Raw genomic sequence first — 54773 nt, 5'->3', positions numbered from 1 at the left:
CGCCGGCGGCGGCCTTCCCGGCACCGGCGCGGCCCCCGGCACGGGCACGGGCCTGCACACCGGTCCGGGCATGGCCACGGCCGCCGGCGGCCCGGTGCCGAGGATGCTGCCGCCCCGCGTCTCCTGCTTCACCGGCCAGACCGGGGTGCTGGACGCGCTGCGCCGGCGGCTCACCGCCGGCCAGGGGCTCCCGGGCACTCCGCCGGTGGCGGTGCTGACCGGCCGCAGCGGGGTCGGCAAGTCCGCCGTGGCCGTGGAGGCCGCCCACGATCTCGCCCCGGAGTTCCCCGACGGGCAGCTCTACGCGCGTATGACCGGCCCGGACGGGCGTCCCGCGGACACCGCCGAGGTGCTGGAGCGGTTCCTGCGGGCGCTCGGGGTGCCCGCCGCCGAGATTCCCGGAGACCCGGACGGGCGGGCCGCCTGCTACCGCAGCGCCACCGCCGGCCGCCGGCTGCTGATCGTGCTGGACGACGCCGCCGACGAGACACAGGTCCGGCCGCTGCTGCCCAGCACCCCGGCCGGCCGGCTGCTGATGACCGCCAGGGCCCGGAGTGCCGCGCCCACCGGCGCCGCGGTCCTCGAACTGGACGTGCTGCCCACCCGGGAGGCGCTCGCCCTGCTCGCCGCCGTGGCCGGGCCCGACCGGGTGGCGGCCGAGGAGCGCGAGGCCCGTGAACTGGTCGGGCTGTGCGGCGGCCTGCAGATCGCGCTGCGCGGCGCGGCGGCCCGGCTGGCCGCACGCCCGCACTGGACCTTCGCCCATCTGGTGGCCCGGGCCCGCAGCGAGCACCACCGCCTGGACGAGCTCGGCGGCCAGGGCATCGACGTCCGGGCCGCGCTGCACCGCGGCTATCGCGCGCTGCCGCCCGCCGCCCGGCTGCTGCACGCCCGGCTCGCGCTGCTCGAACCCCCGGGCCCGCCGGGACCGCCGGGACCTCCCGGTTTCCCGGAGGCCCCGGGGGCCGCGCCGGAGCCGGACCCCGCCGCACCCGCCGCCTGGACGTGGGGCGCCTGGCTGGCCGCCCCGCTGCTGGACCTGGACGCCGACCGGGCCGCCGACGCCCTGGAGGCGCTGGTGGACGCCCGCCTGGTGGACGTGGCCCACGGCACCGGCGCCGCCGCCCGCTGCCGGATGCACGAACTCTCCCGGGTCTTCGCCCGCGAACTGCTGCTCGCCGACTCCACCCGGCAGGAGCGGACCGCGGCCCTGCGGCGGGTCTTCGGCGCCTGGCTGTTCCTGGCCGACGAGGCGCGCGCACGGCTCGGCACCGGCCCCGCGGACGGCCCGCGCGGGGCGGCCGGCCGCTGGCCGCTGGCGCGCCCGGTGACCGACGCGGTGCTGGCCGCGCCGGCCTCCTGGTACGAGCGGGAACGCCCCGCGCTGCTGGCCGCGGTACGGCAGGCGGCCGGCAGCAACGCCTTCCGGCAGTGCTGGAACCTGGTCGTCGCCGTCGCGGACCTGTCCGCCCGTCAGCGCCCCGGCGACTGGCGGGAGTGCGCCGAGCAGGCCCTGCACGCCGCCCGCCGGGCCGGGGACCGGATCGGCGAGGCCGTGATCCGGGATCTGCTGGACGGCGGCCCGGCCCGCTCCGCTCCCGCCCCGGACCCCGCCCCCCGCGAGAAGGACGTCACCCGATGACCAACGGCAGCACCACGGACCCCACCACCACGGACCCCACCACCACGGACCCCACCACCACGGACCCCACCACGGACCGCACCACCACGGGCCGCAGCACCGGCACCGCAGGCGACCGCACGGCCGGGCCCGGGCCCGCCGGACCGCGCGTCGGGGCCATCCTCCCGGCGGGCGACGTCGGCACGCACGCCGGGCAGGTGAAGAACACCGTCGAGGAGCTCATCGCCCAGACCCGCCGGGCGGCCGGCGCCGGACTGTCCTCGGTCTGGTTCACCCAGCTGTTCGACCACGACGCGATCACCCTGGCCGCACTGGCCGGCCGGGAGGCCCCGGGCATCGAGGTGGGCACCTCGGTGGTACCCCTCCACCCCCGCCATCCGCTGCTGCTCGCCGCCCAGGCACAGACCGCCCAGGCCGCCACCGGGGGCCGGTTCACCCTGGGTGTCGGCCTCGGCGTGCGGGAACTCCTCGAACCCGCCTACGGCATTCCCTTCCCGCCGCCCATCCGGCATCTGCGCGAGGCGCTGACCGTGCTGCGCCAGGCCCTGGCCGGGGAACGCCCCCGCCTGGCCGGCCGGACCCTCACCGCCCTCCCGCCGCTGCCCACCGACGTACCCGGCGGCAGCGGGGTGCCCGTGCTGGTGGCCGCCATGGGCCCGCAGGCGGTGCGGGCGGCGGGCGCACTCGCCGATGGCATCCTGCCGTTCCTGGCGGGGCCGCGGACCCTGTCCGGGCGCATCGTGCCCGCGGTGCTGCGGGCCGCCCGGGAGGCCGGCCGGCCCGCCCCGAGGATCGCGGTCGCCGTGCCCGCCGTGGTGACCGACGAACCGGAGATCGTGCGGGACCTGGCCGCGGCCCATCTGGCCCCGTACGCCGCCATCCCCTCCTACCGCCGCGTGCTGGACGACGAAGGCGTCGCCCATCCCGCCGAACTCGCCCTGATCGGTGACGAGACCACCGTCGCGGCCGGGCTGCGCCGCTACTTCGACGCCGGGGCCACCGACGTGCTGCTGCTGCAGAGCGGCATCCGCTCCGCCCAGGACCGGCTGCGCACCTGGCACCTGGCGGGCGCCCACACCTGACCACGGCCCGCCGGGGAACCGGTCCGCCCCGGCCCGTCCGGGGCGGACCGGCAGAAAGCTTTCCGGAAATCTTCCGCTCTCCGACCGGGAAGTGACCGAAATTTTCTATTGTCATGTACCGATACAACTCCTACGCTGGGAGCGCTCCCAACAAGCCTGGTTCCGGCGCCTCCGCGACCCGCGCCCCACCTTCACCGGGAAGCCGGTACGCCTCCCGGCAGTGACGCGCTCGCGGCGGCACCTCCGCCCGGCCGGACCGGCGCATATCCGACCAACTGGCGTGCACCGGCAGGGAGCGGTCCCGGCCGGCGGCGCGCCTCCCCTTGGAGGACCTCAATGCGCTTCCCCCGATATCGGCCCTGGGCGTGGGCGGCCGCGGCCTGTGCCGCCGTGGCGAGCCTGGCCACCACAAGTCTCATCCCGCAGGCGGGTGCCGCCGACGGCGTCAGTGCCGCCACCCTGGCCTCGGCCGTCGAGGACGAGGGTGCGGATTGTCCGGTGCCCGGTACCGGCTCGGCGTCCAGTTCCCTGCTTCCCGATCCGTTCACGAAGCTGGACGGGACCCGTGTCACCACCAAGGGTGAGTGGCGGTGCCGTCGGGCGGAGATCAGGGAGCTGGCCGAGCGGACCGTCTACGGCCAGAAGCCGGCCCCGCCTTCGGCTGTGAGCGGCACCGTCACCAGCAGCCGGATCACGGTGAACGTCTCCGATCAGGGGCGCAGTGCGAGTTTCTCCGCGGGGGTGGATCTGCCCAGCGGTTCGGGGCCCTTCCCGGCGGTGATCGTGCTGGGCGGGTTCGGGGCGGACACCGCCGCGATCAAGGCCGCGGGGGCGGCGGTGATCAGTTACGACCCGCTGGCGGTGGGTCAGGAGGGCACCTCGCGGTCCAGCAAGCAGGGCGCCTTCTACAGCATCTACGGCTCCTCCTCCAGCACCGGGCTGCTGATGGCCTGGTCCTGGGGGGTGAGCCGGATCATCGACGTGATCGAGCAGTCCGGCGGCAGCATCCTGCGTGCGGACGCCACGGGTGTGACCGGCTGCTCGCGCTACGGCAAGGGTGCCTTCGTCGCCGGTGCCTTCGATCAGCGTATCGGGCTGACGATGCCGGTCGAGTCCGGTACCGCGGGGGCGCCCATCCTGCGCGGGGTGGCGCAGGAGAGCGGGGCGCAGCCGTTGTCCAGCGCCTACGGTGAGCAGCCGTGGCTGGGCGATGCCTTCGGCTCCTACACCTCCAACCCCGGCGGTCTGCCGGTGGACACCCACCAGATCGTGGGGATGATCGCCCCGCGCGGGCTGTTCATCATGGAGAACCCGCACGTGGACTGGCTCGGCGCCCGTTCCGGGAGCGTGGCCGCCCTGGCCGGCGCGGAGGTCTACAAGGCCCTGGGCGCACAGGCGAACATCTCCTACTGGTCCGATGTCCAGGACGGCACGCACTGCGCCTCGCGTTCGGAGTGGCGTACCCCGCTGCAGCAGTCCATCCAGAAGTTCCTGCGCGATTCCGGCAGCGCACCGGCGGTCTTCCGTATCGCGCCCAGCAAGTCCGGCAGCCTCTCCCAGTGGCGCAACTGGACCACTCCCACCCTCGCCGACACCGGAGGCACCACCACCGGCACCAACGCCGGCACCACCACCGGGACGAACGGAGGCACCGACGCCGGGACGACCGAGGGCACCAGTGCCGGGACCAACGCCGGGACGAACGCCGGGACGAACGCGGGCACGAACGCCGGGACCAACGCCGGGACGACCGAAGGAACCACCGGCGGCAACAACGGTGCCTGCACCGCCAGCCACCGCACGGTCAACAGCTGGCCCGGTGGCTTCCAGGGCGAGGTGACCGTCAGCAACAACGGCACCAGCTCGCTCAGCGGCTGGACCGTCGGCATGACCCTGGCCTCCGGGCAGACCATCAGCAACCTCTGGAACGGCCAGAACACCGGGACCAGCGGCTCCATCACGGTGCGCAACACCGCCTGGAACGGCAGTATCGCGCCCGGCGGCAGCGTCACCTTCGGCTATGTCGCCACGGGCAGTTCCTCGGCACCCGGCAACCTCACCTGCACAAGTCCCTGACCCCCTCCCCCTCCGCCGCACAGAGCGGAGCCGCCCCGGCCGGGTGTACATCCCGGCCGGGGCGGGTCCCGTGCTCAGCCGCGCCGGGGGAGCCGCCGGCCGGCCATCCGCCAGATGCGGTATTCGCGGACCATGCCCGGGATCTCCTTCACCACCAGCCCGAGCACCATGACGGTGAACAGCACGAGCTCGGCGATGAGTACACGTTTGGCCATGACCTCTCCTGCTGTCGTCGCTTCCTGTCCTGCCTGTCCTGCCTGTCCCGCCTGTCCTGCCTGTCCTGCCTGTCCTGTCCGTCCTGCGGGGTGTGCTCCGCCTCGCTCAGCCCGGCGGAAGACTGGGCATGATCTTCGAGGTCGCGTTGAGCCGCTTCGGGTTCACTCCGGTGGAACGGCGCGCGTCCGCGGTGCCGCCCCTGTGGTGTCCCACCTGCTTCTCGTAGGGGCCCTCGTTCCCCTGGTGAATGCCGGGAACATGGGTCGGGGTGTCCGGCCTGGCATCGGGTTTTCCGGTGCGGATGCTGCCCATGGGTCTTCCTCCCTCGGATGCGGGGATCAGCTGCGGGGGGTCAGTTCTGTGAAGAAGCGCTCCACGGCGGGCCAGATCCGGGTACCTCCGGAAAGCCCCCGCCATTCCCGCCGCACCACGGCCACCAGCCGGAAACAGTCGTCGACCGGGACGATCCAGTGGTGGGAGGCGCCCCGCGCCGTGTTGACCAGCAGCGCCTCCACCTCGGGCTCAAGAGTGCCGAGCGCCGGGTGGCGGCCGGCGGTGTCCCGCCACCTGCCGGGCTCCACCTCCCACCGGGTGGCCCCGGCCGGGCTGGGGTAGTGGGCGAGCACCGTGCCGTCCGCGCGGGGCACGAAGAACGCCATGCCGACCGGCACCCCCAGCAGGTCCGTGGCCACCGGGCCCAGCCGCACCCGGCGCTCCGGCACCAGCCTGAGGTTCCCGCGGCCGGCCGCGTCCGGGACGAACAGCAGCGCGCACGCCCGGCAGGCGCAGAGCAGCTCCGCGCCGCCGGTGTCGAGCAGATGCCGGTGCTCCTCCCCGGCCGGTGCGGCGCACAGATCGCACCGCTGCGCCGGTTCCGCGCCCGTGGCCTGCCCGGCCTGCCCGGCCTGCCCGGACTGCCCGGACTGCCCGGACTGGCGGATCAGCCGGGCCAGCGCCCCGGTGGTCACACCGGCTCCTCGGCCGGCCCGGCGGGCACCGCCCGGCGGGCCAGTGCGGCGACCGGGACGAAGGCCGCCGGAGAACCGCCCGCCGCCGGTTCCCGCTCCACCCCGGACAGCTCCGGGGCCATGGCCAGCACCGCTTCCCGGACCGCCGCTTCCAGCGCGCCAGAGGAGCCGCCGCAGCCCCGGGCGGTCAGCCGTACCCGGGCCACTCCGTCCTCGACACCCGTCAGCTCCACCTCCCCGCCGTGCTCCCGCACCGCCCCGCGGACCCGGTCGACACCACGGGCGGCCCGGCGCTCCACCGGCTCCGGGTGGAGCCCGTGCAGCACCAGCAGATGGCCGAGCAGTTCGTCGTCGAGCAGCCGGCCGGTGAGTCCGCGGCCGGCCGCCACGTCCAGCACCCGGGCGAGGGCCTCGCCGTAGACCGCGGTGAGCGCCCGCACCGCCTCCACCGCCGCCTCGGCGGTCGGGCCCGGCACATCCTGGACGCGCTCCAGCAGCTCGTCGAGGCGGGAGAGCTGCCGCCCGAGCGCCGGGCCGTCGAGCCGCCCGTCCCCTTCCCGCTCCCGCTCCACGTCCCGCCCCGGGTCCCGTCCCGGGTCCTGTTCCCGTTCCAGGTCCCGTCCGCCGTCCGGGGCCAGGTCAGCCATGGGTCTCTCCGTACACCGGGGAGTGGCGGGTCTGGAGCACCTTGCCGTTGCCCAGGTACATGTGCACCCCGCACGGCAGGCACGGGTCGAAGCTGCGCACGGTGCGCATGATGTCCACGCCCTTGAAGTTCTCCGGGTCGTTCTCCTCGAAGACGGGCTGGCCCTGGACGGCGTCCTCGTAGGGGCCGGGCGTGCCGTAGCTGTCCCGGGGGCTGGCGTTCCACGGCGTCGGCGGGTACGGGTGGTAGTTGGCGATCTTCTTGTCCTTGATGACCAGGTGGTGCGAGAGCAACCCGCGCACCGCCTCGTGGAAGCCGCAGCCGATGGCCTCCTCGGGCACCTCGAAGTCGCTGAACACCCGGGTGTCCCCGGCCCGGACCCGGCCCAGCGCCCGGTCGATGAAGTCGAAGGCCATGGCCGCCGCGTAGGCGACGAAGTAGGGGCGGGCCCGGTCCCGCTCCAGGGTGTTGCTCCAGCGCGGGATGTTCCACTCCAGGGTCATCTCCGGAAGCTGCTCGCTCTTCGGCAGCGAGATCCGCACGCTGTGCCCGGTGGCCTTCACGTAGGGGGTGTCCACCAGGCCGTTCAGGGCGGTGGACCACAGCCGCGCCAGCGGGCCGCCGCCGGTGTCCAGCGCCAGGTGCTGCCCGGTGTTCCGGTCGTACCAGCGCGGGCTCATCACCCAGCTGTAGTTGCCGTCGAAGTCCCGCTTCTGCGGCTCCGGCAGTGTGGTCTGGTTCCACGGGTGGCGCATGTCGACCGGGTTGCCCAGCGGGTCCTGGCGGACGAAGGGCTCCTCGTTGACCCAGTCCTCGTAGAAGGAGCTGCCGAGCAGGATGCGCATGCCCAGGTTGATGTCGACCAGGTTGTTGGTGACCAGTTCGCCGTCCACGACGATGCCGGGGGTGACGTACATCGCCCGGCCCCACTCGTTCATCGTCTCGTACCGGTAGTCGCAGACGTCCGGGTTCTGCCAGGCTCCCCAGCAGCCGAGCATGATGCGGCGGCGGCCGACCTCCTCGTAGCCGGGCAGCGCCTCGTAGAAGAAGTCGAAGACGTCGTCGTTCATGGCCACCGCCTTCTTGACGAAGTCGGTGATCCGCAGCAGCCGGGTCAGGTAGTCGGTGAAGGTGGTGGGCGAGGGCATGGTGCCCACCCCGCCCGGATACAGCGTGGAGGGGTGCACATGCCTGCCCTCCATCAGGCAGAACATCTCCCGGGTGACCCGGCTGACCTGGAGCGCCTGCTTGTACACCTCCCCCTCGAAGGGGTTGAAGGCCCGCATGATGTCGGCGACCGTGCGGTAGCCGTGGACGTGCCCGCGGGGCGCCGCGGTCCGCTCGGCCCTGGCCAGCACGCCCGGGTTGGTCTCCCGGACCATGGCCTCGCAGAAGTCCACGAACACCATGTTGTCCTGGAAGATGGTGTGGTCGAACATGTACTCGGCCGCTTCGCCGAGGTTGACGATGTGCTCGGCCAGCGGCGGCGGCTTGACGCCGTAGGCCATCTGCTGCGCGTAGTCGGAGCAGGTGGTGTGGTTGTCGCCGCAGATGCCGCAGATCCGGCTGGTGATGAAACCGGCGTCCCGCGGGTCCTTGCCCTTCATGAACACCGAGTAGCCCCGGAACAGCGAGGACGTGCTATGGCACTCCGTCACCTCCCGGTTGGCGAAGTCGATCTTGGTGTAGATGCCCAGGTTTCCGATGATCCGGGTGATCGGGTCCCACGACATCTCCACGACCTGCGGGGGCTTGCGCTGCCCCGCCTCGGGGCGTGCCTCGGTGGCCGTCATATCGGTTGCTCGTCTCGCTCTCGTCGTGCGGGCGGGGTGTTGCTCCGCGGGGTTGGGTTCCGGCCTGGTCAGGGACGCCAGCGCGGGTCGTAGCCGCTGGTCAGCTCCGGCCCGTTGTGGTGCCACTTGGGCTCGCGGTTGACGGCGTAGTTGGTGATCCCCCGCAGCCGGCGCATGACGGCTCCGTAGGGCCTGATCAGGGTCGACGACAGGCTGCCGCCGGAGGGCTCGTCCATGAACGGCATGAAGGCGTCGGGGAAGCCCGGCATGGTGCAGCCGATGCAGACACCGCCCACGTTCGGGCAGCCGCCGACCGAGGACATCCAGCCGCGCTTGGGCACGTTGCAGTTGATCACCGGGCCCCAGCAGCCCACCTTCACCTGGCACTTGGGGGAGTTGTAGTCCTTGGCGAAGTCCCCCTGCTCGTAGTAGGCGGCGCGGTCGCAGCCCTCGTGCACGGTCTTGCCGAACAGCCACTGCGGGCGCAGGTTCCGGTCCAGCGGCGGCGGGGGCGCCGACCCCGCGGCGTGGTAGAGCAGCCAGGTCAGGGTCTCCATGAAGTTCTCCGGCTGGATCGGGCAGCCCGGCACGTTGACGATCGGCAGCGCGCTCTGTGCGCGGAAATCCCAGCCCAGGTAGTCGGCCAGGCCCATGCAGCCGGTCGGGTTGCCCGCCATGGCGTGGATGCCGCCGAAGGTGGCGCAGGTGCCGGCCGCCACCACCGCCCACGCCCGGGGTGCCAGGCGGTCGATCCACCAGTTCAGGGTGAGCGGCTCGCCGGTCTCCGGGTCGTTGCCGAAGGAGGTCCAGTAGCCGTCGCCCTCGATGATGTTCTGATTGGGGATCGACCCCTCGATGACCAGGATGAACGGGCTCAGGTCGCCGCGTGCCGCGGCCCGGAACGGCGCCAGGAACGCTTCGCCGCCCACGGTGGGGGAGAGCACCTTGTTGTGCAGGTTCACCTTCGGCAGGCCGGGGATCAGCCCCTGCACGAGGTCCTCGATGGCCGGCTGGCCGGAGGCGGTCATCGAGACCGTGTCGCCGTCGCAGCTCATGCCCTCGGAGATCCACAGAATGTCGATCTCCTCGAAGCCGCGGCGCTTCCCGGCCGCGGCGGGCCGCTCGCCGGCGATCGCGGCACCGCTGCCCGGGCCGGCGGTCATGCGGTCGGTCGTACCTGCGTTCCTGCCGGTGCTCATGTCAGCGGCCTCCCCTGGAGCCGGTCGCGCACCCGGTCGTAGAGCGCGGCCACCGGGCCGGCCAGCGCCAGCGCCGGCGGCTGGTCCGGTGCGTGCGGGTGCGGCCGGGTCGGTGCGGTGCGCTTGGCCTCCTTCAGCGTCCGGCCGAGTTCGTCGAGGGCCTGCTGTCCGACCGCGTCGCGCAGCCTGGGCATGAACTCGTCCTCCTCCTCCCGTACGTGTTCCTCGGTCTCCCGTTCGAGCTGGGCCATCAGGGCGTCGGTGCGCTCGTCGCCGGAGGAGAGCCGGTCCAGGGCGAGCAGGGTCTTCTTCACGTCCATGTGCTCGGCCAGATGGCCGTCCACCAGCCGGTCGCCGTCCGGGATGCTCTCCCTGGCCAGCGGGTAGACCAGCAGTTCCTCCAGCGCCGCGTGCTTGGAGAGTTCGCGGACGAGGATCTCCACCACGCCCCGGCGCTGGGTGTCGGAGGCAGCCGCGTGGTAGTCGCGGAACAACTGCTCCACCATCCGGTGGTCATGCTTCAACAGCTCGATGGCGTCCATCGGCGCTCTCCTCATCGGTTGTGCCGCAGGCGGCCAGCGGTTCGATCTCGTCGGGACGGAAGTAGTAGAACCGGCCGTACCAGGTGTGCAGCTCGGCGGCCGGGTCGTCGTCGAGGGTGACGGCCAGATGGGTGCCGCCGTCCACATCGCGGAAGACCGCCGCCACCCGGGCGGTGCGGCCGGCCAGGAACATGTCGTGGGCGTCGGCGCCCCGGCCGCTCGGGCACAGCCGCACCCTGCTGCCCCTGGCCACAGCGGTTCCGCCGACCGGCACCCGGTCGGCGGCCGGGCCGCCGCCCTGCCCGTCGCCGTCCTGCCACCAGGGCTGCCGCGCCCGGCGCGGCGTCCCGGCGGCGGGCCCGGCGGGTTCAGCGGGTGGCGCGGGGAGCGGGCGGCGGGAGCGGATGGTGCCGTGCAGCCGGGCGAAGGCCTCCGGGGGCATGCCCTCGACCCGGTCCAGAATCCGTGCCGCGCGCGGGTCGGTGGCCCGGGCCTCCCGCTTCTCCTCGTCGGTCAGCAGCATGGTGCGCAGCGAGAGGATCTCGTCGATCTCCGACGCGTCGTAGAGGTCGCCCGGGCTCTCCGGTGCGATCCGCGGGTGGTCCGGCAGCAGGATCGGCGAGGACAGCATCAGGCCGCTGCCGTCCGCCCCGCCGGCGAGCACCGGGAAGGTGTGCAGGTTGCGGCACTCCCGGGCGGGGCCCGCCGCCCAGGGCGGGGGATCGGTCAGGGAGCAGAAGGACAGCCCCTCCCCGCCCAGGAAGGTGTGGCAGGCGATCAGCGCGTGGCGCAGCGCCCGCTCCCGGGGGGCGCCGGCCCCGGCGTCCGGGCGGTCCGCGGTGTTCTCGGTGCGCACCCGCAGCCGGTAGCGGCCGTGGCCGGCGTCGAGCACCTCGGCGGTGAGGGTGGTGGCCGCCTCGACGGGGCCGCGCCGCCGCACCAGCCGGCCTGCCCCGCCGGGCAGCGGCTCGGTCTCCTCGCCGCCCGGTGCGCCGACCGGGACGGTGCGGCCGGTCCCGTCGCACAGCGCGGCCAGCGGGATCGCGGCCTCGGTCTCCCGCTCCACCGCCTCGTCGAACGCCAGGTGGACGGTGCCGCCGGCCTCCAGGGAGGCGACGGGTTCGTACCGGCCGTCGTCCGTCCGGCGTTCCACGCTCTTGTGCTGGAGCTGCAGGTAGCGCACCCGGACCCGGACCACGGGGTCGTCGCCGCCGGCCTGCAGCAGGCACTCGGTCTGCTGGAACCACGACTCGGCGGAGCCGGCCACGCTCGGGGCGACCGGTCCGCCGCGCTCCGCCCAGGCGCGCGGCGCCAGGACGCCGAACTGCCAGCGCATCCGGTTCTTCGGCGAGGAACGCCGGTAGGGGTAGAGCAGATAGCCCTCGTAGAGCACGGCGTCGGCGAGGGGACGCAGCCCCTCGAAACCGGCTGCCTCCGGCCGTACGCCCGCGCCGGGGGCGCGGTCCGCCGGGTCGTCCGTCATCGCGTCTCCGCCTTCCGTCGCCGCTGCCCGGTACGGCCCGGCCCTCGTCTCTACTGTTCTCCGCGCTCCTTAACGTTTGCCCTATTTATCCGTTTGCGCGCGTTGTGTCGGTGCAGCCGGGTGACGGCCGGTGTCCGCCTCGTCGCCCAGGCGCACCTCGGTCAGTTCCAGTTCGCGCCCGCTCAGCACGTCCGCCGCGCCCCGCCCGCAGTGCGGGCACGCCAGGCGGGGCGGGCAGCCCACGGCGAACCGTTCGCCGCAGCCGCCGCACCGGGCGAGTGCCGGGACCTCCTCGACGATCAGCTCCGCCCCGGCCGCCGCGGTGTCCTCCGTGACCAGGCCGAAGGAGAAACGCAGGGCGTCGGGGACCACGCCGGACAGTTCGCCCACGCGCAGCCGGACCGCCTCGACGCGGGCCGCCCCGTGCGCGCGGGCCACCTCCCCGGCCCGCTCGGCCACGGCGGCGGCGATCGACAGCTCGTGCATGGGCGGCCACGTTAGGCAGGGGCGGCTGCGGCCGGGTGCCGCGGCGGGGTGCGGCGGCCGGGCCGGGGGCCGATTTCACCCCTCCGGCACAACGGCCGGTGCGCCCGGCGGCGGGAGACCGCGCCGCGGGGCGGGCGCCCGCCTTCCGTTGCCCGTTGCCTTCATGTGTCGCGGGTGTTGACTTCCGGCCACAGGTGGCACCATCCTCGTCGTCACGAAATCCCGTACCCCGTTCGCCATGTCGAACAGCCCGCCATTCGAACCGGTTCGACCCGCCTGTGGCAGAGGCGGTGTCGAACCGATTCGACCGCGGGGAGACCAGCTAGGGAGCAGCAAAGATGGTGCTATCTCGGATAAGACGGGCGGGCCCCGGCCTGCGGAACGGGGCCGTGGCCGCACTCGGCGCCGGCCTGCTGGCCGCGGGACTGCCCGTGACGGCGGCGGCCGCGGAACTGCCCGACCCGGTGCTGCACTACACCTTCGACACCGACGACCTCGGCTCCGGAACCATCACCGACAGCTCCGGCAACGGCCTCGACGGCACCCTGGTGGGCGGCTCCACCGCCGCCCTGGTCGAGGGCGCCGGCGAAGGCTCCGCCCTGGACCTGCCCGGCGGCGGCCCCGACTCGGGCGGCGCGCATGTCCGGCTGCCCCGTCAGGCCCTGGCCGGCGCCACCGACCTGACCGTCTCGGCGCGGGTGAAGTGGGACGGCACCACCGCACCCTGGCAGTGGATCTACGCCCTGGGCAAGGACACCAGCCGCTACCTCTTCACCACCCCCTACAACGGGGACGGCCGGCTCCGCACCGCCGTCACCTCCTCCTTCGCCGGCGGCGAGGCCCAGGTCACCGGGTATGCCGCGCTGCCCGCCGGCCAGTGGCGGACCCTCACCGTCACGCTCGACACCGGCGCCGGCCGGGTGACGACCTATCTGGACGGCGTCGCGGTCTCCTCCGCCGCCACCTCGGTGAGCGCCGCCGCCCTGCTGGACGACGCCACCTCCTTCGCCGGCTATCTCGGCAAGTCGTTCTACCCCGACCCGCTGTTCGACGGGGCCGTGGACGACTTCGCCGTCTACCACACCGCCCTGACCGCCGAACAGGTCGCGCAGACCGTGGGGGAGACCCCCGAGATGACCGAACTGTCCCGGACCGCCTTCGAGGTCCGCACCACCACCGGAACCGCCCCCGCGCTGCCCGGCGCCGTCCGCGCCGCCTTCTCCGACGGCTACGACCGGGACGTTCCCGTCACCTGGGACGCGGCCGATCCCGCCGACTACGCCGAGCCCGGCACCTTCACCGTCTCCGGCACCGCCGCCGGGCGGCAGGTCACCGCCGAGGTCACCGTGGTCCGCGAGGGCGAGCTCACCATCGACCTGGCCACCGCCACCGGCGATTTCCACGGCGGCGCCGCCGGCACCCTCTACGGCCTGTACGGGCAGGACGTGCCCACCAACAACCTCATCGAGGGCATGAACCTGCGCACCGTCTCCACCAAGGCGCAGGACGGGCCGCAGCACCCCGGCGCCGACGCCCTCGAAGTGGTGAAGCCGCTGGCCGACTCCACCGACGGCGACGTCTACATCTACATGACCGACATCCACCGGGGCTTCCCCTACCAGTGGGAGGGCGACACCCCGCAGGAGAAGGTCGCCACGTACCGGGAGAAGGTCGCCAAGCAGGTCGACCAGGTGCTCCAGCTTCCCGAGGAATACCAGGACAACATCGTCTTCGTGCCCTTCAACGAGCCCGAGGGCAACATGTTCGGCACCGGCGAATGGAGCTACAACCGCGTCAGCTGGCTGTCGGACCCCACCGACTACTTCGCCACCTGGGACGACTTCTACCGGCTGATCAAGGGGAAGATGCCGGACGCGCGGATCGCCGGCCCCAACACCAGCGTGCTGTACGCCCAGGTCAAGGGCTTCCTGGAGCACACCGTGCAGGCCGGCACCGTCCCGGACGTGATGACCTGGCACGAACTCAGCCACCCCGAGCAGGTGCGCACCAGCGTCGCCCGCTACCGCGTCTGGGAGCAGGAGGTGTTCGCCGGCACCGAGCACGAGGGCAGGCAGCTGCCCGTCAACATCAACGAGTACGCCTTCAACTACCACACCTCGGTGCCCGGCCAGATGATCCAGTGGATCTCCGCCATCGAGGAGTCCAAGGTCGACGCCGACATCGCCTACTGGAACATCGACGGCAACCTCTCCGACTCGGCCGTCCAGTCCAACCGGGGCAACGGCCAGTGGTGGCTGTACAACGCCTACGGCTCCATGACCGGCCACACCGTCGAGGTCACCCCGCCGTTCCCCGGGCAGAACTACACCCTGCAGGGCGTGGCCACCCTCGACGAGGACAAGGCCCAGGCCCGCGCGCTGTTCGGCGGCACCTCCGGCAAGGGCCACATCCGGTTCGCCAACGTGCCGCGGGAGCTGTTCGGCTCCGCCGTGCACGCCTGGGTGCGGGAGATCCCCTGGACCGGGCAGATCGGCGACTCGCCCGGCCCCCGGCTGATCACCGAGACCGACCTCCCGGTGAGCGAGGACGCCACCGTGGCCTTCGACTTCGGCGGCGAGGACGGCGCCCTGCCCGCACTGGAGGAGTCCTCCGCCTACGAGATCGTGCTCACCCCGGCCGGCTCCGGCACCGAGACCTCCGCCGCCCCCGCCCTGTGGCAGGGCAGCTACGAGGCCGAGGACGCCGAGTACACCGGCGGCGGCTACAGCCGCAACGGCCCCGAGGGCTCCCCGTCCGACGTGTCCAAGTTCTACACCTCCGGCGGATACAACGTCGGCGGCCTGCGCACCGGCTCCGACGGGCGGCTGTCCTTCACCGTCGACGTGCCCCGGGACGGCACCTACGACCTGAGCGTCTTCGCCAACTCCCTCAACACCTACGGCCTGATCGAGGAGCAGGGACCGACCAACGTCTTCCTCACCGTGGACGGCGGCGCCGAACAGGAACTGTTCCTGCCGCTGGGCTACAAGTGGGTGGTCTGGGACCACACCGACACCACCGTGGAGCTGACCGCCGGCGAGCACACCCTCACCCTCGCCGCGCAGAGCCTGGACGGCACCGGCGCCACCCGGGGCGACGCCATCGTGGACCGGATCACGCTGACGCTGCCCGCGCCCGGCGCGGACACCGCCGTCCACGACGCCGAACTGGCCGCCATGACCGGCGGCGCCCGCCCGGTCTACGACCTGCCCGGCAACCGCCCGGCCTCCGGCTCCGGCGCCGCGCGCCTCGGCAGGGGCGACGGCGTCACCTTCTGGGTGTACTCCGCCGCCGACGCCGAATCCACCCTCGACGTCCGCCTCCTCGGCGGCGGCAAGGCCCGCCTCGCCGTCAACGGCCACGACGTGCTGGACGCGCAGGGCGGCAGCTCGCGGGCGGCGGTCTCGCTCTCCGGCGGCATCAACAAGGTCACCCTGACCGGGCTGACCGGAAAGACCCTGGTCGACCGGATCACCGTCCGGCCCACCAGCGGCGCACTCGACCCGCGGACCTACCAGGCCGAGGACGCGGAACTCGCCGGCACCGCCGCCCCCGCCGCGCTCTCCCTCGCCGACGGCGGCACCGCGGTCACCGGCGTGGGCGGCGACCCCGGCAACGGCAACACCCTCACCTTCCGGGTCACCGCCGAGCAGGCCGGCCTGCACGCCCTGCGCATCCGCTACGCCAACCCCGAGCAGTCCGAGGCCACCCACTACAACCCCGACCCGCTGGTGCGCCACGCCGACCTCTCGGTCAACGGCGCCGAGCCCAGCCGGGTCACCTTCCCGCACTCGTTCCACGAGAACAACTTCTGGGAGCTCACCGTCCCCGTGACGCTGGAGCAGGGGGAGAACACCCTCACCTTCCGCTCCGAGGAACTGCCCAACTTCGACGGCACCAGCTACGCCTCGGACACCTTCCCCGGAGTGCTGCTGCGCTCGTCTTCCGCGCCCCTGATCGACAGGATCACCCTCGCCCGGTTCTCGGCCGCCCGGCCGTGACCCGGCGATCGGGGAGCAGAGGAGAGAAAGGGAGTTCGATGGTCACGATCGGCGACATCGCGCGCGCCGCCGGGGTTTCCCGCAGCACCGCGTCCTACGCCCTGTCCGGCAAGCGGTCCATCTCGGCCGAGGTCCGGCAGCGCGTGGAGCGGGCGGTGCGGGAGCTGGGCTACACCCCCAACGCCGGCGCCCGCGCGCTGGCCACCTCGGAGACCATGGTGATCGGGCTGCTCGCCCAGTTCCTGGAGGACGAGTTCGCCCCCGCCATGCTGCAGTACATGCTGGGCGTCTCCGACACCGCCCGCGCGCTGGGATACGACACCCTGCTGGTCACCGAGGCGGACGGGGCGCGTGCCCTGCGCCGGATCACCGACTCCCGCATGGTGGACGGCGTCGTCCTGCTGAACGTCGCGCAGGACGACGCCCGCCTGCCCGTCCTGCGATCGGCCGGCCGGCCCGGCGCCCTGGTCGGCATGCCCGGCGACTGCACCGGGGTGGACGTCTTCGACCTCGACTTCGAGGCGGCCGGCCGGCTGATGGTGGACCACATGCACGCCCTGCGCCACCGGGAACTCATCCTGATGTCGCAGCCCGAGCACGTGGTGCAGCGCGGCGGCGCCTACGTCTGGCGGCTCCAGGACGCCGTGGTGCAGCAGGCCGAGGCCCGCGGCATCCGGCTGCACGCCGTCTACGGCGAGTCGCGGCAGCCCGCCGCCGGACGCTGTCTGCACGCCGTGCTGGACGCCCACCCGGCCGCCACCGGCCTGCTGCTCAACAACGAGGCAGCGGCGGCAGCCCTGCCCTCCGTGCTGCACGCGCGCGGACTGTCGGCGCCCCGGGACCTGTCGGTCATCGGCCGCTACTCCGACGAGTTCGCCCGCACCTTCTCCCTGCCGTTCTCCTCCATCGAGAGCGCGCCCGACCGCCTCGGCGAGATGGCCGTCCGGCAGCTGGTGCGCCGGATCACCGAGCCGGAGGCCCGCCGGGAGCCGCATGTGGTGCGGCTCCTGGCACCCGAACTCGTCGACCGGGGCAGCAGCGGTCCGCCGCCGTCCCCGGCACCCACCCGTCACCACAAGGAGCACACCCCATGACCCGTACCACCGGACGTCCCGCCAGACCCGCCCGCACCACCCTGGCGCTCGGCGCCGCCCTGCTCACCCTGGCCGGCGCCGCCGCCTGCTCCTCCGGCTCCGGCGGCTCCTCCGGCGGCAGCGGCGGCAGCGGTGACGGCGCCCAGGGCGGGGGCACCTACACCTGGTGGGACCCCTACCCGCAGCACGACGACTCCTCCGACTGGGCGGGGCGCGTGGACAAGTGCGGCACCGAGGCGGGCGTCACCATCGACCGCACCGCCTACGACACCACCGCGCTGACCAACCAGGCGCTGCTGGCGGCCCAGGAGGGCACCTCCCCCGACATCATCCTGCTGGACAACCCGGCCGTCTCCACGCTGGCCGAGACCGGCATGCTGACCACCATGGAGGAGTTCGGCCTGGACACCTCCGGCATCGACGAGAACCTGCTGGCGGCCGGCGTGCTGGACGGCCAGGCGTACGGCATACCCATCGGCGCCAACACCCTCGCCCTCTACTACAACCAGGACGTGCTGGACGCGGCCGGGGTGGACCCCGCCGCGGTCACCGACTGGGAGTCGCTCACCGCGGCCCTGGAGCAGGTCACCGGCGCCGGGCACAAGGGCATCACCTTCGCCGCCATCGGCACCGAGGAGGGCTCCTTCCAGTTCCTGCCCTGGTTCTGGGGCGCCGGGGCCGACCTGCGGGACCTCTCCTCCCCGGACGCCGCCGAGGCCCTGGAGCTGTGGACCGGCTGGCTGGAGAACGGCCACGCCCCCAACTCGGTGATCAACAACTCCCAGAACACCACCTGGGAGGAGTTCCTCACCGGCGACTTCGGCTTCGCGGTCAACGGCACCTGGCAGGTCAACAGTGCCGCCGGGGCGGACTTCGCCACCGGCGTGCTGCCCATCCCGGCGCAGGAGGGCGGCGCCGCCCCCGCGCCCACCGGCGGCGAGTTCATCACCGCCCCGGTGCAGAGCGACACCGGCCGCTACGAGGTCACCAAGCAGATCGTGGAGTGCATGACCACCCCCGAGGGCATGGTCGAGACCGCCACCGCCTTCGCGTACTACATCCCGCCGACCGCCCAGGGCCAGCAGCAGCTCCTGGCGGACAACCCGGACCTGCAGCCGTGGGTGGACGCGGTGCGCGTGGCCCGCGGCCGCACCAGCGACAACCTGGGCACCGACTACCCCGTCATCTCCGAGGCGCTGTGGACCGCCGTGCAGAAGGCCCTCAGCGGCGCGGCCGGACCGGCCGACGCCCTCGCCGAGGCGCAGGCCACGGCCGAGGACGAGCTCGGCTGAGGCCGGCCGAGGAGCGACTCCCCATGCCTGTGTCCACCAAGCTCTCCCCGGGGCCCGCGCCGGGGACCCGGCGGACGCGCGGGGCGGGGGCCGGCACGCCGGCCCCCGCCCCCCGCCGCCGCCCCCGGGCCCGCGTCCGGGTGCGTTCCACCCAGTGGGCGGCGCTCGGCTTCCTCGCCCCGCTCATCGTCTACCTGCTGGTCTGCTACGCCTATCCGCTGTACCGGAACATCGACCTCAGCGTGCACGACTACACCGTGCGCTCCTTCGTGCAGGGCGGGGCCGAGTTCACCGGGCTGGAGAACTACCGGGACGTCCTCACGGACCGCGGCTTCGGTGCGGCGCTGCGCAACACCTTCCTGTTCACCTTCGTCTCGATCGCCGCGCAGTACGCCATCGGCCTGGCCCTGGCCGTCTTCTTCCGCAACAACTTCCGGCTCTCCGGGCTGCTGCGGGCGATGTTCCTGGTGCCGTGGCTGCTGCCGCTGATCGTCTCCGGCTCCGTCTGGGCCTGGATGCTGAACAGCGACAACGGCATCGTCAACGCGGCGCTGCAGGCGTTCGGCATCGGGCAGGTCAACTGGCTGACCGACCCGGACTGGGCGCTGGTCTCGGTCATCACCGCCAACATCTGGCTGGGCATCCCGTTCAACCTGGTGATCCTCTACTCCGGGCTGCAGAACATCCCGGAGGACCTGTACGAGGCCGCGGCCCTGGACGGGGCGAACGCCTGGCAGCAGTTCTGGCGGATCACCTTCCCGCTGCTGCGGCCGGTGTCCGGCATCACCCTGCTGCTCGGGCTGGTCTACACGCTCAAGGTCGTGGACGTCATCTGGATCATGACCACCGGCGGGCCCGGCGGGGCCTCCACCACCCTGGCCGTGTGGTCCTACCGGGAGGCGTTCGGCACCGGGCTGCCCGACTTCTCGCCCGCCGCGGCCATCGGCAATCTGCTGCTGCTCATCGCCCTGGCCTTCGGCTTCCTCTACCTCCACCTCCAGCGTCGACAGGAGCGGACGACATGACCACCGCCGGCCGAAGCGCCACGATCCGGACGGCGGCCCGGCCCCGGCGCCGCCGGACCAGGTGGCAGACCGCGCTCGGCGTGCTGCTCACCGCCCTGATGCTGTTCCCGGTCTACTGGATGGTCAACGTCTCGCTGACCAGGACCGAGGACATGCGGGCCGACCCGCCGCAGTGGTTCCCGTGGGACCCCACCCTGGAGGGCTACGGCAATGTGCTGCGGGACCAGCTCCCCGCCATGACGACCAGCCTGGGGATCGGCCTGGGGTGCGTGGCGCTGACCCTGGCGGTCTCCGCGCCGGCCGCCTTCGCCCTGGCCAAGCTCCGGCCCTGGGGCGCCGGACCGCTGAGCTTCCTGCTGCTGGTGGTGCAGATGATCCCCAGCGTGGTGATGGCCATCGGCTTCTACGCCGTCTACGTGCGGCTGGGCTGGCTCAACACCGTGTGGGGCCTGATCCTGGCCGACTCCACCATCGCCGTGCCGTTCGGCGTGCTGGTGCTGACCTCCTTCATGGCCGGGGTGCCCGGGGAACTCCTCCAGGCGGCCCGGATCGACGGCGCGGGCCGCTGGCGCACCTTCGTCTCGGTGATCCTGCCGCTCAGCCGCAACGCGCTGCTCACCGTGTCGCTGTTCGCCTTCCTGTGGGCGTGGTCGGACTTCATCTTCGCCTCCACGCTCAGCCGCAACGCGGACGCCGTCCCGGTCACCCTCGGCATCTACGCCTACATCGGCAACAACACCACCCAGTGGAACTCGATCATGGCGACCGCGGTGGTGGCCTCCGTGCCCGCCGCCGTGCTGCTGGTGGTCGCCCAGCGGTTCGTGGCCGGCGGCGTGGTCGCCGGAGCCGTCAAGGACTGACCGGCCGCCGGAGAACCCGGACAGGCCGCCGACCTCCTCTCAAGGGAAGCGTTTTCATGGTGTACTTCCGCACGTCCCCCACCTGCCTGGAGGTCCGGCACCGGCACGAGGTGCTGACCGTCCGGGCGTGGGGAGCCGACAGCGTCCGGGTGCGGGCCTCCCGCTTCCGGATACCCGCCGTGAGCCACGGCGCCCTGGACGAACCCCCGCCCTGCGCCCCGCCGCGGATCACCACCGGCACGGACCGCGCCGAGCTGGTCCACGGCGAGCTCACCGTCGAGGTCCGCTTCGACCGCACCGCGGCCTACCCCGAACCGCTGCTCACCTTCCGGCGCACCTCCACGGGGGAGGAGCTGCTGGCCGAGAGCCGCGAGCACTTCTGGATGCCCGGCGCCCGCGTCCTCACCGGCAACCGCTCCGGCGGCTACGAGGTCCACCAGCAGTTCGCCGCCTACGACGGGGAGCGGCTGTACGGCATGGGCCAGCGCACCCACGGCCGGCTCGACCTCAAGGGCCTGGCCCTGGACCTGGTGCAGCGCAACGGCGAGGTGAACATCCCGTTCGTGCTCTCCAGCCGCGGCTACGGGATGCTGTGGAACCTGCCCGCGCTCGGCCGGGTGGAGTTCGCCGCCAACGCCACCCGCTGGCAGGCCGGGCAGGCCCGGGAGATCGACTACTGGTTCACCGCCGCCCCCACCCCGGCCGCCGTCCTCGCCCGGTACGCCGACGCCACCGGGCACGCCCCCGAACTCCCCTCCTGGGCAAGCGGTTTCTGGCAGTCCAAGCTCCGCTACCGCGACCAGGAGGAGCTGCTTGCGGTGGCCCGCGAGCACCGCCGCCGCGGCCTGCCGCTGTCCGTCGTCGTCGCCGACTACTTCCACTGGTCCGCCATGGGCGACTACCGCTTCGACACGGCCGAATGGCCCGACCCCAAGGCCATGACCGAGGAACTGGCCGCCATGGGCGTGGAGCTGATGGTGTCCGTCTGGCCCACCGTCTCCCCGCTCTCCGAGCACTGGGAGACCTACCGCGACCGCGGCCTGCTGGCCGGCACCGACCAGGGCGTGGAGTTCCACCAGACCATCCGCGACAAGGGCATGGCCGCGCCCATGCCGGTCGCCTTCTACGACCCCAGCAACCCGGAGACCCGCGCGTTCGTCTGGGATCTCGTCCGGCGCAACTACCGCTCGCTGGGCATCCGGGTCTTCTGGCTGGACGCCTGCGAGCCCGAACTGAACCCCGCCCACCCGGCCCACCTGGCCCTGTACGCCGGGCCCGGCGCCGAGACCGCCTGCGCCTACCCCCGGGACAACGCCCGGCTGTTCGCCGAGGGCATGGCCGCGGACGGCGAGCCGCCGACCGTGCTGCTGTGCCGCTCCGCCTGGGCCGGGGCACAGAAGTACGGGGCGGCCGTCTGGTCCGGCGACATCCCCGCCACCTGGGAGTCGCTGCGGCAGCAGATCCGGGCCGGCCTGAGCATCGCGCTCTCCGGCATCCCCTGGTGGACCAGCGACATCGGCGGCTTCCACGGCGGCGACGCCCGCGACCCGGCCTACCGGGAACTGATGATCCGCTGGTTCCAGTTCGGCGTGTTCTGCCCCCTGTTCCGGCTGCACGGCGACCGCGAGCCGCGCATCCCCACCGGCCACGACCAGAGCGGCGGCCCCAACGAGGTGTGGTCCTTCGGCGAGGAGGCGTACCGCATCCTCTCCGGTCTGCTGCACCTGCGCGAGCGGCTGCGCCCCTACCTGCACCGGCAGATGGCCGAGGCCGCCCGCAGCGGTCTGCCGCCGATGCGCCCGCTGTTCGTGGACCACCCCGGTGATCCGCACGCCTGGACGGTCGAGGACCAGTTCCTCCTCGGCCCGGACCTGCTGGTCGCCCCGGTCGCCGAGCCCGGCGCCCGCTCCCGGGAGGTCTACCTCCCGGCCGGCACCCGCTGGCACGACCCGGCCACCGGAGCGACCCACGACGGCGGGCGCACCGTGACCGCCGACGCGCCGCTGGACCGCATCCCCGTCCTCACCCGTGAGGGTGCCGACGTCCCGTTGACCGCATGAGGGAGAACACCGACATGACCGCGGCGGACCACGCCCCCCACCCCACCGCCGCCGGCGTCCGGGCCCCCGGGCACGGCGGCAGAGCGGGCAGCCCCGGCCGCCCGGGCGGTCCCGGCGGCCCCGTGGCACCGTCCCGGGGCCCGCTGCGCCCGCTGGGCCTCACCGAGGTGACGCTCACCGGCGGTCTGTGGGCGGATCTCCAGCACACCAACGCCACCGCCACCCTCGACCACTGCGAGCGGTGGATGGAACGGGTCGGCTGGCTGGCCAACTTCGACCGGGTGGCCGAGGGCACCACCGGCCCGGAGCGGCCCGGCTGGTCCTTCTCCGACTCCGAGGTCTACAAGCTGCTGGAGGCCCTGTCCTGGGAGCACGGCCGCACCGGCGACCCCCGCCACGAGGCCGCGATCCGCCGCCTGACCGCCCGCATCGCCCGCGCCCAGGACCCGGACGGCTACCTCAACACCTGCTTCGGCCACCCCGGCCGGCCGCCCCGCTACAGCGACCTGGAATTCGGCCACGAGCTGTACTGCACCGGGCATCTGCTCCAGGCCGCCGTGGCCCGGGTCCGCACCGCCGGCGAGGGCGCCGCCGGCGAGGACGAGCTGGTGACCGTGGCCCGCCGCGCGGCCGACCACGTCTGCGCCGTCTTCGGCCCGGACGGGCCGCTGCCCGGCATCTGCGGCCACCCCGGCATCGAGGCCGGCCTGGCCGAACTGGGCCGGGCCCTGGACGAGCCCCGCTACCTGGCCCAGGCGCGGCTGTTCCTGGACCGCCGCGGCCACCGCACCCTGAAGGACATCCCGCTGGGCCGCGCCTACTTCCAGGACGACATCCCCGTCCGGCACGCCGAGGTGTGGCGCGGCCACGCGGTGCGCGCCCTGTACCTGTCCGCCGCGGCCGTGGACGTGGCCGTCGAGCACGAGGACAAGGAACTGCTGACGGCGATCGAGCGGCAGTGGAGCCGCACCGTGGCCCGGCGCACCCATCTGACCGGCGGCATGGGCTCGCGCCACCAGGACGAGGGCTTCGGCGAGGACTGGGAGCTGCCCGCGGACCGCGCCTACTGCGAGACCTGCGCCGGGGTCGCCTCGGTGATGGTCTCCTGGCGGCTGTTCCTGGCCACCGGCCAGGTGCGGTACGCCGATCTCATCGAGCGGACCTGCTACAACGTCATCGCCGCCTCGCCGCGCTCCGACGGCCGGGCCTTCTTCTACGCCAACCCGCTCCAGCAGCGGGCACCCGGCGAACCGACCGACGACGGCGCGGTCAGCCCGCGGGCGGAGGGCGGCACCCGCGCCGCCTGGTTCGACGTGTCCTGCTGCCCGACCAATGTGGCCCGCACCCTGGCCGCCTGGCACACCCACCTGGCCGCGGCCGGGGAGCGGGAGCTGACCCTGCTGCAGTACGCGCCCGCCCGGATCACCACCGAGCTGGGCGACGGCCGTCCGCTCGCCCTGTCCGTGGAGACCGGCTACCCGCACCGCGGGCTGGTCACCGTGCGGGTGGAGCAGGCCCCGCCGGGCCCGGTGGCGCTGCGGCTGCGGGTGCCGTCCTGGGCCCGCGGCGCCGAACTGGAGGAGGGCGGCCGGCGGCGCCCTGCCGCCCCCGGCTGGGCGGTGCTGGACCGGGAGCTCGCCGCGGGCGAGGAGATCCGGCTGCGGCTGCCGGTGACGCCCCGCTTCACCTGGCCCGACGCGCGGATCGACGCGCTGCGCGGCTGCGTGGCGGTGGAACGCGGCCCGCTGGTCTACTGCGCCGAATCCGCCGCCCTGCCCGGCGGTGCCGTGCTGGAGGACCTGGCGGTGGACCCCGGCACCGCCCCGGTGGACGGCGACGGCGGCACGGTGGGCGTGCGCGCGCTGCTCACCGCCCGCACCGGCCCGGAGGCGGAATGGCCGTACCGCACCGGGCCCGGCGGCGGTGACGGCGGTGACGGCGGGCGCACGGCGTCCGCCGAGGTCGCCCTCACCCCCTACTACCGGTGGGCCGAGAACGGCCCCACCGCCATGCGGGTCTGGCTCCCCGTCGCCCCTCCCCGCTGACCGTCCGCGGCGGGAAGCGGCACGGCGGAGTACGGACCCGAGGGGGATGCGGTGCCTGCGCACCGCATCCCCCTCCCCGCGGCGGCGTTCTGGTGATCGGTCCCATTGACAAGAGCACAACACCCGTAGATAGATTCGTGGTTGCCACATCAGTTCCATGCTTTGGGGGGAGATGTGAACATGGCTGCCGCGCGGCGGTGGCGTCACGGGGCGGGTGCGGTGGCCGCGCTGTGCGCGCTGGTGCTCACCGCCACACCGGACGCCCGGGCGAACCCGGACGATGACGGAGGCGTCACCGGAACGGCGCAGGAGGGGCCCGCCACCGAGGCGGCGCGGGCGTCGGCGGAGGCCGGGCGCACCGGCGAACAGGTCGAGGTCGTCGGCGAACGCAGCGAGTACACCACGGTGTTCGCCAACCCGGAGGACGGCACCTTCACGCTGGAGATGTCGGCGGTGCCGGTCCGGGTGCGGGATGCGGACGGCGGCTGGACCGAGCCGGACGCCACCTTGGAGGTGCGCGAGGACGGCACGGTCGGCCCCCGGGCGGCGGCGGCGCGGATGAGCTTCTCCGGCGGCGGCGACCGGGCCATGGCCTCCCTCACCCGGGACGGGCAGACCCTGACCGTCCAGTGGCCGCATCCGCTCCCGGAGCCGGAGCTGGACGGGCCGAGTGCGCTGTACCGGGAGGTCCTGCCCGGTGTGGACCTGCAGGTCACCGCCGAGGCGGAGGGCTTCTCCCACGTCCTGGTGGTGAAGACGCCCCAGGCGGCGGCCCAGCCGGCGCTGCGCCGCCTGGAGTACCCGCTGACGGCCGAGGGGCTGACCCTGCGCGAGGGCGCCGGCGGCACCTTCCGCGCCGACGACGCCAACGGCAACGCCGTGTTCCAGGCCGCCCCGGCCCTGATGTGGGACTCCGCAGGGAAGGCCGCGGCGGCCGGGGGAGCCCCGGAAGAGCCGTCCGCCGCCGGAGCCGGGCGTTCCCCGGCCGCCCGGGACGCGGCCGGTGAGGGCGCGGTGGCACGCGAGCGCGAGCCCGGGCACGCCGACACCGTGGCCGAGCCGGAGACCGAGCTGTCGCAGGATGCGCTGACCCTGGTGCCGGACCAGAAGATGCTGACCGGCACCCCGGCCGAGGCGTTCCCGCTGTACATCGACCCTCCGGTGGGGCTGTCCATGTCGCGGCGCACGCTGCTGCGCTCCGACGGGTACGTCAACTACAACTGGGGCAACGGCGCGGAGAACACCGGCAAGGGCACCGGCCGGTGCGGCACCTGGAACGGCTATGTGTGCAGCACGGCGAACTACACCCAGCGGCTGTACTTCCAGTTCACCCCGGACGCGCTGGCCGGCAAGAACGTGCTGCAGGCCACCTTCCGGGCCACCCAGGCGTGGTCCTTCGTGTGTGATCCGCGCACCGTGGACCTGGTGCGCACCAACGGTTTCTCCTCGTCCACCAAGTGGCCAGGCCCCTCGCACCTGGGCACCATGGGCAGCCGCAATGTGAACCACGGGCGCGGCACCGCGTGCAGCCCCTCGCAGCCCCCGGCTCCGGTGGAGTTCAGCACCAGCACCCTGACCTCCACGGTGAAGAAGTTCGCCAAGGGGGAGTTCTCCCGGCTGAACCTGATGCTCAAGGCGCGCAGCGAGTCCGACACCAGCTACTGGAAGCGGTTCCGCAACGACGCGGTGCTGTCGGTGGTCTACAGCTCGCTGCCGGACAAGCCGACCAACGTGGGCGTGGTGACCGGCAGCGGCACGGTGTGCGAGAGGAGTTCCTCCTCCCCGCAGATCGTGGCCAGCCCCAACCCGACGCTCAAGGCCACGGTGCGGGCCGCCCCCGGCGGCGACAGCATGACCGGCCGGGCGGTGTTCGACGTGGACAAGCGGAACGCGGACGGCACCTGGTCCAACACCCGCACCCCGACCGAGCGTCCCTCCACCGGCTATGTGGGCCACGGCACCACCATGACCATCAACTGGCCCACCACCCTGGCGGAGGACACCCTCTACCGCTACCGGGCCTGGAACCGGGCGTACTACCTGTGGAACGACGAGATCAAGTTCATCTCCAGCGACTCCACCCAGTCCTCCCCGGGCTGGTGCTACTTCAAGGTCGACCCCACCGCACCGAAGGCACCGCAGATCAGCATCGGCGCGCCCTACGCGGAGTGCCTGCCCAACGACTGCCCCGCCGCCGGCGGCCCCGGCGAGCAGGCCACCCTCACCTTCCGCGCCGCATCCGGTGACGACCCCGTCACCGCCATCCAGTACCGGCTGTCCACCGAGACCACCTGGCGCAGCGCCACCGCCTCCGGCTCCGCCTGGACGGCCTCCTTCGACCCGGAGGAGTCCGGCACCGTCCAGGTCACCGCGCGGGCCAAGGACACCGTCGGACGCTGGGGCGAGCAGGCGGTCTTCGACTTCCTGGTCGCCATGGGCGACGGCCCGGTGGCGCGCTGGCACTTCGGCGAGACCACCGGCCCCGCCGTGGACTCCGCCACCGCCGACGGCGCCCCGCAGCACGACGCCACCCTCTACGGCGGCGCGGCCCGCGACGACCGGGGACGGCGCGGCCTGCTCACCCGGGACTCCTCGGGGGAACTGCTGCCCGAGCCCGTGACCGACCGCGGCATGCTCCTGGACGGCACCGACGACCACGCCCGGACGGCCGGGCCGGTGCTGGAGACCCGCTCCCCCTACACCGTCGCCGCCTGGGTGCGCCTGGACCACAAGGACAACGACCAGATCATCCTGTCCCAGGACGGGCAGCAGTACAGCCCCTTCATCCTCGCCTACCTCGCGGATCGCGACATCTGGTTCTTCGGGGTGAAGGAGTCGGACGAAGCCACCGGCCGGGCGTACTTCGGCAGGTTCTCGGTGCTGGAACCGCAGCTCGGCGTGTGGACCCATGTGGCGGGCACCTACGACCCGCGGACCGGCGCACTCACCCTGTACGTGAACGGCCGCCAGCAGTACAGCACGGCCTACCACGAGGGCTCCTGGGCGGCACCCGGCCCCCTGCAGATCGGGCGCTACCAGTGGGCCGGGGTCCGCCATTTCCACTTCGCCGGCAGCATCGACGAGGTCGCCGTCTGGCAGCGCGCGCTGACCAGGGAGGAAGTGAAGAGGGAAGCCCGGGTGCTGACCACCGAGGGGTACGCCGACACCGAACTGGTCGCGGCCTGGGACCCGCAGGGCGCCGAGGGCGGCGGCCCGCTGCCCGACGCGGGCGCCGGCTACGGCCGGGATCTGGCCCTGGAGGGCGGCGCCGTCCTGGACGGCGAGGCACTCGCGCTGAACGGCACCGACGCGGCGGGCACCACCCCCGGCCCGGTGGTGGACGACCGCGGCTCCTTCACGGTCACCGCCTCGGTCGAGGCGGACGGAGCCGCGCTGGCCGCGAAACCCGTGGGCTACGCCGCACAGGTCGTCGGCCAGCGCACCGCCGACGGCTCGGCCTGGGGGCTGTGGTTCGAACTGACCGGCAAGGACCTGGTCATCGACGACCTGGGAGAGGAACGGGAACTGCCGGTCGGTATCTGGCACTTCGGCCGCCGGCTGAGCGACGGCACCTTCTCCTCCGTCAGCTCCGACGAACCGGCCGTGCTGGACGGCGAGGTACGCCTCACCGGCACCTACGAGGCCCCGTTCGGGAAGATCAGCCTCTACGTCGGGGGAGAGCGCAATGGCGAACCCGGGGCGTTCGCCACCCTCAGCGGAGCCGGCGAACTGGCGGTCGGCAAGGGCATGAGCGACCAGACCTGGGGGCACCACCTGCCCGGCCGGATCACCGATGTGCGTGTCTGGTCCGGTGCCCTGGCCAGTGAGCAGCAGGTCGCCGAGGTGACCGGCCTGTGACGGCGGGCGGGGACGCGGTCACCGGGCCGCCGCGTCCCCGCCCCTGCAGCGCGCCCGGGCCCGGCGGCCCGGACCGGCGGCCCGCCCCCTCCCTCTCCTCCTCCACCGTCTCGACCCTCTCCACCGTCTTCTCCGGCTTCTCCTCTGCGCTCTCCCCTTTCCACCGACCTCTCCTCCGACCGACACCACGGCATGGGCGGGATCTCTTGATGCGGACAGGTACAGGCACCTCCACACGGCGCGGGCACCGGGCAGGGCGGCGCGCCCGCCGGACACTGATCACGGCGGCGCTTCTCGCCCTGCTGATGCCCCTGGGATTCGCGCCCATGGCCGGGGCCGCCACGGACGGCCCGGGCGGCCTGGGCCGCCCGGAACTGCCCGAGCCCCGGGCGAGCGAGGTGAGCGAGGTGACCGGGCTCGGCGCCGAGGAGGCCCGGGAACTGGTCGCCGCTTCGCGCGCCGAGAACGAGGCCCAGGCGGAGGAGGCGCGCCGCTCCGGCGACGCGGCCGGCTGGCCGGAGCCGGGCGAGGACACCGCGGCACCGTCCGGTGACGGCTCGGCCGCGCTGCGGCCCGGCGGGCTGCCGGTGGAGCTGCGGGTGCCCCGCTCCGCGAAGGCGGCGGAGCGGCCGGCCGGGGCCGGCCGGGCCGGTAGCCGGCCGGAGGTCGAGGTGCTGGACCAGGAGGCGGCCCGTGCCGCCGGGGTGACCGGTGTGCTGCTCACCGCCGATCTGCCCGCGCCGGACGGCACCGAGGTGAGCGTGGACTACAGCGGGTTCGCCGGGGCGATCGGCGGTGACTGGGCGGGCCGGCTGCGGCTGGTGGAACTGCCCGGCTGCGCCCTGACCACTCCGCAGAAGCCGGAGTGCCGGGAGCAGACCCCGCTGGACTCGGTCAACGACCGGGCGGGGCAGACCGTCACCGCCCGGATCGGCGGATCGCCGTCCGGCGCAGACGGCGCCGCCCGCACCGCGGCGGCCTCCGGGCCGGCCGTGCTGGCCGTGACCGCGGCCTCCGCCGGGTCGGGCGGCACCGGAAGCGGCGACTACTCCGCCACCCCGCTGTCGGAGTCCGCGACCTGGGAGGCGGGAGGCAGCTCCGGCTCCTTCACCTGGTCCTACGCCCTGGATCTGCCGCCGGTGGCCGCCGGGCCGTCTCCGGGCCTGTCCCTGTCCTACGACTCCGGCTCGGTCGACGGCCGTACCGCCACCACCAACAACCAGGGCAGCCAGGTCGGCGAGGGCTTCTCCCTGACCGAGTCCTACATCGAGCGCTCCTACACCAGCTGCGACAAGGACGGTCACGACGACGTCCACGACCGGTGCTGGAAGTTCGACAACGCCACGCTGGTCCTGAACGGCCTTGCCAACCAGCTCGTCAAGGACGACGCCACCGGCCGCTGGCGGCTGGAGAACGACGATGCCTCGACGGTGACCCGCTCCACGGGCGCGGCCAACGGGGACGACAACGGCGAGCACTGGACCGTCGTCACCGGGGACGGCACCAGGTACGTCTTCGGCCTGCACAAGCTGCCCGGCGCGGGCACCGAGCGCACCCACTCGGTGTGGACCGTGCCGGTCTTCGGCGACGACTCAGGGGAGCCCGGCTACAGCCAGGGCGGCACCTTCGCGGACCGGTCGGTGACCCAGGCATGGCGGTGGAACCTCGACTACGTCGAGGACACCCACGGCAACGTGGCGACGTACTGGTACACCAAGGAGACCAACCACTACAAGAAGAACGGCGCGTCCTCGGCCGACACCGCCTACACCCGCGGCGGCTACCTGACCCGCATCGACTACGGCCAGCGCAAGGACAGCCTGTTCACCCGCAGCGCCGACGCCCGGGTCCGCTTCTTCTACGCCGAGCGCTGCACCGCCGCCGACTGCACCGACCTCAACGAGGACACCGCCGACAACTGGCCCGACGTCCCCTTCGACGCCCTGTGCACCAGCGGCGACACCGACTGCCTGGCCGAGAGCCCCGCCTTCTTCACCCGCAAGCGGCTGACCGGCATCGCCTCCTACAGCTGGAACGCCTCCTCCGCCGCCTACGACAAGGTCGACTCCTGGGACCTCACCCAGGACTACCTGGACCCCGGGGACATCGGTGACACCTCCGACAACACCCTGGTGCTCACCTCCCTCCAGCGGACCGGCCACACCGGCACCGCCATCACCGTCAACCCCGTGGAGTTCACCTATCACATGCGGCCCAACCGGGTGGATGCCGTCGACGACATCCTGCCGCTGCACCGCCCCCGGCTGAACACCGTCACCTCCGAGACCGGCGGCATCATCACCGTCACCTACTCGGAACCGGAATGCCGCCGCAGCGAGCTCACCGGTGCCGCCGAGGACACCAACACCCGCTCCTGCTTCCCGCAGTACTGGCACATCAACGGCGCCCAGGAGTCCTCCGTCGACTGGTTCCACAAGTACCGGGTGGAGGCCGTGGTCCTGGCCGACCCCACCGGCCACAACGAGCCCGTCGAGCACGCCTACGCATACTCCGGCGCGGCCTGGGCCTACAACCACGACCCGTTCCTGCCCGAATCCGACCGCACCTGGTCCCAGTGGCGCGGCTACCGCAAGGTGACCACCCGCACCGGCAACCTCCAGGCCGTGCGCACCGCAACCACCTCGGTGTTCTTCCAGGGCATGCACGGCGACCGCCTCGCCGACGGCTCCGCCCGCAGCCGGCAGCTCACCGCCGTCTCCCTGCCCGGCCTGGCCATCCCCGCCGTCACCGACCACGAGCAGTACGCCGGCATGATCCGGCAGAGCATCACCTACGACGGCGCCACCGCCCTCAGCACCCGGGTCCACGAGCCGTGGTCGCGGACCACCGCCACCCAGAGCGTGCCCGACGCCCGCGATGCGAAGGCCCGCTACGTCCGGATCGCGAAGACCACCGACCACACCCTGCTCACCGCCACCGGCGCCTGGCGTTCCCGCACCCAGCGCACCACCTACGACGACTACGGCATGGCCCGGCTCCAGGAGGACCTCGGCCAGGACGGCGTCTCCGGGGACGAGACCTGCACCCGCACCTGGTACGCCCGCAACGACGCGCTCGGCATCATCGCCACCACGTCCCGTGAACGCACCGTGGCCCGGCCCTGCTCCGCCGGCGAGGCCGATCTGGACCTGCCGGCCGACAGCAGCCGGCGCGGGGACGTGCTCAACGACACCGCCACGGTCTACGACAATCCCGACGCCACCGGCTGGTCCCCCGGCCAGCAGCCCGTCAAGGGCGAGGTGACCTGGAGCGGGCGCCCCACCGGCTACCCGGCCGCCGCCGGCAGCGGCGAACGGCACCCCACCGGCTGGCAGACCGTCATGACCAACACCCATGACGCGCTGGGCCGCGTGGTCTCCGCCACCGACGCCGCGGGCAACACCACCACCACGGCCTTCACCCCCGCCGACGGTGGCCCGGTCACCAGGATCACGGTGACCAACCCGCTCGGCCACATCGAGCGCACCTTCTACGACCCGCGCCGCGCACTGGCGCTGCGCTCCTACGACGCCAACCTCAAGAAGACCGAGCTCACCCACGACGCACTGGGCCGGATCACCGCCGTCTGGCTGCCCAACCGCAACCGGGCCGCCGGCTACGGAGCCAACCTCACCTTCGAGTACCGCATCAGCAACACCGGCCAGTCCTCCATCGCGACCTCCCGGATCAAGGCCGACGGCACCAGCTACCTGACCACCTACGAGATCTACGACTCGCTGCTGCGGCCCCTGCAGACCCAGGCCCCCGCCGCCCAGGGCGGCCGGCTGCTGACCGACACCCGCTACGACTCCGCCGGCCGGGCCTTCCAGACCTACGCCGACATCTTCGACCCCGCCACGGAACCCAAGGGCACCTACGCCCGCGCCGAGTACGGCGAGGCGCCGCGCCAGCACAACATCACCTTCGACGGCGCCGGCCGGACCGTCGCCGACACCCTGCTGGTCTACGGCACCGAGCGGTGGACCACCGAGACCTCCTACACCGGAGACTCCACCGCCACCAGCGCCGTGACCGGCGGCACCGCCGCCCGCACCGTGGTGGACGTCCGCGGCCGCACCGTCGAGCGCCGCAGCTACAACGGCCCCGACCCGGAGGACCCCGACTGGGGCGGCGCGGCCGGCTCCGGCCATCTGGCGACACGGTTCGAGTACGCCCCGGACGGCCGGCTGCTGACCCTCACCGACCCCGGCGGGGCCGTGCGGACCCACAGCTACGACCTGTACGGCCGTACCGTGGAGATCGACGACCCCACCAGCGGACGGCTCACCAAGCAGTACAACGCCCTGGACCTGGAGACCTCCCGCACCGACGCCCGGGGCGAGACCGTCCTGACCCGCTACGACGCCCTGGGGCGGCCCACCGGCACCTGGGCGGGCACCGTCAGCGACGCCACCCGGATGACCGGCCACACCTACGACGGCCTGGTCAAGGGACACCCGGAGAGCTCCACCCGCTACGTCGGCGGCACGGACGGCCTCGCCTACACCCGCCAGATCACCGCCTACGACAGCCTCTACCGGGTCACCGGCGAGGAGATGCGGCTGGACGCGGACGACCCGCTGGTCGCCGCCGGCGCCCCGCAGACCATCCCGCTCGCCGCCGCCTACCGGATCGACGGCACCCTGGGCAGCGTCACCGAGCCCGCGCTCGGCGGACTGCCGCAGGAGACCGTCTCCTACGAACGCAACGCCCTGGGCCTGGTCACCAAGGTCACCGGCGCGGCCGGCTACCTGCTGCACGCCGACTACTCGCCGCAGGGCCGGCCCCAGCAGCTCACCCTCGGCCTGTCCAGCAGCCCGGAACGCCAGAAGACCTACCTGACCCAGACCTACGAGGAGGGAACCGGCCGGCTGCTGCGCAGCCATGTCACCGACCAGACCCACCCGTACATGCTCCAGGACCTCAACTACCGCTATGACGACGCCGGGAACGTGCTGTCCATCGAGGACCCCACCCACCTCGGCGGGACGTCCGCGGCGGACCTGCAGTGCTTCTCCTACGACGGGCAGCGGCGGCTGACGGACGTGTGGACGCCCGCCGCCGGCGACTGCTCCACCGGCAACCGCTCGGCCTCGAACCTCGGCGGCCCGGCCCCGCACTGGACCAGCTACAGCTACGACAACGCCTCCGGCAGCCGCACCGGCGAAACCCGGCGCACCGCCGGCGGGACGCAGACCACCGCGTACTGCTACACCGACCCGGCCCGGCCGTACGCGCTGACCGGGCTGGTCACCGACGGCACCTGCGCCGGGGAGCCGGACCAGGAGTTCCGCTACGACGACGCCGGCAACACCACCGGCCGGCCCGGCCCGGCCGGGGACCAGCAGCTCAGCTGGAACAGCGAGAACCGCCTGGCCCGCGCCGAGGACACGGCCGGCACCACGGAGTACCTCTACGACGCCGACGGAGGGCTGCTGATCCGCCGCAATCCGGACGGCGAGAGCGTGCTGTACGCGGGCAGCACCGAGTTCCGCCTGGAGGCCGACGGCCGGGTCTGGGCCCAGCGCTACTACGCGGCCGACGACCGGACCGTGGCCGTGCGCACCAACGACACCGGGCAGGAGAAGGTGCACTATCTGGCCGGTGACCAGTACGGCACCTCCAGCCTGGCGGTCGAGGCGCTGAACCAGGACTTCGCCAAGCGGTACACGATGCCCTTCGGCAGCGAGCGGACCGAGGGGGCCATCGGCACCTGGGTGGACGACAAGGGCTTCCTCGGCAAGACCGACGATCCCGGCACCGGGCTGGTGCAGGTGGGGGCCCGGCAGTACGACCCGCAGACCGGCAGATTCCTCAGCCCCGACCCGGTACTGGACGTGACCAGCGCCGACCAGATGCAGGGCTACAGCTACGCCCGCAACAACCCGCTCACCTACACCGACCCCTCGGGCCTGCTGGACTGCAACATGCTGCCGCCCGAGGACGCCGCCCAGTGCAGGGGCTGGGGTTCCTCGGGCTCGTCGAAGCGCTCGTCCGGCGGCAGCACCAACTTCCAGGGCAACCCGGGAACGCCCGGCAACACCGGAAGCAGCGGCACGTGGTTCCCGCACGGCCCCTCGGCCAAGCCCGCCGGCGGCGGCCGGGGCACCTCCGGCGGTGACACCAGGCCCGCCGCGTCGGACAAGGACCTGTTCCTGGGCCGGGAACTCACGCAGGAGGAGTACGACCAGCTCACGCTGTTCAACTTCCGGCTCCAGATGGAGATCGACCGCAGCCTCACCATCGACGACGTCAACCGCGTGATGGCGAACGAGATGATCGTGATGAACGAGGTGCACTTCCTCGCCCGGCTCTGCTCCTTCCGGAGCGGCGACTACGACGCCTGCTACACCGAGCTCACCCGGCAGCCGGAGCCCGTGGGCGGTGACCCGGAGCCGGAGGAGTCGGAGAGGCCGGAGCCGGAGGTCCCCTTCCTCAGCGTGCACCAGGACATGAGTCCGCTGGGCTATGCCGACCTGCTGGGACACCTCGCCGTGGGGGACCACGAGGCGGCCAGGGAGACCTTCGAAAGCATCATGCGCGGCAACGTCTACGAGCAGGCTCTCAAGAAACTGGTCTCCGGTTCCCCCGCGGGGATCTACACCGGGGCGCAGGACTTCGCGCACAATCCCCGGGACCCGCTGCTGGGCCCGTGGCGCCGGAAGATCTCCGACGGCCTGCGTCACCTGGCGTGGGGCTTCGGCTGCAGCGGCGGAAAGTTCTGCTGAGCCGCTGAGCCGCTGAGCCGCTGAGCCGCTGAGCCGGTGAGCCGGTGAGCCGCTGAGCCGATGCAGCCGCCCGGGACCGGCCCGGGCGGCTGCATCGGCCGTGGCGGAATCCCGCCCCGGCGGCCGTCAGCCGGTGGAGCAGGCGCCGAGGTCCTCCCAGACGCCCCACTGGCCGGTGGTGCCGGGCTCCTCGCCCCTCACCCACCACTTGGCCCGCCAGTTGTGACCGTTCCAGGTGACGGTGGAGCCGCCGGTGTACACGGCGTTCGGGTCCCAGCGGGCGGGCAGGCACGCCGGGTCGTCGTCCCCGCCGCCGCCCCCTCCGCCGCCGCCACCGCCACCGATCTGCACATCGATGCAGGCGTAGAAGGCGTTGGCCGTGTCGGCGATGTTCCAGACGGCGAGCACCTTCTGCTGCCCGGTGAGGCCGCCGAAGCTGACCTGGTGGCTGACGGTCGCGCCGGGCTGTGCGCCTCCGTCGTGGAACTCCGCCACCTTCTGGTTCCCGACGAAGTACTGCCAGGTGCTGGTCGCGTGCCGGGCGGTCAGCTGCCAGGTGAAGGTCGCGGTGCTGCCGACGGGCGTGACCCGCCAGCCCTTGCTGTCGTCGTCGAGCTCCGCGAACTGCGCGTTGCCGCCGCTGCACGAGCGCAGGCCCTTGGGGCCCTCGACGCTCTGCGGCTCCCACTGGATCTGCCCGCAGCTCACCGTGCCCGCCGCGCACTGCGCCTGCCTGCTGGGCGGTGAGGACACATAGCCGTGTGCGGCGGCGGTGGGCGCGGGAAGCGCGACCGCGAGCACGGGAGCGATGACCGCGCCTATCAGGGCGGCCAGTCTTCGTTTCGGATGCATGCCGGACTCCTTCTCTGCCGAGGCCGGGGTCCCGGAGGCGCAGCGGTACCGGCGGCATGCACGGGCACCGCTTCCGGGCTCCCGGCCTCGTTGTGGGGGGGTGAGGTGGAGCAAATGGTGCATGGACGACCGGCGGCGGGCCCGGCCCGGACATGCCGGAACCACCGGCAGGACACACGACTGGCCCTCCGCAGGTCTATACCTTCCCCGTTAGGTCTAGACCTGTTCCCGGCCACGGTCAAGAGGTGTGACGCCCCAGACGGATTCCGGCCACCACCGACTTGCCCCGGGCCGGGCGCGGCACCACCGCCCAGGCGGCGGACACCGCGTCCACCAGCAGCAGGCCACGCCCGCCGCAGGAGTCCGGCCCGGGATCGGCGGGGGCGAGCGACAGCGCGGGGCCGCCGTCCGAGACCGCGACCCAGTAATGGCCGTCGGCCGGCCACAGCACCAGCTCCACCAACTGGCCCCGGTCCGCGCATGAGTGGTGGCGGACCGCATTGGTGACCAGTTCCGAGGCCAGCAGCCTCAGGTCGTCGCGGAGCTGCGGGCGGCAGCCGGCGGGCAGCGCCTCGGTCACGGCCCGGCGGGCGCGCGGCACGGAGGCCGGATCGGCGGGCAGCAGCCAGTGCGCGGGCACCGGCGGGACATGGACGGGGGAGGCGGGCATGGGCGAACTCCTCAGGGCACAGGGGGTGTTCGATGAGACGCGCATGGACGGCCGCACCGGTGGCTCGCCTCCCCGGGCGCGAACGCACCCGCCCCGGGGAAAGGCGGGCACGCCCACGCGGTGCACTTCCGACGTAGCCGTACGTGGTTCGCGCGACACCCTAAGCTAGCGAAGTGGGAGTTAAATTAACACCGCTCTAGTTCTAATTACCTCAAATGGGTTGGACTCCCGGGCTCCAGGCGCGGCAAACTGGCTCCGAAGCGACAGAGGGGACGGCATGCCAAGTCGACGCGCTCCCACCGAGCGTCAGAAACGTCTGGGCGCTGAGCTGCGAAAACTCCGTATGGCTGCGGGCAGAAGCACCGATCACGTCGCCGGTCTGCTGGGGCTGGAGCGCACCCGGATCTCCAATATGGAGTCGGGCATCCGTGTGATCAGCCCCGAACGTGTGCGAATGATGACGAGTGACTACGGGTGCTCAGACACCGCTTACGTCGAGGCACTGGTGGCGATGGCCGGCAACCGGGAACGCGGCTGGTGGGAGCAGTACCGGGAGACCCTGCCGGCCGGGATGCTCGACATCGCCGAACTGGAGTGGCACGCGTCCCGCCTGCGCACCGCCCAGACCGTGCATGTGCCCGGACTGCTTCAGACCGAGGACTACGCGCGTGCCGTCTTCAGCTCCGGACTGCCGCCCATGTCACGGCTTGAGGTCGAACTGCATGTACGCCACCGCATGGAGCGCCAGCGTGTCGTCGACGAGATCGCCCGTCCCTACGAGGGATACGTCCACGAGGCCGCGCTGCGCATGCAGTTCGGTGGCCGCGAAGTGATGCGCGCGCAGCTCCGCCATCTCTGCTCGATGTCGGAACGCGAGAACATCACCCTCCGGGTCATCCCCGTGCAGTGCGGTGCCTTCCCGGGCGCAGGACACGCCATGCTCTATGCCGAAGGGGCAGTCCCCCAACTCGACACCGTGCAACTGGATTCGGCACATGGACCGGTGTTCACGCACACCGCGACCGACCTCACCCGGTACCAGGCGCACCTGGAGTGGATGGCCAAGAACACGCTGCCCGCCGACGCGTCGAGAGACTTCATCCATGCGATCGCCGATCAGCTCTGAGGAGGACGCTCATGTCTGACATCGTCTGGGAAGACCCCTTCTGCGCTGCGGGCAACAACTGCTTCCGGTTCGGTACCGACGCCGAGGGCAACGCCTACATCGCCGTCCAGGGCCGGGAGAACCACTACCTCACCGACACGGCCGAAGCCCTGCGTACCCTCATCCGGGAGATAAAGGCCGGCAAGGCCGACCACCTGCTCTGACGATCGTCGCCCCTGCGCCGGATCACCCAGCACCATCGGCATGCCCCCTGAGGCCCCCCCGTTGCTCTCGACCGCCGACTTCGGTGCGGTGGTCATGTGGTGGTGCCGGAGGGGGAGATGAGGCGGTCCATGGCGGCCGGGGTCTTGAGGGCGGAGCCGGTGAGTATCACCACTGTGGTCTCGCCGTCCCGGATCGCGCCCCGGGCCCGGAAGACGCGGACCGCCGCGGCGGCCACCGCGCTCGTGGGCTCCGCGTACAGGCCCCGGGCGGCCAGGCCGCGGACGGCGGCGACGATGTCCTCCTCGGCGATCGCCGCCATGTCCCCGCCGGAGCGGCGGACCGCCGCCACCACTTCCGGCAGCCGCACCGGCTCCCGGATGGCCGCGCCCTCGGCGATCGTCGGCCCGAAGTCCGGCGCCGGGGCGGAATGGAAGGCGGCATGGACGGGGGCGCAGGCGGCGGGCTGGGCGGCCAGCAGCCGGGGCCGCCGGGCGATCCGCCCGGCCGCCAGCAGCTCGCCGAAGCCGAGGTCGCAGCCGAGCACGATGCTGCCCGCACCGGCCACGGTGACCACCGCGTCCGGGGCGGTGAAGCCCAGGTCCTCCCACAGCTCGTAGGCGAGGGTCTTGGTGCCCTGGAGGAAGAACGGGTGCCAGTTGTGCCCGGCGTAACAGGTCGCGGCCGACTGGCGCAGGGCCTCGGCCGCCGTGGCGTCCCGGCCGCCGGGGACCGGACGGATGTCCGCGCCGTACGCCCGGCTCTGGAGGATCTTGGCCGGTGAGGTCCCCTCCGGGACCAGGATGCGGGCCCGTATCCCGGCCGCCGCGCAGTAGGCGGCGACCGAGGAGCCGCCGTTGCCGGAGCTGTCCTCGATGACCTCGGTGACGCCGCGCGCCGCCAGCGCCGAGATCATCACGCTGCTGCCCCGGTCCTTGAAACTGCCGGTCGGGTTGGCCCACTCCAGCTTGAACCGCACGGGCCCGCCCTCCCACTCCCGCTCGACGAGCGGCGTACCGCCCTCGCCGAGCGTCACGGCGGGCCGGCCGGCGGGCAGCGGGAGCGCGGCCCGGTAGCGCCACAGGCCCCGGGCGGCGGGACCGCCGGGGGTCCCGGAGCCGGTGGCGAGGTCCTCCGGGGCGGGCGCGGCCAGCGGCGAAACGGTCAGCGGCGCCCCGTCGTCGCCCCGCCACCGCAGCGGATCCAGTTCGTAGGCACGGCCGCTCCGCTCGTCGGCCAGGTACGGGACGCCGTGCTCCGGATCGGTCACCGGCCCTCTCCCTCCGCTCCCGGGGAACCTTCCAGCACCGGACACACGGTAAGCCCGGCCGGCGCCCGCCCGGAGGGCGGGGCGGCCGTCGCCATGCGCGGGTGGCCGGGGCGGGTTTCAATGGCCGCAGGAGTTGTCGCGTTCCCGAGGTGAGACCGGCACGTGAATCCGTCCCCGCATGCTCATGGCACCGACCGGCAGCCGGACGGTGCGGCCGGACCCGCCGGGCCCGCCGGGCCCGGGACGGAGGACCGTGCCCTGGTCCGGGCCCTCTTCGGCCAGGGCCACATCGGGCTGGTCGTCTGCGGGCCCGATCTGCGCATCCGGCGGGCCAGCCTGCGGCCGGAGTGGCGGCGCGCCCCGGGAAGCCGGGAGCCGCGCCCGCTGCGCGGGCTGCGCACGGCGGACCTGGTGGTTCCGCAGGACGCCTCGGCGATCGAGGAACGGCTGCGGCGGGTGCTCGTCAGCGGGGAACCGCTGACCGGCTGGCAGCACTCGGCGCGCCCGCTGGCCGCGCCCGGCGAGGAGCGGATGGTGTCGCTGTCCGCCTTCCGGCTGTCCGACGAGCAGGGCCGCGCCGTCGGCGTCGCCGCCGTCTTCACCGATGTCACCGAGCAGTACGTCGCCCGGCAGCGGCTCAGGCTGCTGTACGACGCCGCCACCCGGGTCGGCCGCACCCTGGACATCACCCGCAACGCCGAGGAGCTGACCGCGATCCTGGTGCCCGCCTTCGCCGACCTGGCCAGCATCGACCTGTCCGGCACCGTGTTCGAGGGCCGGGAGGCCGACGCGTTCGTCCCCGGGACACGGCTGCGCCGGACCGCCGTGGCCTCGGCGGACGGCGTGTGGCCCGCCGGAACGTACCAGGTCGGCGACACCGTCCGGGCCCGGGAGTCGGAGAGCGAGAACCTGCGCGGCGGCGGAAGCGTGCTGGTGCCCGACATGGCCGCCTGGCGCGAGGAGCTGGAGATCGACGAGGAGCGGCTGCGGCTGCTGTTCCCGGAGGGGGTGACGTCGGCGCTGTTCGTCCCGCTGTACGCCCGGGGCAACGTGCTGGGCGTGCTGGGGCTGTGGCGCAGGGGCGCACGGGCGCCCTACGCCCCCGGCGATGTCCCGCTGATCGAGGAGATCGCCTCCCGGGCGGCGCTGAGCCTGGAGAACGCCCGGCGCTACACCAGCGAGCTGCGCACCGTGGAGACGCTGCAACGCAGTCTGCTGCCCCCGGCCGGGATGGAGCTCAGCGCCGCGGAGACGGCCGGGACGTATGTGTCGGCCGGTACCGCGTCGGGCGTGGGCGGCTGCTGGTACGACGTGGTCGAGCTGTCCTCCTGCCGGGTGGCCTTCGTCATCGGTGACGTGGCCGGGCACGGGCTGGGCGCGGCGGCCACCATGGGCAGGCTGCAGACGGCCGTGCAGACCCTGGCCGACCTGGACCTCGCCCCGGAGGAACTGCTCACCCGGCTGGACGATCTCGTGATCCGGCTGGCCGCCACCGAGCCGCAGCAGCCCCAGGGCCCGGGGGCGGCGGCCGGCACCCGCTGCCTGTACTGCGTGTACGACCCGGTCACCGGGCGGTGCGTGATGGCCAGCGCGGGCCATCCGGCTCCGCTGCTGGCCGGGCCGGACGGCCGCACCCGGCCGGTGGAGCTCGCCCCGGGCCCGGCCCTGGGAGCGGGCGGACAGCCCTTCGAGCCCGTCGAGCTGTACCTGGAGCCGGGCAGCGTGCTGGTCTTCGCCACCGATGCGCTGCTGTGCCCCGCCGGGCCGGGCCCCGGTCCCGGCCCCGGGCTGCTGCCGGACGGGGCCGCCGCCGACGGCCGTCCGCCCGCCGAGATCGCCCGCGAGCTGCTCGGCCGGGTGCTGACCGCACCGCTGTCCCGGGACGCGGCGCTGCTGGTGACCAGAGTGCGGGCGCTGCCCGAGGACGCCACCGCCCACTGGGAGTTCGCCGCCGACCCGGCCGTGGTCGCCCGGGCCCGTGACCTGGCCGCCGCCCGGCTGGCGGCCTGGGGACTGGAGGAGCTGGCCTTCACCACGGAACTGATCGTCAGTGAACTGGTCACCAACGCCGTCCGCTACGCCGGAGGCCCCATCGGGCTGCGGCTGATCAGGGACGGAACGCTGATCTGCGAGGTTTCCGACCCCAGCCAGACCCAGCCGCACCTGCGCCGGGCCCGGCTGACCGACGAGGGCGGACGCGGCCTGTTCCTGATCGCCCAGCTCACCCGCCGGTGGGGCAGCCGCTACACCGCCACCGGCAAGGCCATCTGGGCCGAACAGCCCCTCCCCGGCGAACCCCCGGCCCCCGCACCGGCCGCCGCCCCCGCGTCGGCGGCTCCCGGCCCGGCCGCCGCCCCGCCCGGCGGATAGGGGCGGGAGAGCGCGGGCGAACGCGGAGAGCGCGGGAGAACACGGGCGAACGCAGAGGAACGCGGGAGAATGCCGGCCCCGCCGACGGTCCGCGGCGCCCGCTCCTTCGCCCGTTCCCTTCCCCGCATTCCCCGCCCCGCCGCCGTCCCGGCCCGGGATGCGGCGGTCCGGCACATCTCCTACCGTGGGGATCATGACCGGTGACGTCATGGCGTTGCCCACGGGCGATGCCTTTGAGCCGGGACATGCGACCCACGCGGGCATGACCATGGGGGTGGAGGAGGAGTACCTTCTGGTGGACCCGGTGAGCCATCGCGTTGTCTCCGGCGCGGGCGATGCGGTCCGCCACGCCGAGGCGGCGCTGGGGGACATGGTCACCACCGAACTGGGGCAGTGCCAGGTGGAGGCACAGACCCCGCCGTGCACCGAGGCCGCCGAACTCCGGCGGCAGATCGGGCGGATGCGGGCATCCGTCGCCGACGCGGCCGGGGCCGCCGGGGCCAGCGCCATCGCCTGCGGCACCGCACCGCTCGACGGCGCGGCCCCGCTGCGGGTGACCGGCCTTCCCCGCTACCTCTCCCAGTCGGACACCTACCGGGGGCTGGTGGCGGAGCATTTCATCTGTGCCGTCCACGTGCACATCGGCATACCGGACCCGGAACGCGCGGTGCTGGTGAGCAACCATCTGCGCCCCTGGATTCCCGTGCTGAGCGCGCTCATGGCCAATTCCCCCTACTTCGCCGGACGGGACACCGGCTACGCGAGCTGGCGCCGGATGCTGTGGGGCCGCTGGCCGGTCTCGGGCCCGCCGCCGTACTTCCCCTCCCTGGAGGACCACGACCGGCTGGTGGACGCGCTGTCCGACAGCGGCGCCCTGGTGGACCGGCGCAGTCTCTTCTGGGACATCCGGCCCTCCACCCGCTACCCCACCCTTGAGGTCCGGGTCGCCGACGTGCCGATGACCGCCGAGGAGAGCGTGCTGTTCGCCACCCTGGTCCGCGGCCTCGCCGTGACGGCCCTGCACGCCGTCGCCCGCGGCGACCCCGGTCCGCCCCTGTCGCCGGACCTGCTGCGGGCGGGCTGCTGGCGGGCGGCGCGCGACGGACTGCACGGGCAGTGCATGGACCCCGTCACCGGAGGCGTCACGGAGACCGGCGCGGTCGTCGACGCCCTGGAGCGGCACATCGGCCCGGCACTGGAGGAGACCGGCGACCGCCGGCTGGCCGGCACGGGCCTGCGGCGGCTGCGGGCGGCCGGTACCGGAGCCGACCGGCAGCGTGCCGCCTTCCGCCGCCGCGGACGCCTCACCGACGTCGTGCACCTGCTGGCGGCCCAGACCCCCGCGGGCGATCTGGGCTGAGGCCGGGCATGCCGGGCGCGGCGTCCGCACGGGCGGCGGCCGGGCCCGCCCGCCACATCCCGAGGGAGGCGGTCACATGATCGCGAACGAAGCCCATGACCTCGTCGTGGAGGACGTGTTTCTCCGGATAGACGAATACGTTCCCGGCAGCAGCGGCTTCCTGAAGATCGAGGCATGCAATCCGGCGGGCTCGATCAAGATCAAAACCGCGGTGGCGCTCGTCGAGGAGGCGGAGAAGGCCGGGTGCATTCGTCCGCGGACCCGGCTCATCGAATCGACTTCGGGAAATCTGGGCATCGCGCTGTCCGTCATCTGCGCGGCCAAGGGGTATCCCCTCACCTGCGTGACCGACCCCAACACCAACGCGCAGTCGATCCGGATGATGGAAGCGCTCGGAACCGAGGTCGTCGTCATCAGCCGCCGGGACCGGAACGGCGGATACCTCAACTCCCGCATCGAGTACATCCGGCTGCGGATGCTGCGCGACCCCACCCTGCACTGGCTGAACCAGTACGCCAACCCCGCCGGTGTGGAGGCGCACCGGGCCCGCACCGGCCGCGCCGTCGTCGAGCAGTTCGACCGCGTCGACGAACTCTTCATCGCCGCGGGAACCACCGGAACCCTCATGGGCTGCGCCTCCTACCTCAGGCAGCACAGCCCGCGGACCCGGATCGTCGCCGTCGACGTCGAGGGCTCGGTGATATTCGGCGGCCCTCCCGGACGGCGCTGCGTCCCCGGGATGGGCGCCAGCAGACGTCCGGAGATACTCGACGAGACACTGACCGACCAGGTGGTCGTCGTCAGCGAGGCCGACACGGTGCAGGCATGCCGGGCCCTGGCGAAGGAGCGCGGGCTGCTCGCCGGCGGATCGACCGGAAGCGTCCTCGCCGCGCTGCGCCGCGAGTCCCGGCGCATCCCGCACGGCAGCGTGGTGGTCGCGATCTCCCCGGACCTGGGCATGCACTACCTGGACACCATCTACGACGACGAGTGGGTGGCCCGCAGATGGCCGCACCTGCTCGCAGCCGGCACGCCCGCTCCCGCGGCGAAGGATGTGAGCCGTGTTTGACTTCGTGATCGTTCCCGGCCCGGCGGTCCGCTCCGTCCTCGACACCGGGCGCCCGGAGATCCTGGCGCTCGTCGAGGACACCTACCGCGCCCACGGCAGGGGAGAGACCGTCAACCCGCCGAGCTGCTTCCTGCGCTTCCCCGGGAAGCCGGAGGCGCGGATCATCGCCCTCCCGGCCCACCTCACCGGCGACGGCGGGCAGGCCGCACTCGCCGGGATCAAATGGGTCTCCGGATTCCCGGCCAACACCGCCGCCGGCCTGCCCCGGGCCTCGGCCGTCCTGATCCTCAACGACTACGGGACCGGCCACCCGGTCGCCTGCCTGGAGGCCGCCGGCATCAGCGCCGCGCGCACCGGTGCGTCGGCGGCCGTGGCGGCCCGCGCACTGCGGCCCCGGGGCCACCGGGACACCCGGATCGGCGTGGTCGGCGCCGGCGTCATCGCCCGCGCCGTCTGCGACTACCTGGTGGCCGCGGACTGCCTGCCGGACCGCTTCGTCGTCCACGACCTCGACGAGGCATCCGGCCGGGCCCTCACGGCGCACCTCGCGGCGGCCCACGGACAGCGGGCCTCCTTCGCCCCGGACCCGGGCAGCGCCCTGGAGTGCGAGACCGTGGTGTTCGCGACCACCGCCACGACCCCGTATGTGCACGCCCCCTTCAAGCCCGGACAGCTCGTCCTGCACATCTCCCTGCGGGATCTCGCGCCGGAGGTGATCCTCCAGGCCGACAACATCCTGGACGACGTCGACCACTGCCTGACCGCCGGTACCTCCCCGCACCTGGCGGAACAGCGCACCGGAAGGCGCGACTTCGTCACCGGGACCCTCGCCGGCGTGCTGGACGGCAGCGTCCGCCCGGCGGGGGACCGCCCGGTGGTCTTCTCCCCCTTCGGGCTGGGCGTCCTGGACATCGCGGTCGGCGCCCACGTGCTCGGCCGGGCCCGGCAGGCGGGCACCACGGTCACCGTCCCCGACTTCTTCGGCGAGACCCGCAGATGGCCCGGCCACCACCACCCGCAGGGGCCGGGAACAGCGGGGGAAGAGGAACGGGAAGAGGAACAGGGACCGCCGGCCCGCGGAGGGAGCCGCTGATGCCCGGACTCCGGGTGGCCGTCATCCACTCCGACGATCACCACCACCGGTACCTGGAGTCCCTGCTGCGCTCCCGGTTCACGGTGCCGCTCGTGGTGGTCGAGCCGGAGAGCGAGAAGATCCGGGCGCTGCGCCGCCGCCGGAAGTACCGGGACTGGGCCTACAGCGTCTACCACCGGCGGCGCCGGCGCCTGACCGGGAAGAACCGCTACCGCAGGAACTACTTCGCCGGGCACCCCCTCCCCCCGCCCGACGGCCGCACCCTGCGCCTGCACGTGCCGTCGGCGAACGCCCCCGAGGCCGAGGCCGCGCTGCGACTGGCCCGGCCCGATGTGACCGTGATCATCGGATGCTCGGTCCTGAAGGCCCGGATCATCAGAGCGGCCGGCCCGCGCATGGTCAACGTGCACGGCGGCCTGCTCCCGTACTACCGCGGAAACCACTGCTTCTTCTTCGCGCTCCACCACGGCCGCCCCGACCGCGTCGGGTCGACGATCCACCACGTCACCACCGGGGTCGACGCCGGGCCCGTCATCGAAACCGTCCGGCCGCCCATGACGGGAACGGAGACGGCAGAGCAGCTGTACTGCCGCGCCGAGCGGCTCGCCATCCACCGGCTGCTCGCCCATCTGCAGCGGCTGGAGGAGGGGACCGAACTCCCGGCCACACCCCAGCCCGCCTCCGTCGGCAGGACCTACCGGACACGCGACCGCGGTCCCTCCCACGACATGATCCACTGGCTGCGCCGCACCCGGACCCGCCTCCGCCCCCGGCGCCCCCGAACCCCCTGACCACGGCCCGGGCCGGCCGCGGTGTGATAGGAGTGGCCTCCCCTCGCGGTTCCCGTCGTGGCCGTGACGAGCAGCCGCCGACGCGGCCGGACCGGACCGGACCGGGCGGGGGCCGGGGCCGGGACCGGGACCGGGACCGGGGACAGACGACAGACGGACGAGGACGGTTTGCCATGGGCGTGCGATTCGCGGAACTGGACTGGCAGCGCACCCCGATGGGGGACATCAGCCTGCGCCGCCGTATCGAGCCGGTCTCCGGCAGGCAGATCCACGAGGTGAAACTCGGCGACGAGTTCCTGATGTCCGACCTGTTCACGGCCGGGGAGGAGGCCCTGGCCACGCTCGGTCTGGCGGCATCGGCGAGCCCCGCCCCCGAGGTCGTGGTCGGCGGACTGGGGCTGGGCCACACCGCGGTGACGGCCCTCCAGGACAGCCGGGTCCGTGCGCTGCTGGTGGTGGAGGCCCTGGAGCAGGTGATCTCCTGGCACCGGCGGGAACTGGTGCCGCTCGGCGGGCGGCTGACCGGCGACCCCCGCTGCCGCCTGGTGCACGGCGACTTCTTCGCCATGGCCGCCGGTGACGGATTCGACCCGCACCGGCCGCGGCGGCAGTTCGACGCGGTGCTGCTGGACATCGACCACTCCCCGGACCACCTGCTGCGCCCGGACAACGCCGGGTTCTACACCGAGGCGGGCCTGCAAGCCCTGTCGGGGCACCTGCGGCCGGGCGGAGTCTTCGCCCTGTGGTCCGACGACCCGCCCCGGGACTCCTTCCGCGGCGTTCTCGCCCAGGTGTTCACCGACGTCGAGGCGCACGTGGTGCGCTTCCCCAACCCCGTGCACGGCGGCACCGCGGCCAACACCGTGTACGTCTCCCGCAGACCCGCCGGCTGAGCCCGCCGGCTGAGCCCGCCGCGCACGCCGCCGCCGGGGCGGGCGGCAGGTCACCGCAGGCGGGCGGCGGCGCGCGGCCGGGCGAGGAGGAAGTAGAGGCCGAGGGAACCCAGGAGACAGACGGTGAGGAAGACGCCGATCCACACCGGCATGGCCCCCGGCTCCTCGGTGTGGAGGTAGCAGAACAGCTCGTTCGGATCGCAGCCCAGTTCACGGGCTCCCGGCCGGCGCAGCGTCATCGCCAGGGGCACCGAGGCGAAGCACGCGACCAGGCCGGCCAGGACCGCGCACACGGTACGGGCCCGGGCCGGCAGCCGCAGGCGGTCCGGGGTCCGCTCCGGCCAGGCGTACATCAGGCAGGTCGCGGCCAGCACCAGCAGCGACACCGCCGAGGCCAGCGCAAGGGTGACGGTGAATCCGGCCGCGCCGCCCGGCCAGTCCCGGGCCCAGGAGGTCAGCCGTTCCCCCAGGCCCAGGGTGAGCAGCACGGCGCCGGTGAGGGCGGGGACGGCGACTGCGGTGCCCAGGGCCGCGGCCCTGCGCTGTTCGGCCTCGGTCAGCGACACGTTCCCTCTCCGTTCCTCGGTGCCGGCCGTGGTCCCCGGCTCTCCGGGCGCTCCCGGCCGTCCCGGGCGGTCCCGGCCGTCGCAGCCTGCACAGCGTTCACAGCCTTCTCAGCCGTCCCGGCCGGCCGACAGCGTCAGACCGGCCGCCATCTCGTCGGCCGTCTCCAGCATGGCCGGGCCGAGCGCCAGCGGCGTCCAGCTCACCGTGAATTCGACCACGCCCTCGGGGAAGACGGGGGACAGCACATGGTGCGTGAGGTACTCCACCAGCACTTCGCGGCCGTCCGCGGTCTCCCCGTCGTAGGCGAGTTCCCGCACCCGGCAGGCCGGGCCCAGCGGCAGCTCCACCGTCCGCACCTCGGGTTCCTGGAGCCGGTAGCCGCGCGGTTCGCGGGCCAGCGCCGACAGCGCGTCAAGGGTGCGCCCCGCCTCGGGCGGCTCCTGCAGCATCATGAACGCGGTGGCCGGCACCAGCGGCGGGGCGGCCGGGCGCACGTCGGGCACATAGACGGCCACCGGTGCGGCACCCCGTTCGGCCGCCCGCTCCTGCACCGTGCGCAGCTCCGGGTAGACCGCCTCCGCGTACTGCGGGTCCTCCTCGCCGCCCCGGTCCGCGATCTGCTGCGCGGCCCGCTCCGCGCCCTCGGGATCGGAGACGACGAGCTGCACCCACTCCGGTTCCTCGAAGGGGAATCCCCCCGTGTACCTGTGCACGTGCCCTCGCTCCCTTCTCCGGTTCCGGTGGCCGCCTCCCGGCCGTCCCGCCCGTCCCGGTCATCCCGCCCGTCCCGGCTGCCGCCCGGCTGCGGGTCCGGCGGATCAGATGAAGTCGTAGACCGAGTTGGCCGCGATCACCGCCCCGCCCGCGTTGACCGCAGCGTAGCCGGTGTGCGCGGCGGTGGTGGAGGCGGCGAGCCCCCACTGGCCGCTGCGCACCAGCGGCGCGATGTCGCCGGCGCGCTCCATGACGCCGCCGGGCGTCGGGCCGCCGCCCCGGAACAGGAACTGGTCCCGCACACCCTCGAAGGTCTCCCGGCCGAAGCTGGACAGGCTGTTCGGGGACGCGGTGCGGGCCTGGGTGGCGCTGTTGCGCAGCTGGGTCTTGGTGGCGCCCATCGCCTCCTGCGCGTTGCGGGTGCGGGTGGCCCGGTTGAGCGACCCCTTGCCCCGCTGCAGGACGGTGCTGTAGCCCTTCAGCTTGTTCATTTTGCCGGCGGCGGTCGCCAGCTTCCCGACCGCGCGCCCGATGCCGGGGGCGAGCAGGCCCAGGGTGTCGAGGGCCACGCCCTTCCAGTTCCCGTTGACCAGGTTCCCGACCAGCGACAGCGCGGTTCCGACGATGGCGATGAGCGCCAGGGCCTGGCCGAGGATGGGCACCCATCCCAGCACGAGTGCCGCCATGCCCGCGTAGCCGGCGATCTTCCCGGCGACGGTGCCGATGGTGCCGAGGACGTCCTGGAGCCCCTGCCAGAAGCCGCCCTTGTTCTTCAGGCCGTCGTTCTTGATGAAGTCGCGGATGTCCTCGGCGGCCGCCGCGGCCGCCGCGTTCTTCTCGGCGACGATCTCTCCCAGCCGGGTCCGCAGGCCCTGCAGGCAGGATTCCGCCGTGCTGCACTGCTCCTGATAGAACTCGCACTGGTCGTGGAACTCGGAGTCCTCGTCCTCGGCCTCCTCGGCCTTGGGGCCGTAGGTGTCGATGGTCTCCTGCGCCGCCACCGCCTGGCGCCGCAGTTCCTCGCTCTCCTCCTGCGCGTCGCGCAGCACCGGCCAGTAGGTGTCCAGGGCCTCGGCGGTGGTCTCGTAGCGGCCGTGCGCCTTGCCGAGCCGGTCCCCGAGATCGGTGGCGTGCTCCCGGAACGCGTTGGCCGACTCGCCCACCCAGCACTGGGAGTCCTCGTCCACCGCGACAAGGGTGTCGCTGCACCGCCGGATCAGGTCGGCCATGCCCGCGTACTGCTCGGCGGCGTCCTTGACCGCCTCCCAGTCACCGGGCACCGGGTCCTTGCCGTCCTCGGTGAGGGGCGTCCAGTCTTTCGCTCGCATGTGGGCTGTTGTCCCCCGTCATTCCTGCACGGCGTCGGCCAGGTCCCGGTCCAGGCCCTGGAAGGTGTCGCCGGCCAGCTCCGCCATCCACGCGACGGCTCGGATGCTCTCCACGAGTTCGGTGCGCTTGTCGGACCAGTTGCTCGCGAACTCCTCAAGGGCGTCAGCGAGGTCGTCGTGGCTCACCTGCTCGGCGTAGTCCTCGGCGATGTCCTCCGACGCCTCCAGCTCACCGGCCACGATCTCCAGCCCCAGGCCGAGATCGCGCACCTCCTGGTATCTGATCGACAGATCGTGATCGCTCAAGACGTGTCTCCTCGGAAACGTTCCCCGGTGGTGTGCGGCCTCACTCCTGCCATCGAAGGGACCCGGCGATCGCGTCGAACACCTCCACCAGGGCGTCCGCCAGTTCCTCCAGCGGGGTGCTGAACGACAGCACCAGCAGCGCCCCGGTGTCCGGGACCGGCACGATGTGCGTCAGCAGCGTACTCGTCCGCCCCTGCGGCGCACCCAGTTCCTCGGCATGCGCGGGGACTTCGGAGCGGCGGACCCGCACCGACTGCCCGGCCGCCAGCGAGACCACCCCGACCTCGGCGCCGGGATACTCGCGCTGCTGCGCCTCGGCCAGCACGGCGGGCGGCGCCTGGAGGCTGCTGCCGGGCTCGTCCGGTGCCTCCACGGTGACCACGAGCGCCGCCGGAACGGGCACACCCAGGACCGCCTGGGTCGACAGATACAGCTCCAGGCCGTCCTTGACGGCCGATTCCCAGGCGAGGTTGCCGATCAGCTCGGCGAACTCCCGGCGCCGGACCGTGTCCTGGTCCCGGTTCGGGAAGGTCCGGTCCACCAGCACCCGGACCGACCGGTTGCGGGCCTCCTCGGAGGCGAGCGGGATGCGGAACCACTCCAGCGGGGTGATCAGCCGGTACGAGACGGGGCGCTGCGCGCCGGCGGCCTCCGGCTCCCGGGTCGGGTCCATGTCCTCCAGATCCCCCCTGCTCCGCATCGCTGCCACCGGCCGTCACCGCCCACGCGGACCGGCCGTACCCCGGGCAGCCTACCGACCCGCCCGCCCCCGGCCGAACGGGCCCGGTTCGTCCGGGCCTTGCCGGGGGTGGCCGGGGCTGGCCGGGTCGCGGGGCGGGGCCGGGGGCCGCGACCCGGCCGTGGGTCACCAGGAGGACTTGGTGACGCCCGGCAGGTGGCCGGCGTGGGCCTGGTGGCGGAAGCTCACCCGGGAGAGACCGAACTTGCGCAGGTGGCCGCGGGGGCGGCCGTCGGTGCTGTCCCGGTTGCGCAGCCGGGTGGCGCTGGCGTCGCGCGGCTGGCGGCGCAGTTCGCGCTGTGCGGCCTCGCGTGCCTCGGGCGGGGTGTCCGGGCGGCGGATGATCTCCTTCAGTTCGGCGCGGCGGGCGGCGTAGCGGGCGACGATCGCGCGGCGCTGCTCGTTCTTGGCGATCTTGCTCTTCTTGGCCATCAGATCTTCTCCCCGCGGGCGCGGATGCGGGCGACGGCGGCCTCGATGCCGATGACGTCCACGGTCTTGATGCCGCGGGCGCTGAGGGTGAGGCGGATCCAGCGGTTCTCGCTGGGCAGCCAGTAGCGCTTGCGCTGGATGTTGGGGTCGAACCGGCGCCGGGTGCGCCGGTGGGAGTGCGAGATGCGGTTGCCGAAGCCCGGCTGGGTGCCGGTCAGCTGGCAGCGGGCGGACAAGGTGGCGTTACCTCCGGGAACGTCTGCGCGGCCGCCGCGAAGCGCGGGAGCCTCACGCTAATGAAAATCGTTGTCGTATGCTACCTCGCATGGCACGCAGTGAACTCCGCCCGGTCATCAAGCTCCGCTCCACCGCGGGCACCGGCTACACCTACGTCACCCGCAAGAACCGCCGTAACGACCCCGACCGCATGGTGCTGCGCAAGTACGACCCGGTGGTGCGGCGTCATGTCGACTTCCGCGAAGAGCGCTGACCCCTCCGGCCGCCCCGCAGCCCCGCCGCCCCGCAGCCCCGGACCCAGAGCAAGGACCACGACGTCATGAAGCCAGGTATCCATCCGCCGTACGGCCCGGTCGTCTTCCGCGACCGCGCCGCCGGATTCGCCTTCCTCACCCGCTCCACCGCCACCAGCGACCGGACCATCGAGTGGGAGGACGGCAACACCTATCCGCTCGTCGATGTGGAGATCTCCTCCGCGAGCCACCCCTTCTACACCGGCCGGGCCCGGGTGCTGGACACCGCCGGCCGGGTGGAGCGGTTCCGGCAGCGCTACGGCGGCAGGGACGGCGGCAGGGACGGCGGCGGGGAGGCGGCCCGGTGACCGGGCGCCCCGCGCTGCCCGTGGTGCTGGTCGCCGGCATGCACGCCGAGGCCCGCGCCGCGGCCGTCGGGCACCTGCTGCGCACCGTGCCCGGCTCGCTGGCGGTGCACCACGACCTGTCACGGGCCGCGGAGGGCGGCCCGGTCCGCCGCGTCCTCGGCGACGCGGTGGGGGAGGTGGAGTCCGCCGTGCTGCCGCCGGTGGAGGACTGCGGCTGCTGCGCGCTCCGCGAGGACCTGCCCGGACTGCTCCGGAGCCTGTCCGCGGCCGGGCGGTACGGCCTGGCGGTGGTCGAGCTGTGGGAGTCGGTGGAGCCGCGCGGCATCGCCGAGCTGATCGCCGGCCGGTGCGGCGAGGCGGTGCGGCTGAGCGGTGTGGTCACCGCCGTCGACCCGGCGCTGGTGCTGCCGTGCCTGGCCAACGGTGACGATCTGGCGGCGGCCGGGCTGGCGGTGGCTCCCGGCGACCACCGGGTGGTGGCCGACACCTTCGCCCGCCAGCTGGAGTACCCGCCGGTGCTGGCCGTCGCCGAGGGCGGCGAGCCCGCCGGGCCGGAGGATCTCGCGCTGCTGTGGCAGCTGCACCCGACCGCGCGTCAGGTCACCGCCGACTCCGCCGCGCTGACCGGGCTGGCCTTCGCCGGCTTCGATCCGGAGGCGGCGGCCGCCGCGCAGCATCCGGCCTGCGCGCGGCTGCCGCAGCCCGCCGAGGAGGCGGGCGTGGCCACCCTGGTGTGGCGGGCCGGCCGCCCCTTCCACCCCGAACGGCTGCACCGGGCCCTGGAGGAGATCGCCTGCGCGGCCGTGCGCAGCCGGGGCCGGTTCTGGCTGGCCGACCGCCCCGACGTCCTGCTGTCCTGGGACGCCGCCGGGGGCGCGCTGTGCGTGGAGAGCGCCGGCCCCTGGCTGGCGGCGCTCCCGGAAGGCGCCTGGGACCTCGTCCCGCCGGAGCGGCGGATCGCCGCCGCCCTGGACTGGGACCCGGTGCACGGCGACCGCGGCCAGCACCTGGTCTTCACCGGTCCCGGCCTGGACCGCGGCGGCCTGGCCGCCCTGCTGGACTCCTGCCTGCTGACTCCCGAGGAGCACGCCGCCGGCCCGGACGCCTGGCGACGGCTGCCCGCCGTCTTCGACACCTGGCTCGACCCCGCCACCCGATCCTGACCCCACAGCCCCCAGGAGGAGCAGTCCATGGCCGTGCCCAAGCGCAAGATGTCCCGCAGCAACACCCGCCACCGGCGGGCCCGGTGGAAGGCCGCCGCGCCGCAGCTGGTGACCGTCACCGTCGACGGCCGTACCTTCCGCGTCCCCCGCTCTCTCGTCCCCGCCTACCGGCGCGGCTTGCTGAGGCCGGAGGACTGACCGTGCCCGTGCGGGGCGGGCCCCCTCTCGCGGTGTGCCGCGGGGCGGGGCCCGCCCGGGCACCGGCGGGCCGCCCGGCGGAGTGACGGGCCATCAGCAGTACGAGCAATGCAGGGGAGCGATTCCCCTTGCCGGTGCCGGGTCGCGTCCGGCGCCGACGCCTCGGTGCACTCCCCGCCGCATCTGATGAGACGGATGTCTATGTTGACGTCCATCGATCCAGATGTCATGCTGGCGCTTGCATCGACGTCCGTCGAAGCAGTCACCGATGCAGCAGGGAGCAGCCGTGAACACCCAGGCCACCGAGAACGCCGACGCCACCGAGGCCACCGACGCCGCCGCCACTGCCGCCGATCCCGGAGAGCTGCCCGTGGTGGTGATCGGAGCCGGGCCCGTCGGTCTGGCCGCCGCCGCGCGCCTGGTCGAGCGCGGCCTGGAACCGCTGGTGCTGGAGGCCGGCCCGCACGCCGGGACGGCGGTGCGCGAGTGGTCGCACATCCGGCTGTTCTCCCCGTGGCCGGAGGTGACCGACCCGGCCGCCGAGAAGCTCCTCGCCCCCACCGGCTGGGTCCGGCCGGACGCCGCCGCCTACCCCACCGGCGGCGAGTGGGCCGAGCGCTACCTCCAGCCGCTGGCCGACGCCCTCGGCGCGCGGGTGCGCTACGGCGCCACCGTCACCGGCGTCGCACGCACCGGCCGGGACCGGATCGTGGACGCCGACCGCGAGCAGCAGCCCTTCACCGTCCACCTCACCACCGCCGACGGCACCGAGGAACGCCTGACCGCCCGCGCCGTCATCGACGCCTCCGGCACCTGGACCACGCCCGCCCCGCTGGGCGGCAACGGCCTCCCCGCCCTCGGCGAGCGCGCCGCCGCCGACCGCATCTCCTACCGCGTCCCGGACCTCACCGACCCGGCCACCCGCGCCCGCTACGCCGGGCGCCGCACCGCCGTGGTCGGCTCCGGCGCCTCCGCCTTCACCGCCCTGGCCCTGCTCGCCGAACTGGCCAGGGACGTCCCCGGCACCCACACCCGGTGGATTCTGCGGCGCGGCCTCGGCGCGGGGACCTACGGCGGCGGCGAGGCCGACCAGCTGCCCGCGCGCGGCGCGCTGGGCCTGCGCGCCAAGGCGGCCGTGGAGGACGGCCACGCCAGCGCCGTCACCGGCTTCCGCACAGCCGCCGTGGAACGCGCCGAGGACGGCCGCCTGGTCCTGCTCGCCGAGGACGGCCGCCGCACCGAACCGCTGGACGAGATCGTCGTCCTGACCGGCTTCCGCCCCGATCTCACCTTCCTCTCCGAGGTCCGCCTCGGCCTGGACGAACGCCTCCAGGCCCCGGTGGCCCTGGCACCGCTGATCGACCCCAACGTCCACTCCTGCGGCACCGTCTACCCGCACGGCGTCAAGGAGCTCTCCCACCCGGACGAGGGCGTCTACCTCGCCGGGATGAAGTCCTACGGCCGCGCCCCCACCTTCCTGGCCCTGACCGGCTACGAGCAGGTCCGCTCCCTGGCCGCCGCACTGGCCGGCGACCGCGAGGCCGCCGAGCGCGTCGAGCTGACCCTCCCGGAGACCGGGGTCTGCGGCGGCGCGGGCCTCTTCGACGAGCCCGGCGCCGCCCAGGACAGCGCCGCAGCCGGGGGCGGCTGCTGCGGCGCCCCCGCCCCGGCCGCCCTCCAGATCGGCGCAGGCGCCC

Annotated in this window: 44 protein-coding genes; 25 read left to right on the top strand and 19 right to left on the bottom strand. The window is 73.5% G+C overall.

Annotated features, from left to right (window positions below):
- The 3 genes from GQS09_RS05195 to GQS09_RS05185 all read left to right on the top strand — a co-directional run.
- Positions 1-1642, top strand: a 1642-nt coding sequence (locus GQS09_RS05195) for an ATP-binding protein (RefSeq protein ID WP_207957478.1), incomplete at its 5' end; no start/stop codon positions are given.
- Entirely contained in the window at positions 1639-2724 is a 1086-nt protein-coding gene (locus GQS09_RS05190; RefSeq protein WP_207957477.1) for a TIGR03564 family F420-dependent LLM class oxidoreductase, read from the top strand. The genes GQS09_RS05195 and GQS09_RS05190, both read left to right, overlap by 4 nt.
- A 336-nt stretch (positions 2725-3060) precedes the next feature.
- On the top strand, positions 3061-4800 hold the full coding sequence (locus GQS09_RS05185) for a cellulose binding domain-containing protein (RefSeq protein ID WP_165984782.1): 1740 nt from the start codon (positions 3061-3063) through the stop codon (positions 4798-4800).
- 74 nt (positions 4801-4874) lie between these two features.
- On the opposite strand, the gene GQS09_RS05180 is transcribed toward GQS09_RS05185, so the two are convergent.
- The 9 genes from GQS09_RS05180 to GQS09_RS05140 all read right to left on the bottom strand — a co-directional run bounded on the left by GQS09_RS05180 (position 4875) and on the right by GQS09_RS05140 (position 12133).
- Positions 4875-5015: a hypothetical protein gene (locus GQS09_RS05180; protein WP_165984781.1), complete on the bottom strand. Its 141-nt coding sequence runs from the start codon at positions 5013-5015 to the stop codon at positions 4875-4877.
- 106 nt (positions 5016-5121) lie between these two features.
- Positions 5122-5328, bottom strand: a complete 207-nt coding sequence (locus GQS09_RS05175) for a hypothetical protein (RefSeq protein WP_165984780.1) — start codon at positions 5326-5328, stop codon at positions 5122-5124.
- Between the two features lie 26 nt (positions 5329-5354).
- The gene (locus GQS09_RS05170; protein ID WP_313895996.1) at positions 5355-5984 is read right to left on the bottom strand and encodes a DUF5947 family protein; all 630 of its coding nucleotides are present in this window, start codon (positions 5982-5984) and stop codon (positions 5355-5357) included.
- Positions 5981-6631, bottom strand: coding sequence for a NifU family protein (locus GQS09_RS05165; RefSeq protein ID WP_165984779.1), 651 nt, complete (start codon positions 6629-6631; stop codon positions 5981-5983). Before GQS09_RS05165 ends, GQS09_RS05170 begins: the two co-directional genes overlap by 4 nt.
- Positions 6624-8423: a nickel-dependent hydrogenase large subunit gene (locus GQS09_RS05160; RefSeq protein WP_165984778.1), complete on the bottom strand. Its 1800-nt coding sequence runs from the start codon at positions 8421-8423 to the stop codon at positions 6624-6626. The genes GQS09_RS05165 and GQS09_RS05160 overlap by 8 nt, the downstream gene beginning before the upstream one ends.
- A gap of 68 nt (positions 8424-8491) precedes the next feature.
- A complete protein-coding gene (locus GQS09_RS05155; RefSeq protein ID WP_165984788.1) occupies positions 8492-9586 on the bottom strand; it encodes a hydrogenase expression protein HypE in 1095 nt (364 codons plus the stop codon).
- A gap of 32 nt (positions 9587-9618) precedes the next feature.
- Positions 9619-10164, bottom strand: a complete 546-nt coding sequence (locus tag GQS09_RS05150) for a hemerythrin domain-containing protein (protein WP_165984777.1) — start codon at positions 10162-10164, stop codon at positions 9619-9621.
- Positions 10136-11647: a hypothetical protein gene (locus GQS09_RS05145; protein WP_243761128.1), complete on the bottom strand. Its 1512-nt coding sequence runs from the start codon at positions 11645-11647 to the stop codon at positions 10136-10138. The genes GQS09_RS05150 and GQS09_RS05145 overlap by 29 nt, the downstream gene beginning before the upstream one ends.
- Before the next feature lie 81 nt (positions 11648-11728).
- Positions 11729-12133: a hydrogenase maturation nickel metallochaperone HypA gene (locus GQS09_RS05140; protein ID WP_165984776.1), complete on the bottom strand. Its 405-nt coding sequence runs from the start codon at positions 12131-12133 to the stop codon at positions 11729-11731.
- 338 nt (positions 12134-12471) lie between these two features.
- Between GQS09_RS05140 and GQS09_RS05135 the strand changes: the two genes are divergently transcribed.
- From GQS09_RS05135 to GQS09_RS05095, 9 genes are all read left to right on the top strand, one after another.
- Positions 12472-16134: a LamG-like jellyroll fold domain-containing protein gene (locus GQS09_RS05135; RefSeq protein ID WP_165984775.1), complete on the top strand. Its 3663-nt coding sequence runs from the start codon at positions 12472-12474 to the stop codon at positions 16132-16134.
- A gap of 38 nt (positions 16135-16172) precedes the next feature.
- A complete protein-coding gene (locus tag GQS09_RS05130; RefSeq protein ID WP_165984774.1) occupies positions 16173-17228 on the top strand; it encodes a LacI family DNA-binding transcriptional regulator in 1056 nt (351 codons plus the stop codon).
- The gene (locus GQS09_RS05125; protein ID WP_165984773.1) at positions 17225-18520 is read left to right on the top strand and encodes an extracellular solute-binding protein; all 1296 of its coding nucleotides are present in this window, start codon (positions 17225-17227) and stop codon (positions 18518-18520) included. The genes GQS09_RS05130 and GQS09_RS05125 overlap by 4 nt, the downstream gene beginning before the upstream one ends.
- Positions 18521-18543: 23 nt before the next feature.
- Complete coding sequence (locus tag GQS09_RS05120; RefSeq protein WP_165984772.1) at positions 18544-19545, top strand: carbohydrate ABC transporter permease; 1002 nt, start codon at positions 18544-18546, stop codon at positions 19543-19545.
- Complete coding sequence (locus GQS09_RS05115) at positions 19542-20405, top strand: carbohydrate ABC transporter permease (protein ID WP_165984771.1); 864 nt, start codon at positions 19542-19544, stop codon at positions 20403-20405. The genes GQS09_RS05120 and GQS09_RS05115 overlap by 4 nt, the downstream gene beginning before the upstream one ends.
- A 56-nt stretch (positions 20406-20461) precedes the next feature.
- A complete protein-coding gene (locus GQS09_RS05110; RefSeq protein ID WP_165984770.1) occupies positions 20462-22465 on the top strand; it encodes a glycoside hydrolase family 31 protein in 2004 nt (667 codons plus the stop codon).
- Positions 22462-24510, top strand: coding sequence for a glycoside hydrolase family 127 protein (locus tag GQS09_RS05105; RefSeq protein ID WP_243761127.1), 2049 nt, complete (start codon positions 22462-22464; stop codon positions 24508-24510). Before GQS09_RS05110 ends, GQS09_RS05105 begins: the two co-directional genes overlap by 4 nt.
- Before the next feature lie 180 nt (positions 24511-24690).
- Entirely contained in the window at positions 24691-28368 is a 3678-nt protein-coding gene (locus GQS09_RS05100) for a LamG domain-containing protein (protein ID WP_165984769.1), read from the top strand.
- 305 nt (positions 28369-28673) lie between these two features.
- On the top strand, positions 28674-35096 hold the full coding sequence (locus GQS09_RS05095) for an RHS repeat domain-containing protein (RefSeq protein WP_165984768.1): 6423 nt from the start codon (positions 28674-28676) through the stop codon (positions 35094-35096).
- Positions 35097-35222: 126 nt separating this feature from the next.
- Here the strand turns inward: GQS09_RS05095 and GQS09_RS05090 are convergent, their stop codons facing one another.
- Together GQS09_RS05090 and GQS09_RS05085 are read right to left on the bottom strand one after the other, a co-directional pair.
- Complete coding sequence (locus GQS09_RS05090) at positions 35223-35948, bottom strand: lytic polysaccharide monooxygenase (protein WP_165984767.1); 726 nt, start codon at positions 35946-35948, stop codon at positions 35223-35225.
- 238 nt (positions 35949-36186) lie between these two features.
- Positions 36187-36618: an ATP-binding protein gene (locus GQS09_RS05085; RefSeq protein ID WP_165984766.1), complete on the bottom strand. Its 432-nt coding sequence runs from the start codon at positions 36616-36618 to the stop codon at positions 36187-36189.
- Between the two features lie 277 nt (positions 36619-36895).
- Between GQS09_RS05085 and GQS09_RS05080 the strand changes: the two genes are divergently transcribed.
- Together GQS09_RS05080 and GQS09_RS05075 are read left to right on the top strand one after the other, a co-directional pair.
- Positions 36896-37744 carry a helix-turn-helix transcriptional regulator gene (locus tag GQS09_RS05080; RefSeq protein WP_165984765.1) on the top strand — a complete coding sequence of 283 codons (849 nt, stop codon included), beginning with the start codon at positions 36896-36898 and terminating at the stop codon, positions 37742-37744.
- 11 nt (positions 37745-37755) lie between these two features.
- On the top strand, positions 37756-37947 hold the full coding sequence (locus GQS09_RS05075) for a hypothetical protein (RefSeq protein ID WP_165984764.1): 192 nt from the start codon (positions 37756-37758) through the stop codon (positions 37945-37947).
- 92 nt (positions 37948-38039) lie between these two features.
- Here GQS09_RS05075 and GQS09_RS05070 read toward each other — a convergent pair whose 3' ends face one another.
- Positions 38040-39215, bottom strand: a complete 1176-nt coding sequence (locus GQS09_RS05070) for a pyridoxal-phosphate dependent enzyme (protein ID WP_313895995.1) — start codon at positions 39213-39215, stop codon at positions 38040-38042.
- Positions 39216-39377: 162 nt separating this feature from the next.
- On the opposite strand from GQS09_RS05070, the gene GQS09_RS05065 reads away from it, so the two are divergent.
- From GQS09_RS05065 to GQS09_RS05040, 6 genes are all read left to right on the top strand, one after another.
- Positions 39378-41585: a SpoIIE family protein phosphatase gene (locus GQS09_RS05065; RefSeq protein ID WP_165984763.1), complete on the top strand. Its 2208-nt coding sequence runs from the start codon at positions 39378-39380 to the stop codon at positions 41583-41585.
- A 193-nt stretch (positions 41586-41778) separates the two neighbouring features.
- Entirely contained in the window at positions 41779-42945 is a 1167-nt protein-coding gene (locus tag GQS09_RS05060; RefSeq protein ID WP_243761126.1) for a glutamate--cysteine ligase, read from the top strand.
- A 76-nt stretch (positions 42946-43021) separates the two neighbouring features.
- The gene (gene sbnA / locus GQS09_RS05055; RefSeq protein WP_165984762.1) at positions 43022-44014 is read left to right on the top strand and encodes a 2,3-diaminopropionate biosynthesis protein SbnA; all 993 of its coding nucleotides are present in this window, start codon (positions 43022-43024) and stop codon (positions 44012-44014) included.
- The gene (sbnB, locus tag GQS09_RS05050) at positions 44007-45107 is read left to right on the top strand and encodes a 2,3-diaminopropionate biosynthesis protein SbnB (protein ID WP_165984761.1); all 1101 of its coding nucleotides are present in this window, start codon (positions 44007-44009) and stop codon (positions 45105-45107) included. Before sbnA ends, sbnB begins: the two co-directional genes overlap by 8 nt.
- Positions 45107-45898 (top strand): formyl transferase, encoded by a 792-nt coding sequence (locus GQS09_RS05045; protein WP_165984760.1) that lies wholly within the window; start codon positions 45107-45109, stop codon positions 45896-45898. Before sbnB ends, GQS09_RS05045 begins: the two co-directional genes overlap by 1 nt.
- A 173-nt stretch (positions 45899-46071) precedes the next feature.
- Positions 46072-46791 carry a spermidine synthase gene (locus GQS09_RS05040; protein ID WP_165984759.1) on the top strand — a complete coding sequence of 240 codons (720 nt, stop codon included), beginning with the start codon at positions 46072-46074 and terminating at the stop codon, positions 46789-46791.
- A 50-nt stretch (positions 46792-46841) separates the two neighbouring features.
- Here the strand turns inward: GQS09_RS05040 and GQS09_RS05035 are convergent, their stop codons facing one another.
- The 7 genes from GQS09_RS05035 to rpmB all read right to left on the bottom strand — a co-directional run bounded on the left by GQS09_RS05035 (position 46842) and on the right by rpmB (position 51113).
- Positions 46842-47357, bottom strand: coding sequence for a hypothetical protein (locus GQS09_RS05035; protein ID WP_165984758.1), 516 nt, complete (start codon positions 47355-47357; stop codon positions 46842-46844).
- A gap of 108 nt (positions 47358-47465) precedes the next feature.
- Complete coding sequence (locus GQS09_RS05030) at positions 47466-48071, bottom strand: hypothetical protein (RefSeq protein ID WP_165984757.1); 606 nt, start codon at positions 48069-48071, stop codon at positions 47466-47468.
- Positions 48072-48176: 105 nt separating this feature from the next.
- Entirely contained in the window at positions 48177-49400 is a 1224-nt protein-coding gene (locus tag GQS09_RS05025) for a putative T7SS-secreted protein (RefSeq protein WP_165984756.1), read from the bottom strand.
- Between the two features lie 18 nt (positions 49401-49418).
- Positions 49419-49706: a hypothetical protein gene (locus GQS09_RS05020; RefSeq protein ID WP_165984755.1), complete on the bottom strand. Its 288-nt coding sequence runs from the start codon at positions 49704-49706 to the stop codon at positions 49419-49421.
- Positions 49707-49746: 40 nt separating this feature from the next.
- Positions 49747-50406 carry a hypothetical protein gene (locus tag GQS09_RS05015; protein ID WP_165984754.1) on the bottom strand — a complete coding sequence of 220 codons (660 nt, stop codon included), beginning with the start codon at positions 50404-50406 and terminating at the stop codon, positions 49747-49749.
- Between the two features lie 165 nt (positions 50407-50571).
- Positions 50572-50877: a 30S ribosomal protein S14 gene (gene rpsN, locus GQS09_RS05010; RefSeq protein ID WP_165984753.1), complete on the bottom strand. Its 306-nt coding sequence runs from the start codon at positions 50875-50877 to the stop codon at positions 50572-50574.
- Positions 50877-51113 (bottom strand): 50S ribosomal protein L28, encoded by a 237-nt coding sequence (gene rpmB / locus GQS09_RS05005; protein WP_165984752.1) that lies wholly within the window; start codon positions 51111-51113, stop codon positions 50877-50879. The genes rpsN and rpmB overlap by 1 nt, the downstream gene beginning before the upstream one ends.
- A gap of 89 nt (positions 51114-51202) precedes the next feature.
- Between rpmB and rpmG the strand changes: the two genes are divergently transcribed.
- The 5 genes from rpmG to GQS09_RS04980 all read left to right on the top strand — a co-directional run.
- Entirely contained in the window at positions 51203-51367 is a 165-nt protein-coding gene (gene rpmG, locus GQS09_RS05000) for a 50S ribosomal protein L33 (protein WP_165984751.1), read from the top strand.
- Positions 51368-51433: 66 nt separating this feature from the next.
- On the top strand, positions 51434-51715 hold the full coding sequence (locus GQS09_RS04995) for a type B 50S ribosomal protein L31 (RefSeq protein WP_165984750.1): 282 nt from the start codon (positions 51434-51436) through the stop codon (positions 51713-51715).
- Positions 51716-51753: 38 nt separating this feature from the next.
- Entirely contained in the window at positions 51754-52878 is a 1125-nt protein-coding gene (locus GQS09_RS04990; RefSeq protein ID WP_207957479.1) for a GTP-binding protein, read from the top strand.
- Between the two features lie 27 nt (positions 52879-52905).
- Positions 52906-53076: a 50S ribosomal protein L32 gene (gene rpmF / locus GQS09_RS04985; protein WP_165984748.1), complete on the top strand. Its 171-nt coding sequence runs from the start codon at positions 52906-52908 to the stop codon at positions 53074-53076.
- Between the two features lie 364 nt (positions 53077-53440).
- A partial coding sequence (locus tag GQS09_RS04980; protein ID WP_243761129.1) for an NAD(P)-binding domain-containing protein occupies positions 53441-54773 on the top strand: 1333 nt, incomplete at its 3' end.

The organism is Streptomyces sp. YIM 98790, assembly GCF_011421595.1.
Classification (GTDB): Bacteria; Actinomycetota; Actinomycetes; order Streptomycetales; family Streptomycetaceae; genus Streptomyces.
The sequence above is the reverse complement of the archived record's forward strand: the minus strand, read 5'-3'. Positions and strand labels throughout refer to the sequence as shown.

Excerpts from the sequence above, each read along its gene's own strand:
- GQS09_RS05095 (WP_165984768.1), top strand. The coding sequence starts at position 28,674 with ATGCCCCTGGGATTCGCGCCCATGGCCGGGGCCGCCACGGACGGCCCG.
- GQS09_RS05185 (WP_165984782.1), top strand. The coding sequence starts at position 3,061 with ATGCGCTTCCCCCGATATCGGCCCTGGGCGTGGGCGGCCGCGGCCTGT.
- rpmG (WP_165984751.1), top strand. The coding sequence starts at position 51,203 with ATGGCACGCAGTGAACTCCGCCCGGTCATCAAGCTCCGCTCCACCGCG.
- GQS09_RS04995 (WP_165984750.1), top strand. The coding sequence starts at position 51,434 with ATGAAGCCAGGTATCCATCCGCCGTACGGCCCGGTCGTCTTCCGCGAC.
- rpmF (WP_165984748.1), top strand. The coding sequence starts at position 52,906 with ATGGCCGTGCCCAAGCGCAAGATGTCCCGCAGCAACACCCGCCACCGG.
- GQS09_RS05045 (WP_165984760.1), top strand. The coding sequence starts at position 45,107 with ATGCCCGGACTCCGGGTGGCCGTCATCCACTCCGACGATCACCACCAC.
- GQS09_RS05160 (WP_165984778.1), bottom strand. The coding sequence starts at position 8,423 with ATGACGGCCACCGAGGCACGCCCCGAGGCGGGGCAGCGCAAGCCCCCG.
- GQS09_RS05075 (WP_165984764.1), top strand. The coding sequence starts at position 37,756 with ATGTCTGACATCGTCTGGGAAGACCCCTTCTGCGCTGCGGGCAACAAC.
- GQS09_RS05125 (WP_165984773.1), top strand. The coding sequence starts at position 17,225 with ATGACCCGTACCACCGGACGTCCCGCCAGACCCGCCCGCACCACCCTG.
- rpsN (WP_165984753.1), bottom strand. The coding sequence starts at position 50,877 with ATGGCCAAGAAGAGCAAGATCGCCAAGAACGAGCAGCGCCGCGCGATC.
- GQS09_RS05040 (WP_165984759.1), top strand. The coding sequence starts at position 46,072 with ATGGGCGTGCGATTCGCGGAACTGGACTGGCAGCGCACCCCGATGGGG.
- GQS09_RS05110 (WP_165984770.1), top strand. The coding sequence starts at position 20,462 with ATGGTGTACTTCCGCACGTCCCCCACCTGCCTGGAGGTCCGGCACCGG.
- GQS09_RS05130 (WP_165984774.1), top strand. The coding sequence starts at position 16,173 with ATGGTCACGATCGGCGACATCGCGCGCGCCGCCGGGGTTTCCCGCAGC.
- GQS09_RS05080 (WP_165984765.1), top strand. The coding sequence starts at position 36,896 with ATGCCAAGTCGACGCGCTCCCACCGAGCGTCAGAAACGTCTGGGCGCT.
- GQS09_RS05090 (WP_165984767.1), bottom strand. The coding sequence starts at position 35,948 with ATGCATCCGAAACGAAGACTGGCCGCCCTGATAGGCGCGGTCATCGCT.
- GQS09_RS05190 (WP_207957477.1), top strand. The coding sequence starts at position 1,639 with ATGACCAACGGCAGCACCACGGACCCCACCACCACGGACCCCACCACC.
- GQS09_RS05180 (WP_165984781.1), bottom strand. The coding sequence starts at position 5,015 with ATGGCCAAACGTGTACTCATCGCCGAGCTCGTGCTGTTCACCGTCATG.
- GQS09_RS05135 (WP_165984775.1), top strand. The coding sequence starts at position 12,472 with ATGGTGCTATCTCGGATAAGACGGGCGGGCCCCGGCCTGCGGAACGGG.
- GQS09_RS05120 (WP_165984772.1), top strand. The coding sequence starts at position 18,544 with ATGCCTGTGTCCACCAAGCTCTCCCCGGGGCCCGCGCCGGGGACCCGG.
- GQS09_RS05140 (WP_165984776.1), bottom strand. The coding sequence starts at position 12,133 with ATGCACGAGCTGTCGATCGCCGCCGCCGTGGCCGAGCGGGCCGGGGAG.
- GQS09_RS04990 (WP_207957479.1), top strand. The coding sequence starts at position 51,754 with ATGCACGCCGAGGCCCGCGCCGCGGCCGTCGGGCACCTGCTGCGCACC.
- GQS09_RS05165 (WP_165984779.1), bottom strand. The coding sequence starts at position 6,631 with ATGGCTGACCTGGCCCCGGACGGCGGACGGGACCTGGAACGGGAACAG.
- GQS09_RS05085 (WP_165984766.1), bottom strand. The coding sequence starts at position 36,618 with ATGCCCGCCTCCCCCGTCCATGTCCCGCCGGTGCCCGCGCACTGGCTG.
- GQS09_RS05115 (WP_165984771.1), top strand. The coding sequence starts at position 19,542 with ATGACCACCGCCGGCCGAAGCGCCACGATCCGGACGGCGGCCCGGCCC.
- GQS09_RS05175 (WP_165984780.1), bottom strand. The coding sequence starts at position 5,328 with ATGGGCAGCATCCGCACCGGAAAACCCGATGCCAGGCCGGACACCCCG.
- GQS09_RS05060 (WP_243761126.1), top strand. The coding sequence starts at position 41,779 with ATGACCGGTGACGTCATGGCGTTGCCCACGGGCGATGCCTTTGAGCCG.
- GQS09_RS05015 (WP_165984754.1), bottom strand. The coding sequence starts at position 50,406 with ATGCGGAGCAGGGGGGATCTGGAGGACATGGACCCGACCCGGGAGCCG.
- sbnA (WP_165984762.1), top strand. The coding sequence starts at position 43,022 with ATGATCGCGAACGAAGCCCATGACCTCGTCGTGGAGGACGTGTTTCTC.
- GQS09_RS05025 (WP_165984756.1), bottom strand. The coding sequence starts at position 49,400 with ATGCGAGCGAAAGACTGGACGCCCCTCACCGAGGACGGCAAGGACCCG.
- GQS09_RS05145 (WP_243761128.1), bottom strand. The coding sequence starts at position 11,647 with ATGACGGACGACCCGGCGGACCGCGCCCCCGGCGCGGGCGTACGGCCG.
- GQS09_RS05100 (WP_165984769.1), top strand. The coding sequence starts at position 24,691 with ATGGCTGCCGCGCGGCGGTGGCGTCACGGGGCGGGTGCGGTGGCCGCG.
- GQS09_RS05155 (WP_165984788.1), bottom strand. The coding sequence starts at position 9,586 with ATGACCGCCGGCCCGGGCAGCGGTGCCGCGATCGCCGGCGAGCGGCCC.
- GQS09_RS05105 (WP_243761127.1), top strand. The coding sequence starts at position 22,462 with ATGAGGGAGAACACCGACATGACCGCGGCGGACCACGCCCCCCACCCC.
- GQS09_RS05150 (WP_165984777.1), bottom strand. The coding sequence starts at position 10,164 with ATGGACGCCATCGAGCTGTTGAAGCATGACCACCGGATGGTGGAGCAG.